This is a genomic window from Streptomyces sp. NPDC091416 (genome assembly GCF_044756845.1).
GTDB lineage: Bacteria > Actinomycetota > Actinomycetes > Streptomycetales > Streptomycetaceae > Streptomyces.
Map to the genome: position 1 here is coordinate 229,078 of NZ_JBIVTU010000010.1, position 53,145 is coordinate 282,222.

Below are 53,145 nucleotides of genomic sequence, written 5' to 3' on the forward strand. Positions count from 1 at the left end.
TCGAGCACCAGCCGGTCGACGGTGCCCGCGTCGGGCAGACGCTCACCGCTGCGGGCATCGGTCACCACGAGAGCCGGGCGGGCGTCGTCGAGCAGGTACGCGATCCGGGCGGCCGGATACTCGGGGTCGACCGGAACATACGCGGCGCCGGTCTTCAGCACCGCCAGGATCGCCACCACGAGTTCGGCCGACCTCGGCAGTGACACCGCCACCAGCCGCTCCGGTCCCGCGCCGCGCGCGATCAGCGCGTGCGCCAGCCGGTTCGCCCGGGCGTCCAGTTCCGCATAGGTCAGTGAGACGTCGCCGCACACCAGCGCCACAAGGTCACCGGTCGCCCGGACGTGCTCCCGGAACAGCTCCGGCAGGCTCTCGGCCGGAGCAGCTGCCGTCGGCCCGGTGCCGAGGGCCGCCACCTCGCGGTGCTCCCGGTCCGTGAGCAGGTCGATCCGGCCGACCGTCTTCTCGGGGTCGCAGTCGGCGACGCAGTCGAGCAGGGCGAGCAGCCGCTGCTGGTGCGCGGCGAGGTCGTCGTCGCCGTACGCCTCCGGAGCGCCGTGCAGCCGGAGGAGCGGGGGGTTGCCGTCCCGGTAGTCGAAGACCCAGACGGCCAGGTCGGTGGTGGAGCCCGAAACGAAGTGGTGAACCGAGGCGGGATGCCCGGCGAAGCTCGGCCTGGCGTTGAAGGCCATGATGTTGACGATCAGCGGGAACGCGGTTCCGATGCCGCCGGGCGCGCCGAGGTCGCGCAGCAGGTCCTCGCTGCGGTAGCGCTCGTGCGCGACGGCCGCCTCGACCTCCCGGGCAGCCTGGGCGACGAGATCGCCCCACGGCATGTCCGGCCGCACGGTCAGGCGCAGCGGCACCACGTTGGACATCGTGCCGGGCACCGACATCAGGTCGCGGCCGGAGCCTCGGCGGGCGGTGACGGGGAGGGCGAGCACCACGTCCTGGGCGCCGCTCAGCCGGTGCGCGTAGAGCGCTGTCGCCGCGACGACCATCCGGGACCACCGGACACCGGCCCGGTCCGCCGCGGCCCGCAGCGCCTCGGGGCTTCGCAGTTCCACCTCCCCGGCCACGCGCAGAGCCCGGTGCGGGTCGGTCGCGGACGTGTCACTGAGGCGGGTCGGGGAGGGCAGGTCGGCGAAGCGCTCGGTCCAGTAGGAGCGGTCGGCGATGAAGGCGGTGGACGAGCGGTAGGCGGCGTCGCTGTCGACGAGATCCCGCAGCGAGCCGAACGGGGACTGCGGGACGACACCGTCCTCGGCCAGCGCCGAGTACACCTCGCCGACCCGCTGCCGGACCATGGAGCTGCTGATCGCGTCCAGCACCACGTGGTGGTAGTTCAGGTACCAGAGGAACTCCGTCGCCGACAGTCGGATCAGGGCGTGGCCGAACAACGGATCACGGCCGAGGTCCAGGGGACGGGCCAGGTCCCGTTCCATCCAGCCCATGGCCGCGGCCCGGGGATCCGGTTCGGTGCCGAGGTCGAGGTGGACCGGCGCCCAGTCCCAGGACTCGCGGAGGATCTGGCGCGGGCCCTCGCCGTCGTCGGCGAAGGTCACGTGCAGGGCGTCGACCTCGTCGACCACCCGGCGCAGCGCGGCTTCGAACAGCCTCGGGTCGACCGGCCCGTGGATCTCCAGGCATTCACCGACGCGGTAGCCCGGGATCGGGGTCCGGGAGCTCTGCTCGGCGAGCCAGATCTCCCGCTGGGCCGCGGTCAGGGGCAGGACGTCTCCGTCGCGACGGGACATGGGGGTACCTCCAGAAAGTATGGGCGGGCATGCGCGCAGGACGTGCCGGGCCGCGCCGAGTGCGGTGGTGTCACGCGATCGGCGGGCGGGGCGGCTTGTTTCCGCGGTCAGGCGGCGAGTTCGCCGGCCTGCAGCTGCCAGAGGGATGCGTAGAGTCCGTGCTGGGCGAGGAGTTCGTTGTGGGTGCCCTGTTCGGCGACGATGCCGCCCTTGTCCATGACGTAGATGCGGTCGGCGTGGCGGACCGTGGAGAGACGGTGGGCGATGACGACCATCGTGCGGTCGGCCGCGAAGCCGCGCAGGGTGCGCTGGATGGCGGCCTCGGTCTCGTTGTCCACGGCGGAGGTGGCCTCGTCGAGGATCACTACCGGCGAGTTCTTGAGGATCGCGCGGGCCAGGGCGATCCGCTGCCGCTGGCCGCCGGAGAGCGCGGCACCGCGCTCACCGATCAGGGTGTCGTAGCCGTCCGGCAGTGTCGCGATGAAGGTGTGGGCCTCGGCCATGGCTGAGGCCCGGAGCACATCCTCGTCCGAGGCTCCGAAGCTGCCGTAGCGGATGTTGTCGGCGATGCTTCCGTCGAAGAGGAACGGGTCCTGCGCGACGAAGCCGATGGCGTGGCGCAGGCTGTGCCGCCGCAGGTCCCGGATGTCCCGTCCGTCGATCAGTACCCGTCCGGACTGGGCGTCCTGGAATCGCATCAGCAGTCTGGCGATCGTCGTCTTGCCGGAGCCGGTGGCGCCCACCAGGGCGGTCACCTGCCCGGCCGGGATGGTCAGCGAGAGGTCGTTCAGTGCCGTCGGCCGGCCGGGGTAGGCGAAGGTGACCTTGTCGAGGACGACCTCGCCCCGCACCTCGGCGAGGTCGAGGGTTCCGTCGCCGCCGTCGGCCTCGACGGGCAGGGCGCGCAGCCGCTGGAGCCGGTCGTACGAGGCGAGGGTGCGCTGGTACTGGTCGGCGATGCCGCCGAGCCGGCTCATCCGCATCAGCAGCATCTGAGGCAGCCCGATCAGCGGACTGAACACCTCGAACCGCAGGGATCCGTTGAGCACCGAACGTCCGCCGATCAGCAGGGTCGCCGCCATGGATGCGGTGGTGCAGGACCGGACGGTCTCGGCGTGGCGGATCGTGCTCCGGTCGGTCTGCCGGCTGCTCTCCTGGACCGACTCGCTCAGTTCGTCGATGCGTTCGGCCTCGTACTCCTCGGTGCAGAAGCTCTTGACGGTCGCACCGGCTTCGAGGGAGTTGATCACCTGGCTGCCCAGCCGAGACCGGCACTCGCCGGTGACGGCGTAGTCCGCCGCGGCCTTCTCCTGATGGCGAAGAGAAAGCCAGGCGATGAACGGGATCGGCAGGAAGGCGATCCAGGCGATCTGCGGTGCCAGCAGCAGGAACGCCGGTACCAGGACGGCCAGGCTGGTGCCGAGTTGCAGCACGTCGTTGGCCGGGCCGGCGAAGAAGGTGCCCAGCTGGCCGACGTCGTTGGTGAGCGTGCCGGCCACCCTGCTGGTCCGCTCGCCCTCCAGGTGTCCCAGTTCGAGGTGCTGTACGTGTCGGTACGTGCGGCTCCGCCACTCGTGCTCGATGTCCTGGCCGAGCCGGCGCCACTGGAGGTTCGAGGCGTACGAGAGGCCCGCCACCGCGCCGCAGGCGATGGTCACCAGTCCTGCCAGGCCCCAGAGTTGAGCGGAGGCCGTGGTCAGGCCGAGGCTCACCAGCGGAGCCGCCTCGCCCTTGATGAGGACCAGCCCGGTCCAGCCGAGGAAGGTGCCGAGCGCGATCTCCGCGGCCTGGCAGGCGACGGACAGGGCGGCAGCCCGGTAGAGGCGGCGCCGGTGCGGGCCGGTGATCTCCAGCAAGGGGTGGCCCTCGGTGCCGGGCCCGGTCGCCTCCCGGGTTGCGTCGACCGTTCCGCGCCAGGCCTTCCGCAGGATGATCGCGGTCGCCGCTGCCACCCCGCCCGCGGCCACCAGCTGCCTGCTCAGTGCCGAGCCCTTGATCAGCGCGACTCCGGCCGCGACCCCGCCGCCGACGGCGAGTACGGGACGCACGACCGTGCCGCGGTCCGCCCGGGGCGCCGGTGCTGCGCCGGGCCGCTGCGCGACGCCCGCCCTCGCCGGTTCCTCCGCCACCCGGGTGACGGTCCTGCGGATGATCCGGCCGATGTCCGTGGCGCGCAGCCGCGCATCATGCCGGACGAGTACTCCGCCGGTGACGGGGTTGGCCTGGGCCTCGGTGATCCCGGGAATGTGGCGCAGTGCAGCGGCGAGGATCTCGGCCGTCCGGGGGCGTCCGAGGACCAGCTTGACGTCCCAGCGCTGACGGCCCGGTGTGACCGAGCGCGGGCTCGCACCCCATTCCACGGAGCGGAATTCGGCGGCGGCACCCAGGAGCGATGGCATGTGTACGATCACCTGTTTGCGGAGGTCGCGGAAATACGTCACGGACGCGACGGATCACGGCGACGGAGCGAGAAATGGCGGACGGTGGATATCGACGGGCGAACGGCCTGTCAACGGCCGCCGCCGGACGCATTCCGCCGAAATCGATCGGCGTGCGCGCCTGACGGCGGCCGGTATTCCTTACGGACCGTCAGTGTGTCTTTCCGGTGGTGGTGGTGACGGCGGTCGCTCGGATCTTCGGGGTCCTCGGTTCCCCCTTGGCCCCCTGCCCGGTGGCGGGCCGGCCGTCCACGGAGTGGCCTTCGGCCTCCTCGGCGGCGATCTGGGCGGCCACCACGTCGGCGGCCACTTCGGCCGCGAGGTCGTGGATGTTCTCCCCGGCCTCCTGAGCTGCCTTCTTCACCTCCATCGCGATGCCGACGGACGCTTTGACGACTCCACCCACCAGGGGCTTGAGCAGACGTTTGGCCAATGGCGCGACGATGAGGCCGACCAGGAAAGGCGGTACTACAGGCGGCATGATGCTCCGTCCTCTCTACGCATACGTATGACAGGGAACCCGGGAGCGGCGAACACCGAAGTAGTGCACAGCCGGGCGGAAATGAAGCATTCCATCTCGTAAATCCGGGCTCATCCAGCGAATCGATTTCCCGGACCCCGGAATGCGCCGTCCGATCCCGTGATCACGGTAGTCGAGCCTCGCCCGACTGGGCCAAATGATCCCCTGTTGATTCACTCGTGCGGGTGGTGATGATCTTCCTGCGTAACCTGAATAGCGACACGCCCGACGTCATGCAGAACGATTAACTGATCGTGGTCTTGCGGGGCGTGTTATGTCCGCCCGCCGTGCGCCGTCGTGCGCCGCCGCAGAACCGGGAGCGGTGGGTGTGAGACGAGACGCGCTCACGCCCCTCGTACGGGTGAATCGAGAATCACTGTCACGGTCGTCCCCGACGGCCCCGGCCAAGCCGCCCGGCGATTAGTGACGTTCGAACATGCCTTCCGCGCACGTCAGTTGAGTCACCGTGACCAAGCCCCGGTGCGACCATGACGCCATGTTCCGACGCACTCCGCCGGTCGCCCTGGCGGCCGCTCTCTCGGTCTCGGCCGTCGCGCTGGGCGGCTGCGGCGGCGTCGCCACCTCCTCGACGAGCACCCCCCCGGTGTCCCGGGGCACCGTCAGGATCGCCGAGTCCAGCGAGACGCCGAGCTTCGACCCGTACTCCGCGTTCGGCGCCGCCCAGGCCCACTACGCCTACGACTCACTCGTCAACCTCGCCCCCGACGGCACCCTGGTCACCGGCCTGGCCTCCTCCTGGCAGGCCACCACCACCACGGCCACCTTCACCCTCCGCCCAGGCGTCACCTGTTCCGACGGGACGACCCTGAAAGCCTCGGCGGTGGCCAGGGCGCTCACCTATGCGGCGGACCCGGCCAACCAGCTGGCCGGCGCCCGGACCGTTCTCCCGAACGTCGCGTTCACCGCGATCGCCGACGACCGGAGCGGCAGCGTGTCGACGACCGCCGCCGCACCCTTTCCCTTCCTCATCCGCACCATCGGTCTGCTGCCGATCGTCTGCCCCACAGGCCTGGACCGGCCGGGTTCGCTGGACCGTGCCACCCAGGGAACCGGCCCCTACGTACTGACCCGCTACACCCCCGGCGGACCGTACGAGTTCACCGTCCGCGACGACTACTCCTGGGGCCCCGCCGGGGCGACGACGGCGCGCCCCGGTCTGCCCGCGCACATCGTCATCTCGGTGGTGCCGCAGTCCTCCACAGCGGCGAACCTGCTGCTCACCGGAGGCGTCGACATCGCGAGCGTGAGCGGGCCGGACCGCGCCCGGCTCACCGGCCACGGCCTGACCACCGCCGACGTGGCGACCGTGGTCGGGCTCACGTTCTTCAACCAGCGCCGGGGCCGGGTACTCGCCGACCGGGAGCTGCGCCGCGCCCTGGTCTCGGCCCTCGACCGCCGGGGCCTGGCCAACGTCGCCGTCGGCGGCACCGGCAGCCCCGCCACCGACTTCGGCGCCGAGGGCGCCGTCTGCCACGCCGACCTCGCCGACGCCAACCTGCCCGCGCACAACGCCGCCGAGGCCCTGCGTGCAGCCGGCTGGACCCGCTCCGCCGCCGGTCCGCTCACCAAGGACGGCCGGACGCTCCGGCTCCGCCTGATCACCAGCCCCGACCTCGGCCCGACCCTGCCCTCCGTCGCCGAGCTGATGGCCCGGGAGTGGACGGAACTCGGAGCCGAGGTCGACCTGGTGGCCGAGAGTCTGCCCGCCCTCGTCAACGCCATGTACCGGACCGCCGACTTCGACGTGGTGGTCGGCAGTACCCCCGGCTTCGCCCTGCCGGCCGGCTTCATCCCCTTCTTCTCCGGCTCCTCGCCCGCCCAGGGCCTCAACTTCGCGGGAGTGACCAACCCCGAGTACGACGCCCTGGTCGCCCAGGCACTCCGGAAGACCGACACCACCGGATGCGGCACCTGGAACCGGGCGGCCGCCGCCCTCTTCCGCTCGGCCGACGCGCTGCCGATCGCCGAAGGACGGAGCAGCGTGTACGGCTACCGAACCACCTTCGCCACCACCTTCGGCGGCAGGCTCGTTCCCACCAGCATCCGGCTCCACCAGTGACCGCCCACCTCAGCGTCCGAGGGCCCTTCATGTCCGTACCCCTGCTGCTGCGGCACCCCTGGACGGTGTTCCTCGGCCGCCGCACCGTCCGGCTGTTCCTCTCCCTCGCGTCCGTGCTCACCGCGTCCTTCGCGATGATCCGCCTCGTCCCCGGCGATCCGGTCCGGGCCGCACTCGGCGTCGACGCGGCCCCCGACCTGGTGGCCGCCCGCAGACACGCCCTCGGGCTCGACACACCCTTCCTGTCCCAGTACGGGCACTACCTCGGCGGCCTCCTGCACGGGGACCTCGGCACCTCGCTGGTCACCGGCACACCGGTCGCGGAGATGATCCGCACCCGGCTGCCGGCCACCCTGGAGATCGCCGGCCTCGCCTTCGTGGTCACCCTCGCCGTCGCCCTGCCCGGCGGCCTGCTCGCCGCCGTCCGCACCCGTGACGGCCGCCGCCCGCGCACCGAGCTGGCGTTCACCGCGGTCACCGCCGGTCTGGCCGGAGTGCCGGACTTCGTCCTGGCGGCCGGACTCACCGCGCTGCTGGCCGTCGGCCTGCCCCTGCTCCCGGTGGCCGGAGCGGCGGGCGCCGGGTCCTTCGTCCTGCCCGTCCTCGCGCTCTCCCTCGCCCCCACCGCCGTCCTGCTCCGCATCGTCCGGGTGGAAGCGCTGAAGGTGCTGAACGAGGACTACCTGCGCACCGCCCGGAGCAAACGGCTGTCTCCCGCGCGGCGTTACCTCCGGCACGCCGCGCCGAACACGGCCACGGCCGCGCTCACGGTCGCCGGCAGTCTGCTGCCCGCCCTGATCGCAGGCACCGTGCTGGTCGAGAAGGTCTTCGCCTGGCCCGGCATCGGCTCCGCCATGGCCCAGTCCGCGGTCGCACAGGACTTCCCGGTGGTCCAGGCGATGGTGCTGGTCCTGGGGACCACCGTGCTGCTCGCCGGCCTCCTCGTCGACGTGCTGCTCGCCGTACTCGATCCCCGTTCGGCCATCCGGGAGATGTGACCCATGTGCCTTCCCTCCGGCTTCCGGCGCTCGCCCCTCGCCTGGGCCACCGCGTTCATGCTGGTGTCACTCGTCGCGCTCGCCCTGGCCGGCCCGTCGGTCTGGGGCGCGGCGGCTGACCGCCCGGACCCCTCGGCCGTGCTCCGGGGCCCGTCCGCCGACCACCCCTTCGGCACCGACGGCCTCGGCCGGGACCTGCTCGCCCGGGTCCTGACGGCCACCCGGCCCTCCCTGCTGCTCGCGCTGGCGGCGGTCCTGCTCGGTGCGGGCTCGGGAGTCCTTGTCGGGGCCTGTACGGCGGTCCTCGGCCGGCGCGGCCGCCGGCTGACCGCCGGGCTGATCAACCTCCTGCTCGCCTTCCCGGCACTCCTCGTCGCGATGTTCCTCGCGGTCGTGTTCGGCGCGGGCACGGCCGGGGCGGTGCTGGCCCTCGCGGCGGCGGGCGTCCCCGGATTCGCCCGGCTCGCCCAGACACTCGCGGCGGGAGTCGCGGGCACCGACCACCTGGCCGCGGCCCGTGTCCTGGGCCTGCGCCGCCACCGGCTGCTGTGGCGGCACGTCCTGCCCAACATCGCGGAGCCGCTGCTCCTGAGCACCACCACGGCGGCGGGCACCACCCTGGTCGCCCTCTCCGGGCTGAGCTTCCTCGGACTGGGCGTCCAACCGCCCGCCTATGACTGGGGACTGCTGCTCAGCCAGGGGCTCGACCGGATCTACGCCGAGCCGCTGCCCGCGTTGGCCCCGGGGCTGGCCGTCCTCTACGCGGCGCTGACCTTCCAACTGCTCGGCGAGGCCCTGGCCGGGAGTGTCGCCCGCCGGGGCCCGGCGCCGCGCAGCCCCGCACCGGCACCCGCGCCGAGCGGCCCCGCCGAGGACGGGCTGGTCCTCCAGGTCGAGGATCTCAGCGTCGAACTCCCCACCCCGGACGGCACGATCCAGCCGGTGCGCGGCGTGAGTCTCTCGCTGCGGCCGGGGGAGGCCGTCGGGCTCGTCGGCGAGTCGGGCTCCGGCAAGTCGCTCACCGCGCTCGCCATCGCCGACCTGCTCCCTTACGGTGCCCGGGTGTCCCGGCGCACGCTGCGCCTGCTCGGGGCCGACCTCGCCGCCCTGAAGCCGAGGGAGCGGGACCGGCATCTCGCGACGGGTCTGTCGGTGATCTTCCAGAACCCGGCCTCGGCGCTCAACCCGTCCCTGCGGATCGGCACCCAGCTCACCGAGGCCGTCCGGGCCCACCGTGGTGCGAGCCGTTCGCAGGCCGCCGCGGAGGCCGCCGATGCCCTGCGCCGGGTCGCGCTGTCCCCGGCGCTGCTGCGCTCACGTCCGCACCAGCTCTCCGGCGGCCAGCGCCAGCGCGTGATGATCGCATCCGGGCTGATGACACGACCGGGGCTGATCATCGCCGACGAACCGACCACCGCGCTCGACGTGACCGTGCAGCGGCAGATCACCCGGCTTCTCACCGACATCCGGCGGGACACCTCCGCCGCGCTCCTGTTCATCAGTCACGACATCGCACTCGTGGGGGAGGTCTGCGATCGGGTCCTGGTGATGTACGCGGGCACCATCGTCGAGGCCGTGCCCGCCGACCGTCTCGCCGACGGCGCCCGGCACCCGTACACCCGGGCCCTCGTCGCCTCGGTGCCGGACCTCGCCGCCGACCGCGGCCGGCCGCTGCCGACGATCGAGGGCGCACTGCCCGACCCGCTCGTGCCCGCACCGGGCTGCCCGTTCGAGCCCCGCTGTCCGCGCCGCCGGGACCACTGCGCCGAGCAGGCGCCGCCGTGGCAGGAGTTCGATGAGACCCACCGCGTCGCCTGCTGGCATCCGGAGCCGGAGACAGCGGTCCTGCGGACGGTGGCCGCTTCATGACCCGCCTTCAGGTGACCGACCTCACCGTCCGCCACCCCGGCTCCCGCGCAGCCCTCGCCGCCGTGGACGGTGTCTCGCTGGAGATCCCGTCCGGCACCACGCTCGGGCTCGTGGGCGAGTCCGGCTCGGGGAAGTCCAGCCTGGCCGGCGCGATCGTCGGCCTCGTTCCCGTGCACGGTGGCCGGGTCCTGATCGACGGCCGGGAGGCCCGTACGCGTACCGTCCGTGACCGGCGCCGGCTCGGCCGTCGCGTCCAGGTGGTCCTCCAGGATCCGGGCACCGCGCTCGATCCCCGGATGACGGCCCGCCAGACGCTCGTCGAAGCGGCCACCGTCTTCCGCCGACTCGACCGGGCCGCCCGCAGCGAGCGCGTCAGCGAGCTGCTCGGCCTCGTGGGCCTGGACCCCCGGCTCGCCGACCGCCTGCCGCGACAGCTTTCCGGCGGCCAGCGCCAGCGGGTCTCCCTCGCCCGCGCCCTGGCGGTCGACCCCGGCCTGCTGATCGCCGACGAGATCACCTCGGCGCTCGATGTCTCGGTGCAGGCCTCCGTCCTCAACACGATCCGCGCACTCCAGCGACGGCTCGGACTCTCGGTGCTCTTCATCGGCCACAACCTGCCGGCGGTCTGCCACGTCTCCGACACCGTGGCCGTCATGCGGCACGGCCGGATCGTGGAGAGCGCCCCTACCGAGACGATCCTGCGCGCACCGCAACACCCCTACACCCGCACACTGCTCGCCTCCGTGCCGTCCTTGGGCACGTCCACGTCCACGGCTGCCGCGCATCCTTGACCGCCCGTTTCCCGGCAGAGGTACTCAAAAGGCCGATCACCGCGGTAATAGTCCTCCGCCCACGTGCGGCGCTATAAATCCTTTCCGGTTATGTGAAGTCAAGCAGTCCAATCTTTTCTCACTCTCATTGATTAGAGGGTGAACTTCACATCAGATTTCCGTGACATGATGCGGCGGCGTTGAAATATGTCGGACTTGAATGTGCCGGGCAGGTGTGAACCGGCAGGGAAAGGAATGCGATATGGGAATTCTTCGGCGAACACCGAACGCGCCCGAACGGAGGGCCGCCCAGTGACCGTCGCCCTGGACCAGCCCGTTGTCCACCAGACCGGTGCCGGCCTGTCCGTTCCCTTCGCCGTCGTCGGAACCGGAATGCACCTGCCACCGACCGTCGTCACCAATCAGGAGCTCACCCGCACCCTGGACACCAGCGACGAATGGATCACCAGTCGTACCGGTATCCGCGAACGCCGCCGTCTGGACCCGCTTCTGGCGACCTCCGACATGTGCGTCGCCGCCGCGCACCCGGCTCTGGACGCCGCGGGCATCGGGCCCGCGCAACTGGACGCGGTCATCGTCGCCACGTACACCGGGGACCAGCCGCTCCTGTCGACGGCACTGATCGTCAAGGACGCTCTCGGCGCCCACCGTGCCCTGTCCCTGGACGTCACCCAGGCCGCCTGTGCCTCCGGCATCCAGGCCATGCTGATCGCCGCCCACCTCCTGCAGAACCCCTCCATCACCACCATCCTGCTCCTCGCGGCCGACTGCGCCTCAAGGATCACCGACCCCACCGACCGCACCACCGGAGTGTTCTTCGGGGACGCCGCGGCAGCCGTGGTCCTCACCCGGGCCGACACCCGCGGAGCGGGCCTGCTCTCCTACGACCTGGGATCGCGGCTCTCCTACGACGTCCAGATCCCGGCGGGAGGCTCGCGGCTGCCCGCCAGCACCGCCACCGTGGCCGCCGGAGAGCACTACTTGTCCATGGACGGCCGCGCCGTCTGGAACGCCGCGACCACGCGCCTGCCCGAGAGCATCATCAGCGCCGCGGACCGCGCCGGCGTGCCGATCGACCAGGTCCGGCACTTCTTCCTGCACCAGGCCAACCTGAACATCCTCACAGAAGCCATGGGTGCCCTGGGCGTACCCCGTGAGCGTGCCCCCATCACCATCGACCGGCTGGGCAACACCGGATCAGCCGGCCTGTTCACCGCACTGCACACCACCGTCACCGAGGGCTCCCTCCACCCCGGAGACGTCTACGTGCTGTCCGGGATCGGCGCAGGCTTCCAGTGGGGAACCCTCTGCCTCCGGCACGCGTGACCGACTGACAGAACCGCGATGACTCGCGGGCTGTGGAGCCCGTTGAACCCCGACGACACGAGTGCCCGTGGTGCGAGCAGCCGGGCAGGCAAGGCGTCGTGTTTCAGAGGTTGCCGCCCGTCCTGTCCCACGCCCTTGCTCCGTCCGTTCACGGACGAGTGAACTCCCGGCAATCGAGGGTGCACCGCTGCCGCGAGCACAAGCATGGACGGCATGACCACCACACGCACCCGGGCTGAACGGGCCGCCCAGGCCCGGGCAGCCACAGCCCAGCTCACCGCCGACGGAATCGACGGGGTGGTGTTCGGCTGGGTCGACAACGCCGGGCTCACCCGGGTGAAATCCGTCCCGCTCGCCCAACTCGAACACGCCGCCCAGTACGGTGTCGGCGCCCTGCCCTGCTTCGACGTCTCCCTGGTGGACGACTCCTTCACCACCACGCCTTCGAGTACCGGCCCGATGGGCGACCTGCGGCTCGTACCCGACCTCGACCGGCTCACCCCGCTCGCCGCGCAGCCCGGCTGGGCCTGGGCCCCGGCCGACCGGTACACCCAGGACGGCACCCCGCACCCCGGCTGCCAGCGCGGCTTCGCCCGCCGGGCCACCGAGGCCGTCGAGCGGCGCGGGCTCTCCATGCGGGCCGGGATCGAGATCGAGTGGGTGGTGGCCGACGCCGCCGGAAACCCCGCAACCGTCGGGCCCGGGTTCGGGATGACCCGTTTCGTCGAGCACTCCGACTATCTGCGGGAGGTGCTGCGCGCCCTCACCGGGCAGGGACTGGACGTCCTCCAGCTCCATCCCGAGTACGCCGCCGGACAGTTCGAGGTCTCGGTCGCCGCCGAAGGACCGGTGGAGGCGGCCGACACCACGATGCTGGTGCGCCACACCATCCGGGCCGTATCCATCCGGCACGGTCTGCGCGTCTCGTACGCGCCCGTCTTCACCGAGGGCGAGATCGGCAACGGAGGTCACCTGCACCTCAGCCTCTGGCGAGAGGGCCGAAACCTCGGCCACGGCGGCCCCGGCCGTCACGGGCTGCACCCCGAAGCCGAGCACTTCTTCGCGGGCGTACTGGCCGAGCTGCCCGCCCTGCTCGCCCTCGGCGCGCCCAGCGCCGCGTCCTACCTGCGCCTGGTCCCGTCCCGCTTCGCCGGGGCCTACCGCTGCTGGGGCCTGGAGAACCGTGAGGCGGCGCTGCGCCTGATCGCCGGTTCCACCGCCCGGCAGGCCAACGCCGAGTTCAAGTGCTTCGACGCCACCGCCAATCCGTACCTGGAGATCGGCGGTGTGCTGGCCGCCGGACTCGCCGGTCTCGACGCCGGTCTGCCCCTTCCTCCCGAGACCCGGAGCGACCCTGCCGCCCTCGGCAGCGTCGAACGCCTCCCGGCGAACCTGCCGGAGGCAGCCGACGCCTACGAGAAGTCCGCTCTGCTGCGACAGGCACTCGGCGCGGAACTGTACGAAGCCGTACTGGCCGTGCGGCGGGCGGAGGCCGGGCTGTTCGCGACACACACCGACGCGGACCTCATCGAGGCGGTCCGCTGGCGGTACTGAGGCGCCGAGTCACGCAACGACCCGGGCCCCCGACGACTGGATGGCCCGACGGCGCGGCAGAGGACCACCAGGGCGCGCCGGGCCTGCCGCACGCTCCGTTCCGCTGCGGACCGACCGGTGTCCCGGCGCCCCGGTCGACCGCGATGGCGCCCCGAGGTTCGATGGGTGCGGCTGCTCCCCGGAGCCCCGATGACGTACGGGAATCCGAGGAGGAACGACCACGCGCCCGTGGCCGGTCAGGAAGGGCGGGACAGGGGGGCGGCTGACACGTTCGGGTCAGCCCGCTCCGGCTCCGGAAGAGGTGCCGGTGGCCGGCCCGGGTCGGCGAATTCCAGGGGCTTCGTCATGTAGAGCGCCTCGGCGCCGTAGCTCGCGGGCAGCCGGATCTCGGGCCGGGCGCGGTAGCCCAGCCCGGCCCACAGCACGTGCGAGCCGCGCACGGCGACCATGGAAAGTGTCTGGCAGGAGGCCGCGCGTGCGGCTTCCTCCACATGCTGGAGCATCCGGTGAGCCAGGCCTCTGCCGCGTGCCCGCTCGGCGATCACCAGGTCATGGGCGTGCAGATTGCTCCCATGGAACTCGCTCTCCTCGGCCACGCTCAGGGCCGGGCAGCGGAAGAGCGGGTAGGGCAGTGCGAGCAGGTAGCCGCCGAAGCCGCCCGCGTACTCCAGCACGAAGCAGGTGGAGGGCGAGGCACGGTGGCGGGAGCGCAGCGCCGTTTCTCCCTCCGACAGCCCGCTCGCCGCATAGGCGCGTTCCTCCAGAGCTACCAACTCGCCCCAGTCCTCCTCCTGGAGCAGCCGGATCCGCGTGTCGCTCATGCGCCTTCACCGTCCGGCGCCGGGCCGCCGATGCAGGTGTACGGCAGCGGCGAGAAGCCGTTGAACCCCTGGGTGGCGTAGGCGGCGGCGTACGCACCGCAGGAGTGGACCCAGACCGGGTCGCCGGAGGCGATCGTGCGGGGGACCGGCACCAGGCCGTCCTGTGCGTAGGCGTCGTCACTGTCACAGGTCGGACCGGCCACCACGGCGCTGACGAACTGCCCGTCGGGATGGGTCGGAAACTCCAGGCGGTACTGCAACTGGTCCACCTCGTACAGACCGTTGAACTTTCCGCAGCTGAGGTAGAGCCAGTCCTCTCGGCTGCCGTCGAGCCGATGGCGGGAGGTGAGCCGGGCGACGTGGGCGCGGATCGCGCCGTGATCGGCGACCAGGTGGCGGCCGGGCTCCAGCAGGAAGTCCAGCGGTGCGGCGTTGACGTCGCGCAGCCGTTCCATCCCTTCGCGGATCACCGTGAACATCTTGTCCAGCGGCGGTTCCAGTGGCCGGCCGCGCCGGTCGAGGACACCGAGGGCAGGCAGCCCGCCCCCGAGGTTGATCCGGTCCGGGACGATGCCGTGCCGGTTGAGCGTCTCCAGCAGGGCGGCCAGCGTCCCGATCGCCTCGCCCCAGGCCTCGGCCGTCATCTGCTGGGAGCCGACGTGGACGGACAGGCCGGAGGGCAACAGCCCTGAGGCCCGGGCGGCACCGAGCACCCGCAGGGCATCCTCGGGCGAACAGCCGAACTTGTTGCTCAGGCCCCACAGGGCACCGTGGCCGGTTGTCGCGAGGCGGCAGAACACCCGTGATTCAGGCGCGTGTTCGGCGATCGCGGCGACGTCCTCCACGCTGTCGGTGGCGAAGTCGCGTACGCCCAGCCGGTAGGCCTCGGCGATGTTCCGGTCGGACTTGACGGTGTTGCCGTAGTGGATCGATTCGGGGGCCGCGCCGGTGCGCAGCGCCTCGACGATCTCCTGCGGGCCGGCCGCGTCGAAGCCGGAACCGAGACGGGCGAGGTGGTCGAGCACCTCGCCGACAGGACAGGCCTTCATGGCGAACCGGATGATGACACCCGGTAGTTCGGCGCGCAGGGCGGCGAACTGCCGGCCGATGCCGTCCAGGTCGTAGATGATGGCGTCCTCGGCTGTGGCGGCGAGGGCGGCGCGCAGGGCGGGACGGGCGTGGTGCCCGGGACGGCCGTGCCTGCCGGGGTGGCGGACGGTGGACGCGTGCTCGGCGGCCGACGCCGTCAGGGCGGGGTGGCCGGTGCCGGTGCGGTCGGCCGTCCGGCGCTGCTGGGCGATGTGAAGCGTGTCGGTGGCCTGAGGCCTCACGTGCGAACTTCCCATTCAACTGGATGATCGATGCCAAGGACTTGCTGGCACCCACAGAGGAAACGAGAAGGGCACAGGTCGGTTATGACGCCCGCCCCGGCTTTCTCACCGGCGCCCGACCTGCGTCTCCGCGTGATCGCGGCCGCGCGCGAACGGACGGTGGCGACGGGAGGTTCAGTTCTCAGGGCGCTCGGACCGCCGGTGAGGGGAAAACGTTCCGGACGGCCCACAGACAGCCGATCGTGTGGGCCGTGGACGGCACGAGGGAATCGTCCCCGGACCCGGACGCTTACGGAAACGGATCAACGCCGCACTTCGCCGGGTGGCACCGGAACAGCCGACGGCTGCCACTCCCGTCTGATCAATCCGAACACCCACGAGTCGGACACCTCGCCGTTCACGACGCAGTCTTCCCGCAGCGTTCCTTCACGCATGAACCCGATCTTCTCCAGAACCCGGGCGGACGCCACGTTGCGCGTATCGGTCTCGGCCTGAACCCGATTCAGATCCAGGGTGTCGAACGCCCACACCAGCAAGGCGTGTGCGGCCTCCGTCGCATAACCGTGGCCCCACGACGCCTCGTCGAGTACATAACCCAGCGAAGCGCTGCGGTAGTCCGGGTCCCATCCGGTCAGACCGCACCAGCCGACGAAGGCCCCGTCGGAGGCACGGTCGATGGCCACCCGCGCCCCGGTGCCTTCGTCCGCCATCTTCCGGCACATCGCGATGAAGCGCTCGGCACGGGTCCGTTCGGTCCAGGGCGGGGAGTCCCAATAGCGCATCACATGGGTGCTGCTGTGCAGCGCGAACAGAGGCTCCGCCTCGGCGTCGGTGAAGGGGCGCAGCCGGAGACGAGCGGTGTGCAGTACGGGGGTGGCCAGAGTCATGCGCACCATCTTGCGTCCTTGCTGGTCGGCAGAACACCGAATATTCGAGCCCTGCCCTGCCCTGCTCTCGCGGCCGAGGCACTGCCTGCCCGAAGATCTCGCACGCCTACGAGCAGCACTGCGGCCGGGCAGACGGAGTCTGCGCAGGACACGACGGGAGAAAGGAACGGGCACAGCTGTCGGGCGGGGGCCGGCATTGCCATATCGGCCCAGGCGTTAGGTTGTTGGCCATCAATCCGGTTCGCAACGTCAAGGAGGCGCCCGTGTCCGGTGACATCCTCAGCCAGGATCCCGCAGAGCTGCGCAGCAGGATGGACAGCGGCAGGGCGCACCCGGCCCGCGTCTACGACGTCTTCCTCGGCGGCAAGGACCATTATCCCGCGGATCGCGCCGCGGCGGCCGCCGGGCTCGCCGCCAACCCGCGCGGATACCTCGACGTACGGCACAACCGCGACTTCCTGCGGCGCGCCGTCACCACGCTGACCGAGGTCGACGGCATCCGCCAGTTCCTCGACATCGGCACCGGCCTGCCGACCGCGGAGAACGTGCACCAGATCGCCCAGCGCACCGCCCCCGAGGCGCGGGTGGTCTACGTCGACAACGATCCGGTCGTCCTCGCTCACGCACGTGCGCTGCTCACCAGCGGCCCCGAAGGGCGTACGGAGTACATCGACGCCGACCTGAAGAGCCCGGAGCAGATCCTCGAACAGGCCGCACGGACCCTGGACTTCAGCCGCCCCGTCGCGCTGTGCCTGCTCGTCCTCCACTTCGTCGAGGACGAGCAGGCCTACCCGATCGTCCGCGAGCTGATGGACGCGCTGCCCGCGGGCAGCCGGCTCGTTCTCAGCCACCTCACCGAGGACCTCAACGCGGAGAACATACGCGCGGTCCAACGCACCTACACGGAGCGGGGTTTCACGTTCGTACTCCGCAACCGCAGGGACGTCGGGCGCTTCTTCACGGAGACCGGGCTGGAGCTCGCCACCCCGGGGCTCGTCCCGGTGCACCACTGGCGCCCGGACCACGCGGCCCCGGTGCCCGCACAGCCCGAGCAGTCTTATCTGGCGGGTCTCGAAGACATCGAGAAGGTCCGGTACAAGGACATCAACGACGTCACGGACGCCGACATCAACGTGTACGGGGGTCTGGGCATCAAGGTCTGACGGCCGAACCGCTCGGCCGGGAGCCAGGCACTGACCCCGGACCCATCCCTGCGCGTACCGGAGAGTGAGGGGGCGGCCGGGCAGGGGACGCCCCACTCCCGTGCCGCCCCGAACCGGGGCTCAGTTTCGTCGCCGGCCTTTCGGTTTCATTCGGAATCGTGTCAGCATGCATGTGGCTTCAGATGTGCCACTGTTCATCAAGCGATGTCGCATGGTTGTGGAGGTGCCCTCCCTGCGGTGTGACAGTGCTGGGTGGGCGCCAGGGACACCTGTGGCTGGTTCTCGCAGCCCCACGATGTCGAGGAGTGAACATGATCAAGGCGCTGAAGATATCGACCGTCCTGTGCGCGGGGGCACTGACGGTGCCCCTGCTGGTCTCGTACGCGGCAGGCGGCGAGCCGGAAGGCTCCCCGGGCGACGGCTCCGCAGCCGTGCGGTCCACCACCGAGAAGCCGAAGGCGGACGCCCCCGAGAAGCTGAGGGTGGACTACGAGAACGGAGCCCTGGACTCCGGAGTGGACGGCCTGACCACCACGCACGCGACGGCACCGGACGCCTCCGGCGTCGTGCAACCCGGGCACGGGGGCGCGTACGCGGTTCAGCACAAGGTGACGCTCGGCGACACGGGATACGAGTCCAACGGCGCGCCGCGGAGCGAGAGCGCGACGGATCTGCTTCCGTCCGGGCAGTTCGACGTCGGCGACGTGCAGCGTTACGAGTTCAGTGTGCTGCTCAAGGACTGGAAGACCTACACGGAGGGCGACAGCGAAGCGGGCGACATCGTCTTCCAGGGAAAGTACGCGGGTGGCAACGTTCCGGCGTTCTACCTCATGGCGAAGCGCAACGAGATCGCGTTCAGGTCCCCCCACCTGAACCGGCAGACAGCACTGGTGCCGGACTTCCGTCCGTACGTGAACACGTGGATGAGCTTCCGCGTGGACGCGCGCTGGACCACCGACGAGACCGGCTACTTCAAGGTATCCGTACGGCTTCCGGGGGAGTCCGGTTACACGCCTGCGGTCTCGTACGAGAACGTGCGCACCTACCAGCCCGCCAACCCGGCCGACCACGGCTACCTCAAGTGGGGGCTCTACCGGCCCTCGGAGTCGATCGGGAACGGTGACGTACCCACCCGGATCGTCCAGCACGACGACATCCGCATTCTCGACCTGCCCCAGCGGGTGGGATCCGCCGCTCCAGGCCGTCGTTGACCTTTGATTGATATCTTTTCGATGGTCGAGTGAAGAACGATGGATCACTCGTTGTCGAGAGGGGACTGAAGGTGTTGGCTAACGAGCGGCGGGAAGCGATCCTGCGTGCGGTGGAGCGCCAGGGTTCGATCACCGTGAAGGCACTGGCGGAGGAGATGGGCGTCTCCGCCGTGACCCTGCGCCAGGACGTACGGGAGCTGGCCGGTCAGGGACTGCTCAACCGTGTGCACGGCGGTGCCACGGCACTGGCCGCGGACGCTCCCGCTCCCGCCGAGCCCTCGGCCCCCGTTCCGGCACCCGCCGGGGAGAAGTACGCCGTGGGGCTGGTGGTGCCGCCGGGCGGCTACTACTACGCGGAGGTGATCCGGGGCGTCCAGAACGCGGCCCGCGCCCGCGGTGTCCGCGTCGTACTGGCCGTGTCCGGGGAGTCGCTGGCGGAGAACCAGGAGCAGGTCCGCCAGCTCGTGGCCGGCGGAATCAACAGCCTGCTGCTGATGCTGCACCCGGGCCTGCGCCCGCTGGAGGAGGCCGAGCAGTGGCTCGGCACTCTCGATGTCCCGGCCGTGCTGGTGGAACGCAGGGCCGGGATCCAGGCGGGCCGGCTGGAGCAGGTGGCCTCCGACCACGCCTACGGAGCGGCCCTCGCGGTGCGCCATCTGGCCGGGCTCGGGCACGACAAGGTGGCCCTCGTCGCCAGGATCGAGAGCCCCAACACGGCCCTGCTCAGCGTCGGTCACGCGGAGGCCGTGAAGACCATGGGGCTGGCGCCGGGGCCGGAGTTCCTCATCAGCACCACGGGTGACGCGGCTCCGGCCGACGCGCGGTTCGAAGAAGTGGTCCGGGCCGTGGAGTCCGGCGAGGTCCGGGCCGCGCTGGTGCACAACGACATCGACGCCATCGCGCTCGTCGGCATCCTGCGCGCCCGCGGTATGCGTGTGCCGGAGGATCTGGCCCTGGTCACCTACGACGACGAGGTCGCCGAGATGAGCGACGTCCCCCTCACGGCCGTCGCGCCTCCCAAGCAGGCGGTGGGGGCGTGGGCGCTGGACCTGGCGGTACGCCGGCTGTCCGACCCGGCCACCCCGCTGGCCGAGATCCTGCTCCGCCCGGAACTGCGCGTCCGCGCGTCCTGCGGAGCACAGCATCGGACCGACGCGTAGCGATGTGACGTCATATGGTGTCGTTATCAAAAAAACGAAACCATATGCATTGACGCGCTGTCGTACGTAACGAATGATTGCGGTGACACCCAAGCAAACGATCGGTGGCACATCATGTTTCGTAGACGACTGACAGCGCTGGTCTGCTCCGTCGCAGCAATCGGCCTTCTCGCCACGGGATGTGGAGACTCGGGCAGCGGGACTTCCACGGCGCAGGAGGGCACCGGAGAGGTCACCTTCTGGTCCTTCGTCAAGGGCTCCGACGAAGTGGCGAAGGCCTTCAACCGGACTCACCCGGACATCAAGGTGACGTTCGAAGCGGTGCCCTCGGGCCAGGAGTACTACTCCAAGCTCACGAACGCCGTGAAGGCCGGCACCGCCCCGGACGCCGCGGTCGTCGAGTACCCGCAGCTGCCGGAGTTCGCCACCCAGGGCAAGCTGGAGACCCTGACCGATTCGCTCGGGCCCCTGGTCAAGGACCATTTTCCGCAGTCCGTACGGCAGTTGGTCGAGCTCGGGGGCCAGACGTGGGGCGTGCCCCGGGATGCGGCTCCGCTGATGCTGTACTACCGCAAGGACTTCTTCAAGAGTCACGGGATAGCCGTCCCCACGACGTGGGACGCGTACCGGAACATGACCGCGCAGGTGAAGAAGGCGGACCCCGAGGCCCGCGGCGGGGTTCTCTACACCGACAACCCGGGACTGCTCACCGCCCTCGCCTGGCAGGCCGGTTCGCAGTGGTTCGGCACCCGGAAGGATTCCTGGAAGGTGTCGATGGACGACGCTCCTTCCCGGAAGGTCGCCGACTACTGGGGTGACCTCGCGCGGAAGGACCTCGTCACCTCGGTGAGCTCGCTCGACCCGTTCTGGACGAGCGTCCAGCAGAGCCGGACCGTCGCCTACGTCTGCGCGAGCTGGTGTGCGGGAGCGCAGCAGGCGACCGTCGCCGACCAGAAGGGCAAGTGGTCGGTCGCCCCGGTGCCCACCTGGGACGGCAAGCCGGCCTCGGCCATGTACGGCGGCTCCTCGTTCGTCATCCCCAAGGGCGCCAAGAACAGTGCCGCCGCGGCGGAGTTCATCCGGTGGATCACCACCGATCCCGCGGGTATGAAGGCGTGGGTCGCCTCCGGGACCAGCAGCATGTTCCCCGCCGACCCCGAGCTCGTGCCCGTCACCAAGGCCGCTTTCCCCACCGCCTACTTCGGGGGCCAGGACGTGTACGCCCTGGGCGCCAGGTCCTACGCGGCGGTCCGGCCCGGCTGGACGTGGGGCCCCGTGATGGGGACCACGAACACGGCCATCGTCGATCAGCTGTCCAAGGTCGCCCAGGGCGAGGCGAAGCTCTTCGACGTCCTCACCGGATCCCAGCAGGCGACCGTGAAGGACATGGAGCGGCGCGGGATGAAGGTCGCCCCGTAGTACCCGCATCCCGGTGAGCCGATGCCCGCGCCGCAGACCGAGGCCGGCATCGGCTCCCGCCCCGACGCTTCCCGCTCCCATCGAGAAAGGCCCGGTATGACAACTCCGTCAGCCCGCGCCCAGCGCCGCACCGCCACACTGCTCCTGGCCCCCTTCTTCCTCCTCTTCGCCGCCGTCACCCTCGCCCCGCTCGTCTACGCGGGCTGGATGAGCCTGTTCACCACCCACACCTCCGGCCTCGGCTTCGGTGGAACGGAAGAGGTCTTCGCCGGACTGGACAACTACGTACGCGCGTTGGCGGACCCGGCCTTCCGCGGCGGATTCCTCACCATCGCCGCGTACGTCGCGATCTACATTCCGGTGATGATCGGCGGGGCGCTCGTCCTCGCCCTGCTGCTGGACTCGGCACTGACCAGGGCGCGTACCTTCTTCCAACTGGCGCTGTTCCTCCCGCACGCTGTGCCCGGACTGATCGCGGCACTCATCTGGGTCTACCTGTACACACCCGGACTCAGCCCGGTGATCGACTTCCTCGGCGCCGGCGGCTTCGACATCGACTTCCTCTCGGCCGACAACGCGGTCCTCTCCGCGGCGAACATCGCCGTCTGGGAGTGGATCGGCTACAACATGGTCATCTTCTACGCCGCCCTCCAGGCGGTGCCGACCGAGGCCCTGGACGCGGCGAAGATCGACGGTGCCGGGCAGATCCGTACCGCCCTGTCGATCAAGGTGCCGATGATCCGCCCGGCCATCGCCCTGGCCGTGCTGTTCACCGTGATCGGTTCGGTCCAGCTCTTCACCGAACCGAAGGTCATCTACAGCGCCTCCAGTTCGATCGGCAGCAGCTGGACACCCAACATGTTCGTCCAGACGGCCGCCTTCACCCACAACGACTTCGGACTGGCGGCAGCGGCCTCGCTGCTCATCGCGCTGTTCGCCGCGCTGCTGTCGTTCCTCGTCACCCGCTTTTCGCGCAGCAGGAGCAAGCCGTGACCAAGACGATGACACGAGTCGCCCCCGCCGGCCCCGGTCCGGCCCCGGAGCGGACGGACCGGAGCGGGCCGGACAGGAGCCGTCCGGGCCGGCGGGGCACCGGAAACCGTCCGTCGGTCCTGCTGTCCAGAGCCGGTGTGACCGCGATGCTGGGTCTCGCCGCCCTCTACACGCTCCTGCCGATGCTCTGGCTGGTCCTCTCGTCCACCAAGAGCCGCCAGGACCTGTTCGCCACCAACGGTTTCGCCCCGGGCAAGGACTTCGCGCTCCTCGACAACCTCAGGTACCTCTTCGAGGCCGACAACGGGATCTTCCTGCGCTGGCTGCTCAACACGGTCCTGTACGCCGGTGTCGGCTCGCTGCTGGCGACGGTGTTCAGCGTGGCCGCCGGGTACGCGTTCGACAAACTGGACTTCCCCGGCAAGGAGAAGTTCTTCTCCTTCGTCCTGCTGGGCGTGATGGTGCCCGGAACCGCGATGGCGATCCCGCTCTACCTGATCGCTGCCGAGGCCGGTCTGGTGAACACCTTCTGGGGCGTTTTCATCCCCGGCCTCGTGTTCCCGTTCGGGGTCTACCTGGCCCGCGTCTTCAGCGCCTCGTACATCCCCAACGAGGTCCTCGAGGCTGCCCGGGTGGACGGGGCGGGCGAGTTCCGGACCTTCTGCAGGATCGCCCTGCCCATGATCGCGCCGGGCTTCGTGACCATCTTCCTCTTCCAGTTCACCCAGATCTGGAACAGCTTCTTCCTTCCCCTGGTGATGCTGTCCGACAAGGACCTCTTCCCGGTCAACCTCGGGTTGTACGTCTGGTACTCCTCCGCACTCTCCCAGGGGCACCCGCAGGACTACCTCCTGGCCATCGTCGGATCGCTGGTCTCCGTGGTCCCGCTGGTCGTCCTCTTCCTGATGCTCCAACGGTTCTGGAAGTCCGGCATGACCGCCGGCGCCGTCAAGTAGGCCATCGCTCCCGAGGATCCCCCATGCCATCCACTCCGCCCCGCCCGCGTGCCCTGTTCGCGATGGGCCGCCGCCACCGGGACGCCCTCTTCCCGCGTGCCGCGATCGAACGCCTGACCGGTCTTGTCGACATCGAACCCCATGTCGTCGCCGAGGACTTCGACCAGGTACCCGGCCTGGAAGCTGTCGAGATCCTGATCACCTCCTGGGGATGCCGCCCGCTCGACGACACCGTGCTGGCCCGCATGCCGGCGCTCAAGGCAGTCGTCCACGCCGCGGGAAGCGTCAAACACCACGTGACGGAAGCCTGCTGGGACCGCGGACTCCTCGTCTCCACGGCGGCCGCGGCCAACGCCGTACCCGTCGCCGAATACACGCTCGCCGCCATCCTCTTCGCCAACAAGCGCGTCCTGGAGATCGGCGGGCTCTACCGCAGGCACCGGAACACCCTGGACTGGGCGGCTCGATTCCCCGGATTCGGCAACTACCGCAGGACGGTCGGCCTGGTCGGCGCGTCCCTCGTGGGACGCAGGGTGCTGGAGCTGCTCCGGCCCCACGACGTCGACATCCTGCTGGCCGATCCCCACCTCGATCCCGGGACGGCCCGTGCGATGGGCGCCCGGCTCGTCGAGCTCGACGAGCTGCTGGCCGTCTGTGACGTCGTCTCGCTGCACGCGCCCGCGCTGCCCGAGACGTACCACCTGCTGGATGCCCGCAGGCTGTCGCTCCTGCGGGACGGCGCCACCCTCGTCAACACGGGGCGCGGCTGCCTCGTGGACACCGAGGCCCTCACCGCGGAGGCGTCCTCGGGACGCATCCACGCAGTCCTCGACGTCACCGAACCCGAGGTGCTGCCGGCGGCCTCACCGCTGTACTCGCTGCCGAACGTGCTGCTGACCCCGCACATCGCCGGCTCGCTCGGCGGCGAGCTCATGCGCATCACCCGCAGCGCCCTGGACGAGGTCGAACGCTACTGCGCGGGGCGGGAGTTCGCGTACCCCGTGAACCGAGCGGCCCTGACCACCTCGGCCTGAGCAGCAAACGGGCGGCTGTCCTGCCGCCCGCCATGTGAGTGAACCGACCACCGCGACCACGCCGGCGCGGCTGAACCCGGAGGGCCAGCATGCACCCGACCGACCGGCTGCGGGACGTTCTCGTCTTCACCCGCACCACGGCCTACCGCCACGACTCGATCCCCGCCGGGCAGGCGGCCCTGCGTGAGCTGGGGCAGGACCACGGCTTCACCGTGGAGACCTCCGAGGATCCCTCGGTCTTCACCGACGCATCGCTGGCGGGGCGCAGCGCGGTGGTCTTCCTGTCCACCAGCGGCGACGTGCTCACCCCGGACGGGCGAGCGGCGCTGCGGCGCCGGACATCGGCCGGCGGCGGGTTCATGGGCATCCATTCCGCCGCGTGCACCGAGTACGACTGGCCGTACTACGGGGAGTTGCTCGGCGCACGCTTCGCCGGCCACCCCGAATTCCAGCCCGGCACCGTGCTGGTCGAGGACCGGAGCCATCCGGCGATGCGCCATCTGCCGCCGCGGTGGGACTGGAACGACGAGTGGTACGACTTCCGCAGCAGCCCGCGGCGCCCCGGCGTGCAGGTCCTCGCCACCATCGACGAAGCCGGCTACCGGGGAGGCGGCATGGGCGCCGATCACCCCCTGGTGTGGTGCCGGGAGTCCGGAGACGGCCGCTCGTTCTACACGTCGCTGGGACACGCGGACAACGCCTACACCGACCCGGCCTTCCGCGCCCACCTCCTGGGAGGCCTGCGCTGGACCGCGGGCTGAACCCCGTCCCACCACGGGGAAGGCCGCGCGCATTCCCCGTACGCATCCTCAGCAACCGACGAAGGAGCACATCACCATGTCAGACGGATCGATCACCCGACGCCAGATGATGCAGTGGGGGGCCGCCGGCGCGGGTGCACTGGCCGTCGCCGGCCTGCCCGCGACCGACGCCCTGGCGGCGCCGGGTTCAGGGGTGCGGGTCACGGACCTCGGTCCCGGAGTGAACAACTTCTCTCTCGCCGCTGCCATTCCGGTGGGAGACAAGGCGTACATCGCCTCGCGCAACATCGACCCGATGCGGATCATCGGCTTCGACTTCGGCACCGGGAAGGTCATCAGTGTCACCGAGGGGCCCGGGATCAGCACACAGCTGCTCGCCGTCGACCCGGACGGCCGTTATCTGTACGCGGCGGTCCGGGAGTACGACGCAGCCCCGGGCCCGGGCTTCATCCGGCTCGATCTCTCCGCGCCCGGCGCGCCCAAGGAGGACCTCCACCCGATCCCCGGCCTCGATCCGTACGCGATCAGCGCCTCGCCGGACAACAAGATCTTCTTCGGCGGACGTGAGTCCCGGCCCAAGCTGCGCCAGTACGACCCGGCCACCGGTGAGCTCACCGAGATCGCGATCCCCGATCCGGACGTGCCGATGATCCGCTGCCTGCTGGCGACACAGGACAAGATCTACATCGGCACCGGTGCCTCGCTCGGCGCCACCCCGGCGAGCACCAAGGCCGGACTCTTCGTCATGGACCGGGCCACGAAGAAGATCACATCGATCCTGCCGAAGGAGTTCGCGGGGCAGGTGGAGGTCCGTGACGTCGCGCTCTACGACGGCACGCTCTACGTGTGCTCGACCACCGACGAAGGCGCGGCGGTCGCCGTCATGGACGCCGGCGACCCGGCCCGGTACACACTCGTGCAGAGTGCGCAGCACTTCCTCCGGCTGCCGCGCAAACTCGGCGACAGGATGTACTTCAACGGCGCCGCGCTGATCGAACTGACACTGAGCACCGGTACGTTCCGCGAGATCAAGCCCAAGGACGGCGATTTCGGCGAGATCTGGGGCCTGTGGATCCGCGACGGCAAGGTGATCGTCGTCTCGGCCTTCGGCCTGATCTTCGAGGTCGATCCGAGCACGGGCGCGGACACCTCGTGGGACCTGATCGAGGCGGGCGCCCCGATCGGGCCCCAGCTGGCGATGTCGATAGCCGCCGACACGCACAACGTGTACGTGGGCGGGACGAACGCGGTGGCACGGCACGACCAGCGCACCGGGAAACAGAGCAGGGTACTGGCGACGAGCGAGGCCAAGGACATCCTGCTGCACCGGGGCACCGCCCACTTCGCCCAGTACAACGCGATCGGACTCCTCGCGTACAACCCGCACACCGACGACGAGTGGGCCCGCAAGCTGGCCGATCTGCCGCCGGAGCAGAACCGCCCGCACCAGATCGTCTGGGACGACCGGCACCGGCTGATGCTGATCGGACTGCAGTCCGACTACGCGTTGGGCGGGTCGCTGATGACGTTCGACCCGAGGAGCGGCGCCACCACGGTCGCCGTCAACCCGATCGACGACGACCAGATGGTCCGCGCGGTCGTCGCGCACGACGGCGTGGCCTATCTCGGTGGCCAGAACGTCGCCTCCACCGCCGGCACCCTGGTCGCGTGGGACCCCGTCCGGAAGCGGGAGCTGTGGCGGATGACGCCGCAGTCCAGGCCCACCGGGATCACCGGCCTCACCGTGCTCGGCCATCACCTGTACGTGATGTGTTACCGGGGCGACTTCTTCGTGATCGACCTGCGCACCCGGAAGGTGATCCACGCAGCCCACCACGGCCCGGTGGTGCCGAACTACGGGACGCTGCTCGCCGATCGGGGGTACGTCTACGGGGCGTCGAGCTCGGACTTCGTCCGCTACGACCCGAAGACGTTCGCCCGCACCGACCTGGTCGCGCTCGACGCCGACTGGTACGGAATCCCGCGAGCCGCGGTGGACGAGCGCGGCAGGTTCTACGCCATCCGCGAGCGCCATCTGATCCGGATCGACGTCAGCCGCTGCTGAGCGACGCGTGAGGACCTGAGGACGGCGCACGGGGAGCCGTCACGGTGTCGAGCGGATGGTCACCGTGACGGCTCAGGTGTCGCCGTGGAGCGCCCCGTCGTTCAGCGAAGCCAGCCTGGTGAGAACGTCGACGGCCACGGCCCGTTCATCCGGGGGAAGCGAGCCCAGGAGCAGTTCGTTGATCCGTTCGGCCGGGGCGATGAGGGAGTCGAGCAGTTCGGCTCCCTCACCGGTGAGCGCCAGCAGGGTCCGCCGGCGGTCGGCTTCGTCGCGCTCCTGACTCACCAGGTTCAGGTCGATGAGACGGCGGACCATGTGGTTCACGGTGGACCGGTCGAGCGAGGTCCGGCGCCCGAGCGTCCGCTGATCGATGCCGGGGTCCCTGCTGAGAGCATTGAGAATGGCGAACTTCTGGGACGTGATCTCCCGGGACACGTGCTCGCTCCACAGCGCCGTGTGCACCTGTTCGGCCCGCCTGATCAGATGGCCGATGTAGTTGGGCAGCTCCAGTGCGCGCGCCACAGTGCTCCGTCCATCCGTCGTCGAGGTGGTGCCGGCGAAGGAGAACCGGCTGGTGCAAGGAGTCTAGGGAGTGTCCGCGAGGTGGCGTCGTCCGCCCGGAGCGCCGGACGGGACTTCGCGGACACGACCTGGGACAGCGCGCCACCACCGTGCGCTGTCCTGCCTCAGCGGCCCCGGCGTCCCGGGCGCCGTGCGTAGGGCACCGCTCGCGACCCGTCGACGCCCACTTCCAGACGGCCGACCCGCTCGATGTCCAGGACCACGCGGTCGCCGTGACCGAGCGGCCCCACCCCCGCCGGGGTTCCGGTCGCGATCACGTCGCCCGGGTGCAGGGTCATGACGGACGAGGCGTAGGCGATCAGTTCGCGGACGCCGAAGATCAGATCGGCGGTGTTGGTGCGCTGCCGGGTGGTGGCGCCGACGTCGCAGCGCAGCCCGAGCGAGTCGGGGTCGGGGATCTCGTCCGCGGTGACGATCCAGGGCCCGATCGGTGTGAACGTGTCGAACGACTTGCGGGTGGAGCGGTCCTCGCCGGAGCGCACGGTGATGTCCAGGACACAGGTGTAGCCGAAGACGTGGTCCAGTGCCTCGTCCGCGCCGACGTGGTGGGCGGTACGTCCGATGACGACGCCCAGTTCGCCCTCCTGGTCGGTGCGCCTGTCGGTGTAGGGCAGGACGATGTCCTGGCCCGGGCCGATGACGGAGGAGTTGGCCTTGAGGAACACGCCGAGGTCGGCGACCGAGGTGGTGTACTCCATCTCGGCCTTGTGGTCGAGGTAGTTGACCGGCGCACCGATGATCTTGCCCGGCCGGGGCAGCGGGGCCGCCAGGACGGCATCGCTGAGCGGGATACGTGCGAGGCCGGTGAGAGCGGCGGGTCCGGTCTCTGCCGCCCCGCCACGGGCGACGTTCTCTATGTGCCGGTGCAGCGCACCTGCCGCACCGGGGTCACCGGTGGTGAGGTGCTCCGTGACGTCGACCAGGTTGTCGCCGTCGACGATTCCGAGTCGTCCGTCATCGAACAGGGCCAGGCGCATGGTGGACTCCTTGAGAAGCGCGAGGAAATGCGGGGGCAGCGCGGGGGTGGGTGATTCAGACGCCGGCGTCGGCGGCTTCCGTGCGGTAGAGACCGAGCGCGCGCATGACGGGCTCGTCGCTGTACGAGAAGAGGACGGCATCCTTCGACGAGGAGCCGTTCAGATGGCGGTAGGAGGACCAGCCGGGCACGGCGAAGGTGTCGTGCTCGGACCAGTCCAGCCGGACGCCGTCCACGAGCGTGGCGCCCTCGCCGCGGACGACGTGGAAGACGGCGGAGGCCGTGTGCCGGCGGCCGGCTCCCCGGAAACCGGGACGCAGCCGCTGCACGCGGCAGCCGATGGTCGGCATGACCGGGCCGCCGGTCCACGGGTTGGTGTACTCCAGCACGATGCCGTCGACGTCGCTGCCTCGCGCGGTGTCGGCGATGGACGCCAGCGCACGCTCGGTCTCCTGCCAGGTGTAGCGGGTGACGGGGGAGTGGGGGCCGTCCGGTGCGAGCCACACGGGATTGAGCCGGCCGTGGAGGAACTGCCTGCTGCCCTCGTCGTCGGCGCGGGTGACGGGCTGGAGGCGCTGGTGGTACTTCTCGTAGAAGCCGGCTTCCAGGGCGTTGACCAGCGGGTAGTCCAGAGCGTCGAGCCAGATCATGGGCGCGTCACCCTCATGGGTGTGATCGTGCCAGTGCAGGCCGGGCGTCAGCAGGAGATCCCCGGGAGCCATGGACACCCGCTCGCCGTTCACCGTCGTCCACGCACCGCTGCCCTCCAGGATGAACCGGAACGCATTGGAGGTGTGCCGGTGCGCCTGTGCCGTCTCGCCGGGCAGGATCACCTGGAGGCCCGCGTAGAGCGTGTTGACGGTGGCCGGGGGATCGGTGAGGCCGGGGTTGACGAGCATGAGAACCCGCCGCTCGGCCTCTTCCAGGGAGAGGGTCCCGGCGAAGTGCAGCAGATGGGGCCGCAGTTGCTGCCAGCTCCACCGGTAGGGCACGGCCCGGCTCCTGGGCTCGGCGGGGAACAGGTCGCCGTAGAAGCGCCACAGCGGAGCCGCGCCGAGTGCCGGCAGGGCCTGGTAGACGGGATCGTCGGTCGTCATGGTGTCCTCCTGCGGTTACGGGATCGGGGCGGTGACGGCTGCTGGGGCCGGTGTCCAGACCCACGAGACGTCGTCGAAGTCGTCGGGCCCGCGCGAGGCGAAGAGCGCGTTGCGCAGCGTGGCCCCCATGCCTTCGAGGTGACAGATCTCGCCGAAGCGGCGGGCGCCGGTCTGGATGCGTGCCGCCCGTTCGCGGCGCTGACCGGCGTACGCGGCGAAGGCGTCGGCCGGATCGGAGTGCCGGCCCAGAGCCCCGCCGAGCGCGACGGCGTCCTCCAGGGCCTGACAGGCGCCCTGGGCCAGGTACTGCAGCATCGGATGCGCGGCGTCGCCCAGCAGAGCGATCCGTCCGTGCACCCACCGGTCGGTGGGGAGGCGGTCGAACAGGGGCCAGCGCCGGTCCCGCGCGATGAGCGGCAGGGCGTCACGCACGGTCCGGCAGGCCCCGGCGAAGCGCTCCTCCAGCTCGGCCTCCGTGCCCCAGTCGTCCGAGTCCGGCGTGTAGCGGTCGCTCTCGAAGACGGCCACCTGGTTGTAGAGCTCGCCGCGCCGGACCGGGTACTGCACCAGGTGCATCCGCGGCCCGGCCCAGACCATCACGGCCTCGGAGGCGGCGTGCTGCGACATGGGGCCGGTCATCCTGTCCGTGGGAAGGGCGCCGCGGAACGCCACGTAGCGCGAGCAGGCGGGCTCCCCGTCACCGACGAGGGCCCGGCGCAGCCGCGAGTGCAGGCCGTCCGCGGCCACGACCGCGTCGGCGGCCAGTTCCGCGGGGGCCCCGGCGAAGTGCAGACGTACCCCCGAGCCGTCCTGTTCGGCGTGCGTGACCGCGTGCCCGGTGCGCAGCGTGACGGAAGGGTGTTCCCGGCAGGCAGCCAGGAGCGCCGCGTGCAGATCCGTACGGTGGGTGACCAGGTAGGGATGCGTGAAGCGCCGGGTGTACGCCGCACTGCGCAGATCGAGCGAGGTGACCTCGTCCCCGCTCAGCGCGTCCATCATCACGAGCCGGGGCGGGGCGACCGCGGTGTGCCGGACGGCGCCCAGCACCCCCAGGTCGTCGAGTGCCCGGGAGGCGTTGGGGGCGAGCTGGAGTCCGGCGCCGATCTCCGCGAACCGGGCGGCCTGTTCCACCACGGTCACGTGGTGGCCGGCGCGTGCGATCGCCAGTGCGGCGGCCAGGCCCCCGATGCCGCCGCCTACGACGGCGATGCGGTGGGGGGCAGGGTTCAGGGACATAAGGGCCTCCTTGATCGGGGAGTGGAGGACACGCGGTGCGGCGGGCGAGAACTCCGCGCAGTGATCTGTACATCAATCGTTGGTGTACGGATCATATTGCGAGGGTGTTGCCCCGGTGTCAACGATTTCGCGGAGAAGCTCCGCGGTGCTCAGTGTGCAGTCGTGCGTGTGCGTGTGCGTGTGGCGCGAGGATGCCGGTTGCCGCCTCGGCGACAGGTCGTCCTACCCGGACTCGGTGGGGCGCAGTGCGTCGGATACGGACTTCACGCCGCCGTGCGCCGTGAGGCCGCCGTCGACGGGGATCTCGGCGCCGGTGATGAACGACGACCGGTCGGACAGCAGGAAGACCACCAGCGGCGCGACCTCCTCGACGGTTCCGGTCCGCCCCAGCGGAGTTTCGCGCACGTTCGTCTCCCGGAAGGCGGGGGAGGCGGAGGCGGTCATCTCGGTCTCTATGTAGCCGGGATGGATCGTGTTGACGCGGATTCCACGGGGTCCCAGTTCCAGCGCCGCCGTCTTCGACAGGCCTCGCAGGGCCCACTTGCTGGTCGTGTAGGCGACCGGGTAATGAGCGGTGAGGGCCGCCGAGGAACCCACGTTCACGATGGAGGAACCCGGTGGCATCAGGGGCATCAGGTGCTGAATGCCGAGAAGCGGGCCGGTGACGTTGACGGCGTGGACGCGCGCCATGTCCTCGGGTCGCACGTCACCGACGCGGGCGCGCCACGTGACGCCGGCGTTGTTGACCAGTCCGTGCACGTGCCCGTACATCTCCCGCAGCTCTGCCGCGAGTTGGGCCCAGTCCTTCTCGCTGGTGACGTCCAGGCGGCGGCAGCCGCCCACGGGTTCCACGTCGGTCGCGACGACCTGGGCGCCCTCGCGGACCAGAGCGGCGGCCTCGGCCGCACCCTGTCCGCGGGCCGCGCCGGTGACGACGACCACCTTGCCGTGCAGTGTCATGGGGTGCGGTGCGGGTTTCACGGACATGTCCTCCTGGCTGCGGTGTGACTAATCTGGACCCCGCACCAGTGATCAGGGAAATCGATTCTGTGGATGGCTTGCATCCACCCTTTGTATGCCGGTCGGTGCCCTGCCGCAGAGGGAGAACTCGTGAACCTGGCCCGTCTCGATCTGAACCTCGTCGTCGCCCTGCGCGCTCTGCTGGAGGAGCGCAACGTCACCCGTGCCGGTCAGCGCGTCGGGCTGAGCCAGCCCGCGATGAGCGCCGCGCTGGCCCGGCTGCGCCGCCACTTCGACGACGACCTGCTCGCCCGCGTGGGCGGCCACTACGAGCTCACCGCTCTCGGCCAGGTCCTGCTGGCCCGCACCGCCACTGCCTACGAGGTCATGGAACGGCTCTTCGCGAGCCAGGCCGCGTTCGATCCGGTGAGCGAGACGCGCGAGTTCAAGATCGTGGCGTCCGACTACGCGGTCGCCGTGTTCGGCGCGGAACTCGCCCGGGTCGTGCACGAAGAGGCTCCGGGGATCAGGCTCCGCTTCACCCAGACCCCGACCACCGTGGTCGACGAGACGGCCACCCTGCTGAGCACCACCGACGGACTTCTCATGCCGCACGGTGTCATCAGCGACTTCCCCGCCACCGACCTCTACGAGGACCGCTGGGTCTTCCTCGTCGCCGACGGCCACCCGACCGTCGGCGACCGGCTCACCCGGGAGGATCTCGGGCGGCTGCCCTGGGTGACCTACCAGCGGACCTACGACGCCCCGGCGGTCCGTCAGCTCGGCATGCTCGGAATCGAGCCGCGCGTGGAAGTCTCCGTCGACAACTTCCAGCTGCTGCCCATGCTCGTGGAGCGCACCCAGCGCATCACCCTGATCCAGGCGCGCCTCGCCCGCCTCCTCGCCCCGCTTGCCGCGGTCCATGTCGTCGAGCCGCCGTACGAGGCGGTCCCGCTGCGGGAGGCGCTCTGGTGGCATCCCGTGCACACCCACGACGCCGCCCACATCTGGCTCCGTGAGACGACCGCCCGGGTGGGCCGCGGCATGGTCGGCGCACCTGCGGCAGACGCGGGCTTCTGACGGCGTGACCCGCGCCGCCGCCACCGGTCCTTCCGCCGCGACGCCATCCACGGCCCGGATCACCGCGATCGGGAACCCGGATGGCGTCGGGGCTGGTCAACGCGGCGCGCGGGCACGCACAGTTGGTGGCATGAGACACCTCGCCGGCCCCGCGCCGCCAGGAAGCGATCCTGCCGTACCGCCCCCTTCCCCGACCGGACCCGGCGGCGTGCCGCGACAGCAGGCGCGCCTGCTGCGTCCCTGGATCAGGGGCTGTCCGCCGGCCGGCCCCTACTCCGTACGCGGGGAGGCAGTGCTGCCGCGGACCACCAGCCTCGGTGTCATGGAGGTCTGCATGGCTCTGTCCCGGCGGCCTTCCACGCGCTCGATCAGCATGCGCGCGGCGGACGAGCCCATGGTGTGCCCGGCCTGGTCGACGCTCGTGAGCTGGACGGGGGCCAGGGCGGCGAGCGCGGTGTTGTTGTAACCGACGAGCGAGAGGTCGTCGGGGATGCGCAGGCCGAGTTCGTGGGCCGCACGGTAGATGCCCAGTGCCGCGACGTCGGCGCCCGTCATGATGGCGGTCGGCCGCCGTTCCCCGGTCAGCAGGGTCATGCCCGCCTTGAAGCCGCCGTCGTCGGAGTACGCGGCGTGATGCACGCACAGGTGTCCGGAGAGGCCGTGCCGTTCCATGGCTGCCCGGTATCCGCCGGTCAGAACGGTCTCGGGGGTGCGTTTCCACTGGTTGGCCCGGGTGCCCGGCGCGGAGACCAGGGCGATGTTCCGGTGGCCGAGCGACACCAGATGATCCACGACCAGTCCCGCGCCGGTGTCATCGTCGTCGACCACGGAGTCGTGGGTGTCGGCGCTGTCGTGGTGGCCGATGACCACGGTGGGCGTGGCCGCGGCCGTTGCCAGCACCTCGGCGCGCGGGGTCCCCGGAGCGATGAGGATCAATCCGTCCATCTGGCGGTCGACCAGCGCCCGGATGGTTTTGGCCTGTTCCCCGGGATCGAAACCGGCCGCACCGATCAGCACCGTGTACTCGCCGTGGCGCAGCTCCTCCTGGATGCCGTCGAGGATGTCCGCGAAGAAGGCGTTGCGGACGTTGTCCAGGAGGACCCCGATGGTGTAGGTCCGTCCCCGCATCCCGCGTGCCGCCGCGTGCGGACGGTAGTCCAGTTCGGCGATGGCTGCCCGGACCTTCTCCTGCATGGCCGGGCTCACGCCGTAGGCGTTGCGCATCACCTTGGACACCGCGGCCACCGACACGCCGGCGTGCCGGGCCACATCCGTGATGGTCACCCGTTTGTTCTGCTTGCCCGCAGCAGGCCCGCCCATCGTCAGTACTCCGCTTCTGTGTGGTTGTTGGTGTAACGGTCTACATGATGATGCCTGAGTTGCCTCAAGGATACCGCCGCATTGCCTGTGTTACAGCTCCGTGTCTTGACGGATCAAACAGAGCGGTGCAGGGTGTTGCCCACTTCGTTGTGGAGAACGTTATACGCGAATCTCCGTGCGGCCGGATCCGCTGTTCCGTCGTGGCCGCTCCCCGTTCTCCGCTCCTCTCTCAAAGACCTCCGGGAGTCCTCCGTGTCCCCTCGCATGCCCTGTGCCCGCCGTAGGCGTCCGCGCCTGTTCGCGGCAGGCGCCGCCTCTCTCGCGCTGCTCACCACCGCCTGCGGCACAAGCGGCGGCTCCTCGGCCGCACCCAGGGAGTTCAGCTACCTGAGCGTCACCGAGAACACCACGGTGAAGACCGTACTGACCTCCATGTCCGGCGGCGCCTGCAAGTCGGCGAACGAGGCACTGCCGCTGAAGGTGGAGACGGTGCCGCAGGCGAGCCTCGACCAGAAGCTCCAGCTGCTGGCCGGTCAGGGCGCCCTGCCGGTGCAGTTCGCGGCCGGCAACGCCCCCGCCCTCACCCAGCAGCTGGCCGGCTCCGGCAAGGTCGCCGACCTCGAGAAGGAGCTCAAGGAGCTCGGCGTGTACGACCAGCTGGAGCCGGGCGCCGTCTCCACGATCAAGGCCCTCTACGGCGGCAAGCTGGAGGTGCTCCCGTACGAGTACAACGTCGAGGGCATCTTCTACAACAAGAAGCTCTTCCGGGAGAACGGCCTGAAGACCCCGGCCACGTGGGACGAACTGGGCGCGGCAGCGGCGAAACTGCAGGACGGCGGAGTGCAGCCGTTCACCGCCTCCGGTCAGCAGGGCTGGCCGCTGACCCGGCTGATCAGCGGCTACCTCTACCGCAGCCTCGGCCCGGACGCCTTGAAGGCGGTCGCCGACGGCAGGGCGAAGCTCACCGACCCGGAGTACGTCAAGGCCGCCGAGGAGATCGCCGGCCTCGGCAGGAAGGGCTACTTCGGCAAGGGCGTCGGATCCATCGACTACGACACCGCGATGAACCAGTTCCTCAACGGCAAGGCCGCCATGTTCTACATGGGCAGCTGGGCGCTGGCGAACATCTCCGACGAGAAGCAGAACAAGGTGGGTGCGCAGGACGTCGGCTTCATGCCCTTCCCCGCGGTCTCCGGCGGCAAGGGATCCATCGACCAGTACCCCTCCAACGTGGGTCTCGGCATCACACTCGGCGCCCGGTCCTTCGACGGGAAGACCGGCGACTGGGTCTCCTGCATCACCAAGAACTACGGCAGCGCGGCACTCAAGGACCACGGTTCCATCTCCGGCTTCAAGGTGAACACCGAGGTGATGGACGCCAACGACGTCACCACCCAGGTCCGTAGGACGATCAGCGAGTCCCAGCGGAACGTCCTGTGGTTCGAGGCCCTGTTCAGCACCAAGGCCACCACCGTCAGCCAGACCAACGCGGCCCGGCTGGTCACCGGGAGCATGAAGCCCGAATCGTTCATGCAGACCGTCCAGGACGCGCTGACCGCCAAGTGAGACCGGCCGGGGGCGGCCCGCGCCGCCTCCCCGCACAGCCCGCGTGGGCCGCCCCCGGTTCCGTACCGGCAGGTCTCTTCAACGGAAACGAAGTGGACACCATCCATGCACCGCGTACTCGGTGACCGCAGGGCCATCGCGATCCTGCTCGGTCCCGCCCTTCTCGTCTACTCACTGATCATGCTGGTCCCCATCGTCTGGTCCCTCGGGTACTCCTTCACCCAGGGCAACACCATCGAGGGATTCACCGGCAACGGGGGCGCCAACTTCTCCCGCCTGTTCGACGACCCCGCCGTCCGCGACGCACTCTGGTTCACCCTCAGATACGCCGCCCTCGTCACGGTCGGCCAGATCGTCGCCGGCTACCTCCTGGCCCTGCTCTACGTCTTCTTCCTGAAGAAGTCCTCCGGGCTCATCCGCACACTCGCCTTCTTCCCGGTGGTGCTGCCCACGGTCGCGGTGGGGCTGCTCTTCCAGAAGTTCTTCCAGGTCGCACCGCAGACGGGCCCGGTCAACTCGCTGCTCAACGCGGTCGGGCTCGACTCCATCGACTTCTTCGGCAGCGCGGGAAGCGCGTTCTGGGTCCTGATCCTCATGGACATCTGGCGCTCGATGGGCTTCTACGCCGTGCTGCTCTTCGCCGGCCTCGTCGACATCCCTGACGAAGTCCTCGAATCGGCGCGCCTGGACGGGGCCTCGGGGCTGCGGCTGATCCGGCACATCGTGCTGCCGCTCTCCCTGCCCGTACTGATGTCGTCGCTGATCTTCAGCATCAACGGGACGCTCAAGGTCTTCGACTCCGTCGTCGCACTCACGGGCGGCGGCCCGGGCAACGGCACCACTCCTCTGACCCTGTACATGTTCCAGACGTCGTTCACCTACGGCGACTACGGCTACGGCAGCACCATCGCCCTGCTGCTGACCGTGGTGTGCCTGCTGGTGAGCCTGGCCGTCTACCGCGTCTCGCGGCGCGACCTCTCGGAGAGCTGAACGCCATGGTCATCGACACACCGACGAAATCCTCCGCAGGACACCGGGGCGGTGGGCCGTCCGGTGGCGGCGGACCCACGCGCACGGCCCGGGCGCCGCGCCGGCCGTGGGTGAAAGCCGTCGTCGCCGTGCTCCTGGTCGTCGAGGTCTACCCGCTGATCTGGATGTTCCTGACGTCACTGAAGTCCAACGACGACTACCTGAACAACTCCACCTGGAGCCTGCCCGCCACGTGGGAGTGGGGCAACTACACCGAGGCATGGACGACCGGGAATCTCGGGCTCTACGTCCAGAACAGCCTCCTTGCCGTTCTGCCCGCTCTGGCGCTGATGCTCCTCCTCGGCACGGCCGCGGGGTTCGCACTGCAGATCATGGTGTGGAAGGGCCGGAGCCTCACCCTGCTGGTCTTCATGGCAGGCATGATGGTCCCGCCGCAGATGATCCTTCTGCCCCTGTTCACCGTGTACTTCCGGACCGGACTGTCCGGCACGCTGTGGCCGCTCGTCCTCACCTACACCGGCACCGGCCTCCCGCTGACCGTCTTCATGATGGCCACCTACTACCGGACCGTTCCCCGCGAACTCTTCGAAGCGGCCACCATCGACGGCGCCGGCATCCTGCGCGCCTTCTGGACCATCAGCGTGCCCATGGTCCGCAACGCGCTGCTCACCGTCGGCCTCGTGCAGTTCTTCTTCATCTGGAACGACCTGCTCATCGCGCTGACCTTCACCAACAACCAGGATCTGCGAACCATTCAGGTCGGCCTGCTCAACTTCACCGGCGACTTCGGTGCCACCCAGTACGGGCCGCTGTTCGCCGCCATCTGCATCAACGTCTTCGGCACCCTCCTGATCTACCTCTTCCTCAACCAGAAGGTCATGAAGGGCCTCACCTCAGGAGCGGTCAAGGGCTGACAACGGCCCGCACCACGCTCGCCCGCTCCTGCACGTGAAAGAAGGGTCTCCCTTTGCACCCCCCTCAGCCCTCCGCGGTCTCCTTCGAACACCTTTCGGACGGACTCGGCATCGGAGTCGCCTCCCCCCGCCTCACCTGGACGCTGCCCCGCGGCTCCGGGCTCCAGACCGCGTACGAACTGGAAGTCGACCGCCACGGAACCCGCCGGCGCACCGGACGCGTCGACAGCGCCGACCAGGTGCTGGTGCCCTGGCCCGGGCCCTCGCTCACCTCCCGTGAACGCGCGACCGTCCGCGTCCGTGTCTGGGGCGCGGGCTCCGAACCATCGGCGTGGAGCGCGCCGAGCCCCGTCGAGGCCGGCCTCCTCGATCCCGGCGACTGGCAGGCGGTCCCGGTGGGCGCCGGCTGGCACGAGGACCCGGAGGCCGACCGCCGCCCCGCCCGGGTCCGCAAGGACTTCCACATCGAGGGGACCGTCGCCCGCGCCCGCCTGTACGTCACCGCGCACGGCCTGTACGAGGTGGAGATCAACGGCCACCGTGTGGGGGACGAGGCCCTTGCCCCCGGCTGGACGGTCTATCCGCATCGTCTGCGCTACCGCACCCACGACGTCACCACCCACCTCACCGAGGGAGCGAACACCCTCGGCGCCTGGCTGGGCGACGGCTGGTACCGCGGCAGGTACGGCTTCGACGGCGGCACCCGCAACATCTACGGCACCGACCAGTCGCTCATCGCGCAGCTGGAGCTGACGTACGAGGACGGCACCACCCGTGTCGTCGCCACCGACGGCACCTGGACCGCCGCACCCGGGCCGATCCTGACCAGCGGTCTCTACGAGGGCGAGACCTTCGACGCCCGCCTCCACGACCCCGACTGGGCCACTCCGTCCGGTGCAGGTACGGGGCCGTGGACCGCCGTCCGCACCGGCACCCGTGACCCCGCGACCCTCGTCGCCCCGCTCGGACCGCCCGTGCGCTGCACCCAGGAGATGGCCCCGGTCGCCGTCACCCGCACCCAGGACGGCCGCCACCTGCTCGACTTCGGCCAGAATCTCGTCGGCCGCCTCCGCGTCACCGTCGACGGCCCGGCCGGCACCACCCTCACCCTGCGACACGCCGAAGTCCTCCAGGACGGCGAACTGGCCACCCGACCGCTGCGCGAGGCGTACTCCGTCGACACCCTGATCCTTTCCGGCACGGGACCGCTCACCTGGGAACCCCGCTTCACCCTGCACGGGTTCCGCTACGCCGAGATCAGCGGCTGGCCGGGCCGGCTGACCCCCTCCATGGTCACCGCCCGCGTCCACCACACCGACATGCGCCGCACCGGCTGGTTCGAATGCAGTGACCCCCTGGTCAACCGTCTCCACGAGAACGTCGTGTGGAGCATGCGCGGCAACTTCGTCGACCTGCCCACCGACTGCCCCCAGCGCGACGAACGCCTCGGCTGGACCGGTGACATCCAGGTCTTCGCCCCCACGGCCAGCTTCCTCCACGACTGTTCCGGACTGCTCGACTCATGGCTCACCGACGTCGCGCTGGAACAGTTCCCCGACGGAACGATCCCCTGGTACGTCCCGGTCATCCCCGGCGAGCCGATGTGGACGCCGATCCACCCCGGGGCCGCCTGGGGAGATGTCGCCACCCTCACTCCGTGGACGCTCTTCCAGCGCTTCGGCGATCCCGGACTCCTCAGCCGCCACTACCCGATGGGAAAGGCGTGGGTCGACCTCGTCGAACGCCTGGCAGGACCGACCCGCCTCTGGGACACCGGCGTTCAGCTGGGGGACTGGCTCGACCCGGCAGCCCCGCCCGACGACCCCGCCGCCGGCCGCACCGACCGCTACCTCGTGGCCACCGCCTACTTCGCCCATTCCGCACGCCATCTCGCGCTCGCCGCAGCAGAGCTGGGCCATCAGGAGGATGCCGCCCGCTACACCGTGCTCGCGGACGAAGTGGCCGAGGCCTTCCGGCGGCGCTACGTCACACCCCCGGGGCGCCTGGCCGGCGACAGCGCCGCGGCGTACGCGATCGCCCTCGTCTTCGACCTGCTCACCGCGGAGCAGCGTGCACCCGCCGGCAACCGCCTCGCCGCACTCGTCCTCGCCGACGACGCCCGCATCTCCACCGGCTTCGTCGGAACCCCTCTGATCTGCGACGCCCTCACCGACACCGGCCACATCGACGTCGCGTACCGCCTGCTGCTCCAGACCGAGTGCCCCTCCTGGCTCTACACCGTGACCATGGGGGCCACGACGATCTGGGAGCGCTGGGACAGCCTGCGCCCCGACGGCACCCTCAACCCGGGAGGCATGACCTCCTTCAACCACTACGCCCTCGGCGCGGTAGCCGACTGGCTGCACCGGACCGTCGGCGGCATCACCGCCACCGCCCCCGGCTACCGGAGCATCGCGTTCCGCCCCTGCCCCGGCGGCGGCATCACCTGGGCCACGACCCGCCACGAGACGCCCTACGGCACCGCGTCACTGTCCTGGGAGCTCACCGCCACCGGCATGACGGCCCGCATCACCGTGCCGGACGGCTGCACGGCGACCGCCGAACTCCCCGGCTGCGCACCCCGTCCACTGGGGCCCGGCGCACACGTCCTGCACACGGCGTGGAGCCACGCAGAGGCTGCCTGAGCAGGCACCGCCCGCAGAGCACATCCATCCCGAGCCGAGACCGGCCGGGGACCTGACCCCCGGCCGGCCTCATTCCCCGCCCCGAGGCGGCATGCCCCGCGCCGCCCTGTCACTCAGGAGAGCCGCTGTGAACAGACGAACATTCCTGATCGCCGCCGCATGCACCGCCCTGGCCGCCGGCGTGGCACCCGTCGGGAGCGCCCACGCCGTGGCCGGCCCGGACAGTGCCGCTCAGGACCGGGCCGATGCGCTGCTTGCCCGTATGACGGCCGCCGAGAAGGAGGCCCTCGTACGGTGTGACTTCGCCGCCGTCTCCCATCTGGGCATCCCCGCCCTGACCATGGCCGACGCATCGGCCGGCCTGCGCGGCGAGAGCGGGGTCACCGCGTTCCCCGTACCCGTCGCCCAGGCGGCCGCCTTCGACGAGGACCTGGCAGGCCGGATCGGCGAGGCCATCGGCGCCGAGGGGCGTGGCAAGGGATACAACAGCCTGCTCGGCCCCACCGTCGACCTGATCCGGACCTGGCACTTCGGAAGGCAGGCCGAGGCCATGGGGGAGGACCCGCTGCTCGCCGGGCGACTGGGCGCGGCCCTCACCGTGGGCATCCAGTCCCGGCACGTCACGGCCACCGTCAAGCACTTCGCCGCCTACACGCAGGAGACCGGCCGCTTCTTCATCGACACCCTGATCGACGAGCGCGCCCTGCACGAGGTCTACGAGGCACCCTTCCGGCGCGTGATCGCCGCCGCTCCCACGACCTCGGTGATGATGGCGTACCCGAAGATCAACGGCACGTTCGCGACACGGAACCCCGACCTGTTCGACGACGTGAAGACGGACCTGGGGCTCCAGGGCTACACCGTTCCGGACTTCTGGGCCGGCGACGACCAGGTCGCCGCCGCCCGGGCGGGCATGGACCTGGCCGGCCTGGGCCCCGGGGCCGTGCAGCTTCCGGCGGGGGCGCTCACCGGCGGGGCGATACCGGCCGCCCGGCTCGACGACGCCGCGCGTCGCGTCCTGGTCACCATGTTCGCCAACGGCCTCATCGACCACCCCGTCCCCGCCCCCGCCGACGAGGTCAGCACCCAGGAGCACAAGGACCTCGCCCATGAAGCCGCCGTCGCCTCCACGGTGCTGCTGACCAACCGCTCCTCGGCCCTCCCGCTGCCCGGCACCCTGAGGTCGCTGGCCGTCATAGGTCCTGCGGGCGTCGACATGTTCACCGGCGTGTCCGGCTCCACCTACGTCGACCCCGGCACCTGGACCACCCCGCTCCAGGCGATCCGCGCCCGCGCCGGAACAGCGGTGAAGGTCACGCACGCCCAGGGCACCAGGGGCGATCTCCCCCTCCCCGCCGTCCCGTCGGACGTTCTGCGCACCGCCACCGGAGCGGTCGGTCTGACAGCCGCCTACTACGCGGGCGCCGACGCCACCGGCACGCCGGTGATCACCCGCACCGAACCGGCCGTCGACTTCACCGCCCCGCCCGTCGGGAGCCTGCCGCAGGTGTGGTCCGCCAGGTGGACCGGCACACTGACCCCGAACACCACGGGCCTGCACCGCTTCTCCCTGCTGCCCGCCGGAACCACCTCGCTCGTCGTCGACGGCAGGACGGTCGCCTCCGGCACCCGGCAGATGCGGCGCTTCTTCCTCGGCCCCCACGACTACCCGCTCCAGGGAACCGCCGGACTGACCGCCGGACGTGGAGTCGCGGTGGAATTGACCTACACCAACGCCACCGCGGAAGCCGGCACCTGCGGACTGACCCTCGGCTGGCAACCCGACTCGCTGATCCCGCAGGCGGTGGCAGCGGCCGGCGCGGCCGACGCCGCCGTCGTCTTCGTCAACCGGGTCGCGGGCGAGGCCATGGACCACGACCGGCTCGAACTGCCCGGCGACCAGGATCACCTGATCACCGCCGTCGCCGCCGCGAACCCGCGCACCATCGTCGTGCTCAACACCGACGGACCCGTCGCCACGCCCTGGCTGGACGACGTCGAGGCCGTGGTGCAGGCGTGGTACGGGGGCCGGGGCGCGGGCACCGCCCTGGCCGCCGTCCTCTTCGGCGACAGCGACCCCGCCGGGCGCCTCCCGGTCACCTTCCCCGCGGACGCCACCCAGGGGCCGGGCACCACGCCCGCTGCCTACCCCGGCACGAACGGCACGGTCGCCCACACCGAGGGCACGGCAGTCGGCTACCGCTTCTACGACATGAAGAGGCAGCAGCCGCGCTTCGCTTTCGGCCACGGTCTCTCGTACACCGACTTCGCCCACGGCTCCGTGGAAGCCGCGTACGACAGGGCCGCCGGGGAGGTCACCCTCGCCGTGACGGTCACCAACACCGGGCGACGGCCGGGCACCGACGTCGTCCAGGTCTACGCCACGCTCCCGGGCGCGGCAGCGGCGGAGCCGCGCCGGCTGGTCGCCTTCGGGAAGGTCACCCTGCCCCCGGCCGGCACCCGGCGTCTGCGTCTCACGATCCGGGCCGAGGACCTCGCCGTGTGGTCCTCGGGCACCTGGACCCTCACACCCGGGACCTACACCTTCGCGACGGCCCGGTCGTCCCGGAGCATCACCGCGAGACGGACCCTGAAGCTCGGCTGACCCCGCCGGACCCGAAGGCGCGGCAGACGTCCGACCGGTCCTTCGTGGTACGACGGTGCCGGTTCCCGCACGCTGCGGGAACCGGCACCGCGTGCATCCGCTACGGGTTGACGCAGCCGATCGAGCCGACCGGGAAGTTGTTGCCGGTCGATGTCGCCGTGAATCCGAAGGTGACGCTGCCGTCCGGTGGGACGGTCCGGTTGTAGTCGACGTTCCTGACGGTGAGCGCCCCGTCGGACCCCGTGGTCAAGGACCCGTTCCACGCGCTGTTGATGGTGGTGCCCGCGCCGGGTGTCCACTGCACGGCCCAGCCCTCCATCGCCGTCGTGCCGTGGTTCATGACCTCGACGGATCCCTGGAAGCCGCCGCCCCAGGAGCTGGTGACGCTGTAGACGGCCATGCACCCGGTGTGCGGGTCGGTCGGTGTGGGCGTCGGGGTCGGGTCCGGAGTCGGCGTGCCGCCCGAGCCGCGGATGCCGGTCACCTCGCCGTTGCCGCCGTCGAAGACGATGTCGGAGCAGGAGAAGAAGTTCTCCTGGCTGTCCGAGCGCACCCACTGGATGAACATCACCGCGTCACCCGAGCGGCCGGAGGGCAGGGCCATGTCCCAGTAGTAGTGACCGCCGTCGGTGCCCGGCGAGCCCGTCTGGGGCGGGTTGGTGACCGTGTCGATCAACTCAAGGTCGTCCCAGCCCAGTTCGGTGCTCGGCGAGTAGTCGGGCTTGGACAGGTACACCCGGAAGGAGCCCGGATGTGCTGCCCAGTTGCTGTGCTGGACCTGGATCGTGTTCCCGGACGTCAGATGCGTCCGGGGCCAGTCGGAGCGCGCGGCGTTGTATCCGGTGAAGTTGTACGGCGACTTGTCACCGGCGCTGCACAGCTTCCCGTCGGGGACGTAACCCGCCCCACGCCCACCGGCGTTGGAGTCGAGCACGGCGAACCAGTTGTACAGCGAGTTCGCCCCGCTCTCGTTGAGCGCGGCCTTGCACGCGGGGTTGGTCGGGTCCAGGGAGCCGGTGCTGGTCTTGGCGTCCAGCCAGCAGAGGTAGGTGCGCGACCCCGGCGTCATCGTCACGCCGTGCGCCTGCGCGTTGCCCTGGCCGAACAGGGCCAGGGCTATGGTGCCGAACAGCGTGGCGAGCACCGTCGCCAGGGAGGCGAGTTGTTTCCTGCTTCGGGTCATGGTGTCTCCAGTGCCTGTGCGGGGATTGTCTTCCGGGAAGGTCTGTCTCCTGCGAGTGAGGTGCGGGCGTGGTTGCGGCCTTCCGCGGTCTCGGGAGCGACCGTGGAGGCGCGTAACCGGATCTCCATGGGTGGGAGCGCTCCCATGGTGGGGTTAGTAGGGGACTGTAAGAGTGTCGCCGTGTCCCTGACAACCCATCGGACGGAATGCGTGACACGGATCGCGAAGAGGCGGGCCGGGAGAAGGCGCTGGAGGATGATCCCGATCAAGTCGGTCTGGAAAGCGCTTGGTTGACGCGGCGTTGCTCCCGGGGCGGGGGGGGGGGGGGGCGGGGGGGGGGGGGGGGGGGGGGCCCCGGGGGGGGGGGGGGGGGCCCGGGGGGGGGGGGGGGCCCCCCGCCCCGGGGCGTGACGTAACGGCGGCGGCCGGTTGGCGCGGCCGTCGCCGGGTGCGTGAAGAGCCGCCGTCAGGCCGACTCGCGCACCACGAGCTGCGTCCGCAGGATCACATGGCGCCAGGCGGTCTGCGGCTGGTCCATCTCCTCCAGCAGCAGCCGCACCATGGTCCGGCCGATTTCCTCCATCGGCTGGCGGACCGTCGTCAGCGGCGGTTCCGTCTCCTCGGCCAGCTCGAAGTCGTCGAAGCCGATCACCGCCACATCCTGCGGCACCCGGCGTCCCGCCGCGTGCAGGGCGGTCACCGCCCCGGCGGCCATGCTGTCCGACGCGGCGAAGACGGCGTCGACCTCCGGATGCCGCTCGATGAGTCCGGCCATCGCCCGGCGCCCGCTGACCTCGCTGAAGTCCCCCTGCACGACCAGGGACGGCACCTCGTCGAGCCCGGCGTCGCGCAATGCCTCCCGGTAACCGCGCAGCCTGCACCGGGAGGCGTACATCTCGGGCGGGCCCGTGATCGCGGCGATGGACTTCCTGCCGCCGCGCGTCAGATGGGCGACCGCCTCCCGCGCGCCACCCACGTTGTCCGCGTCCACGTAGGTCACCCGTTCCTCGTCCGAGCGCCTGCCGAGCAGCACCGTGGGCAGTCCGGCGTCGGCGAGCATGTCCGGCAGCCGGTCCTCGGCCCGCACGGACATGAGCAGGGCCCCGTCTATCCGGCCGCCGCGCACGTACTTCACGAGCCGCTGCCGCTCGGCGTCCGTGCGGACGAGCGTGAGCAGCAGTTGCACATCCGCCTCGGTCAGGGCGTCGCCGACCGCCCGTACGACCTCCGAGAAGAACGGTGCCCCGAACAGCCGCCAGTCCGTCTTCGTCATCACCAGCGCGACGGCGTCCGCGCGACGGCCGGCCAGTGAGCGCGCGGCCAGGTTGGGGACGTAGTCCAGCTGGTCGATGGCGCGCTGTACGGCGCGGCGCGTGGACGCCTTGACGCCCGACGCGTTGTTGATCACCCGGGAGACCGTGCCCCGCCCCACCCCGGCAAGCGCGGCCACTTCCTCCAGCGTCGGTGTGCTGGAACCTCGCTTCAGCATGCTCCCACCCCCAAGAGATCCGATCTTACGGCCCGGAGGGTGTCCGGCCTGGAAAATGGCGGAGAAGAGCGGGGCGTCGCAACGATGTTGGCGCGGTGAGGGTGTCCGGGGAGCGCTGTCGGCGTCCGTGATCGCCGGTGCGGCCGCAGTCGGCCGGGCGCCCGCGTCGCAGCCCGCCCACGTGGCTCGCGTCCGGGCGGGGCGGGTGAGCGCAAGGGCGGGGCCCGGAGCCCCCGAAGACGGGTGGCGGCGGCGAATCCTGTCCAACGGCTTGACGGCGCGTCGCGCGTCCCCCGAGATTGGGAGCGCTCCCAATTCCGTTGCGTCCCACCGGACTCGGCGCCGTGGAGTGATCGGACCCGCGGGATGACCTCGCGACGACGAGTGGCCGACCCGGCCCATGTCGAGGCCGTTTCCATCCATCAGCGGGACCGGCGGTGCCACGGCCGACGCCCTTCGGGAGCGCTCCCGTCCCGCCGTTTCCACTTCGTACGAGGAGGACTGCTGTGAAACGCCTTCTGGCTCTACTGGCGACCTGTGCGACGATCCTGGGCCTCACGGCCCTGTACGGCCCCCAGGCGGTGGCTGCCGCCGGATGCAAGGTCGACTACACGGTCACCAGCCAGTGGCAGGGCGGCTTCCAGGCCGGTGTGAAGGTCACCAACCTGGGTGCACCGGTCTCCGGCTGGAAGCTCGACGTCGCCATGCCGGACGCGGGGCAGAAGCTCGTCCAGGGATGGAACGCCACCTGGTCGCAGTCCGGTTCCACGGTCAGCGCCGTCGGCATCGACTGGAACCGCACGCTCAACACCGGTGCGACGGCCGACCTGGGGATGGTGGGTTCCTTCACGGGAGCCAACCCGAAGCCGACGGCGTTCACGCTCAACGGCGTCGCCTGCACCGGCTCGGTGGTCGGGACCGACCCCGGCCCCGACCCCCAGCCCGGTGACGACGGCACCCCCGTGGGCGTCAACGGGCAGGTCCACGTCTGCGGCGTCCACCTGTGCAATCAGTACGACCGCCCCGTACAGCTGCGGGGGATGAGCACACACGGCATTCAGTGGTTCAGCCAGTGCTACAACAACGCCTCCATGGACGCGCTGGCGAACGACTGGAAGTCGGACCTGCTGCGCATCGCCATGTATGTGCAGGAGGACGGTTACGAGACGGACCCCGCGGGTTTCACCAGCCGTGTGAACAGCCTCGTCGACATGGCCGAGGCGCGGGGCATGTACGCGCTGATCGACTTCCACACCCTGACGCCGGGGGATCCGAACTACAACCTCGACCGCGCCAAGACGTTCTTCGCGTCCGTCGCCGCCCGCAACGCCGACAAGAAGAACGTGATCTACGAGATCGCGAACGAGCCCAACGGCGTCAGCTGGGCAGCCATCAAGAACTACGCCGAACAGGTCATCCCGGTGATCCGTGCCGCTGACCCCGACGCGGTCGTCATCGTGGGGACCCGCGGCTGGTCGTCCCTCGGGGTTTCGGACGGCTCCGGCGAGGGCGAGGTCGTCAGCAACCCCGTCAACGCCACCAACATCATGTACGCGTTCCACTTCTACGCCGCGAGCCACAAGGACTCCTACCGTTCCGCAGTGAGTCGGGCGTCCTCTCAACTGCCGCTCTTCGTGACCGAGTTCGGGACGGTGAGCGCGACCGGTGGCGGGGCGCTGGACCGGGCGAGCACCACGGCCTGGCTGGACCTGCTCGACCAGCTGAAGATCGGTTACGCGAACTGGACCTACTCGGACGCCCCCGAGAGCAGCGCCGCCCTGCAGCCCGGCACCTGCGACGGCGGCGACTACAGCAGCAGTGGCGTGCTGACCGAGTCGGGAACGCTGCTCAAGAGCAGGATCAGCACTCCCGACACCTTCCCCACCAGCTGATCCCGGACATCGCCCCCGCCGGCTGCCCGGGGCTCCGCATCGCGCGTAGCCTTCACCCGTGAGGGTGAGCGGGGGCGAGGACGGCGACACGGCCGCCTGGGATGTCGCACGCCCCCTGCGTCCCGGCCGGGTTCCCGGTGCGGACATGGCCGGCTTCGGTGTCCCGGGCCGGCTGGCAGGGGGCCTGCGCGTGGTCCCGCATCCGGCCGTGATGCTGGTCCTGGAGGTCGGTGAGTGCCGTGCCGTCGTGGACGACGGCACGGGTCGGCGGCATCGGGGCAGTGTCGTGGCCGGGCCCGGATTCGGTGCCGGAGGCGCGGTCCGGGCGTGGGGCTCGCAGGTGGAGTGCGTGCAGGTGCGCCTGTCTCCGGTGGCCGCCCGCGCGGTTCTGGGTGTCTCCCCGGCTGACGTGGCCGGTGGGATGGCGGTCCTCGACGACCTGTGGGGCCGGGACGCGGCAAGGGTCCGTGAGCAGCTGGGCGAAGCCTCCTCGTGGCAGGAGCGCTTCGCGCTGACGGACGCGTTGCTCGCCCGGCGCTGGGACGCGCGGTCGCCGGTGGACGCGGAGGTGGCCCGGGCCTGGGACCGTATCGTCGCCGGCCGCGGTCTTCTCCGGATCGGCCCCCTGGCGGACGAACTCGGATGGAGCCGCAAACGGCTGTGGTCGCGGTTCCACGCCCAGCTCGGCATGCCGCCCAAACGCGCCGCCCAGCTGGTCCGGTTCGACCACGCCGCCCACCGGCTCGTCGCGGGTCGGGGCGCCGCCCGGGTCGCGGCGGAAGGCGGCTACGCCGACCAGTCCCATCTGCACCGGGAGGTCATGGCGTTCACCGGGCTCACACCCGCCGCCGTGGCCGCCGAGCCGTTCCTGACCATCGATGACACCGCATGGCCCGGCCCGGATCGAACGCCCGCCCGTGACCCGGGTCCCCGCTCCGTCAGCTCTCGGCCGGGGACTGCGGATTCACGGCGACGCCCTTGAAGAACGTGTAGTGGAACGTTCCGTCGTCCTCGGCGGTGCGGCGCAGGTCGGCGATGCCCTGCTCCCAGGCGGCCGTGGTGGTGAGCGAAGCGGCCAGTGCCCGGTCGCGAACGGACGCGATCATGGGGATGAAGGTGTTGCGGGTGAAGCCCTCGACCAGGGCGGGCAGGGTCCCGTCGGCGTAGACCGTGAGCGGGCGGACCGCGATCTCGTCGAATCCGGCGCCGGCCAGCAGCGGCTGGACCCGCCGGCCGAGCTGCGCGTCACCCCCGGCCGCCGCCTGGAGGCGGACCTGGCACTCGATCGCGGCCCGGGCGAACGGGCTGTCGGGGTGGAAGAAGGCCGATCCGTGGTCTCCCTCGATCACGGTGACGGTGCCCCCCGGCCGCAGCACACGCCGCAGTCCGGCCAGCGCCCGCGGCGGATCCGGCAGATGTTCCAGGACGAAGCACACGAAGACGTGGTCGAACTCCGCGTCGGCGAAGGGCAGGTCGTACACGTCGGCGCGGTGCCACTCCACCTGCGCCCGGGGCGCGATCCCCGCGACGCGGGTGCGGGCCTGTGCGAGTGAGTCCTCGGACCGGTCGACCGCGACGAGGTGCGCCCGGGGGCTCGACCGGAGCAGATGGACGGTCTGGGCGCCGATCCCGCATCCGATCTCCAGGACCCGGCTGCCCGCGCGGTAGGCCGTGCCGGCGTGCAGCAGCCGGGCCAGGGTGTCCGCCTGGTCGCCCAACCGCCGTCCCTCACGCGGCGAGTAGCCATGCACGTAGTCGCCTGCGGGGACGGGGGCCGAAGGGGTCGTGGCTGTGTTCATGGCCCCACTCTGTTGCCACAATGGTCCGATGAACAGATCCAATGAGGGTGCTCCGGGCGGGTCCATACCGTCTGGGGCCGACTTCCTTCATCTGTCCGTCGACGATGCACCTGGAGGCGGGAAGTCCGACTGGCTGGCCGGGCAGATCCGGCTCGCACTGGCGGACGGCCGCCTGCCGGTGGGCAGCAGGCTGCCGGCCACCCGGGTCCTGGCCGTCGAACTGGGCGTATCGCGCGGCGTGGTCACCGAGGCGTACCAACGCCTGGTCGAGGACGGGCATGTGGCCGGACGGGGACGGAACGGAACGATCGTCGTCTCCGCCCCCGCGCCCGTGACGAGGGCGATCCGTTCCACCGCGCCGGCCGGCCCGCCGTCACCGCGTTCCGTGTTCACCGCGGCGCCCGGCACGGAGATCTTCGACACGATGCGCAGGGTCCGGGCGCGGATCGACCTCTCCCCGGGGCTCCCCGACCTTGCCGCGTTCCCGCGAACGGCGTGGCTGCGTACCGAACGGCGCGTCCTCGACCACCTCGCTCCGTCCGACCTCGGATACGGGGATCCACGCGGTACCCCGGCACTCCGCCTCGCGATCGCGCACTGGATCGCCCGGAACCGCGGCATCAGGGCGGACCCCGACGAGGTGCTCATCGTCGCCGGCACCGCCCAGACGCTCACCCTGCTCGGACGGGTACTGCGCGACGACGGCATCTCCGCGATCGCCGTGGAGGACCCCGGCTCCCTCGGAGCCCGTCAGCACCTGCACAACTGCCGGCTGGACACCCCGCCCGTCGCGGTCGACTCCGAAGGCGTCCGCGTCGACGAGCTGCGTGCCACGGGCGCCGCGGCCGTACTCCTCACGCCCGCGCACCAGTTCCCCACCGGCGTCGTCCTCCGGGGCAGCCGGCGCAGCGAACTGACGCGCTGGGCCCGCGAACACGGCGGACTGGTCATCGAGGACGACTACGACGCCGAACACCGCTACGACCGGACCCCGGCGCCCGCGCTGCGGTCCGTGCTCCCCGAGAACGTCTTCTACGCCGGAAGCGTCTCGAAGCTCCTCGCACCGGCCCTGCGCATCGGATGGGTCCTCGCCCCGCGGAAGTACCTCGACGCACTGGTGGACGCCAAACGGTTCGCGGACCTCGGCAACGCCGCCCTGCCGCAACTCGTCCTGGCCCGGTTCATGGAATCAGGCGCGATGGAACGCCACCTGCGCCACCTGCGCAGACACCACCGCCGGCGCCGGGACACCATGATCCGTGCCATCGGGGCCCACCTGCCGGGCGCGACCGTGCAGGGTGCCGCGGCCGGTCTGCATCTGACCGTCACGATCGACGCCGGGTTCGCCGACACGGAGCTCGCGGCCATGGCACTGGCCCGCGACGTGAAGGTGCACCCCTTGTCCTGGCACAGCCAGCGGCCCCAGGGTCCGGGACTGGTCCTGGGCTATGCCGCGAGCACACCCGCCGACATCGCCGAAGGCGTGGCGACACTCGGCGAAGTCCTGCACCACGGTGGCGTACGCCTCGGGGCGTGATCCCGCGTCACAGCGGCCAGGGGTCGGCCCGGCGGCCCAGCACGGGCAGGGCCAGGGCGACCCCATCGGACGCGGCCTTCCGGGTCAGGAATTCCATGGTGGCCGTGAAGTCGTCGAGGAAGGCGCGCAACGGCCGCAGCGGGCGGTCGAGGGAACGGAAGAAATCGTCCCAGTGGACGGCGACGACGCGCCGGGCGCCCGTGGCCGTGACCAGCCGCGCCCAGTACTCCTCCCGGAACGCCTCGTCCTGTCTGCCGAGCGCGCCGATGCCCAGGTACACGGTGTCGGCGCGGTACCCGTCGAGGGCGCCGGGCAGACTGTGCGCGCTCGCGTGCACGAGGAGTTCACCTGCGCCGTGCCGGACGTGCAGGGTGTAGCAGTCGCCGGTCCGGTAGTCCGTGGCGCGCACGGGGAGCCGCAGCGGCCGGTCGATCCGGCCGGGTGCGAGGTCGCCCGGGCTGTGCCGGGCGGGCAGGGCGGTCAGCGTGAAGCGACCGATGGTGAACGGCGCCCCGGTGACGACCGGTTGGAAACGGCCGTCGGAAAATCCCTGCCCGAGGGCGATGTTGCGGGTGGACGGGGAGCCGATGAGCCGGGCGCCCGTCCTGGCGGCCACCTCGGGCGCGTCCAGGGCGTGGTCGTAGTGCGAGTGGACGACGAACACGGCGTCGAGACGGTCGGTTCCGGCCAGCCGCAGACCGGCGTCGATGCGGGCGCTGTCCGGTCGCAGACGGCCGAAGCGCATGCGCAGGAGGCCGGGGCGGCTGAAGAACCCGTCGGTGAGGACGGCGGAGTCGCCGTCGTCGAGCAGGATCGTGGAGACGCCGAGGAACACGGAGCGCAGGGCACCCGGCCCGGGCGGGGCCGGTGGCTCGCACAAGTACTCCCACGGAGCGAGCCGCGGCGCCCGGAGGCCCCGCAGGACGGCGCTCACGCGCGGTCCGCCGCGATCGGTGCCGGCGCTCCCGTCCCGTCCCCGCTCGGGCGAACTGTCACCCGTCCCGCGTGTCATGACGTCAGTATCCACCTCCCGGCCGTTCCCGGATCCGGCGCCGGCCTGCCGGAAGGGGGTGGAGGGCCGCACCGGGGACGATGGTGCTGGTCAGCGTACCGAGGCCCTCCACGGTCAGGCCGACGGTGTCGCCGGGACGCAACGGGGGCGGGGTCCGCTCGCCGCGCAGGCCCCAGAGTTCCGCGAGGCAGCCGCCGTTGCCGCAGGTCCCCGACCCGAGGACGTCGCCCGGCACGACACGGGTGCCGCGGGACGCGTAGGCGGCCATCTCCTCGAAGGTCCAGCTCATGTTGGACAGCAGGTCCGTGCCGACCGTCACACCGTTGATCTGCGCGGTGAGCGCCAGACGCAGGAAGCCGTCCGCGTCCCGGAACGGCTCCAGTTCGTCGGCCGTCACCAGAAAGGGACCCAGAGTGGTGGCGGTGTCCTTGCCCTTGCAGGGACCGAGGCCGACCTTCATCTCGGCCGACTGCAGGTCGCGTGCGGACCAGTCGTTGAAGACGGTGTACCCGACGATGTGGTCGCGGGCCTGCTCCGGGGTGAGGTCACGGCCCTCGCGGCCGATGACGGCGCCGACCTCCAGTTCGAAGTCGAGGACTTCCGAGCCGGGGGGCATCGGCACGTCCTCACCGGGGCCGTAGACCGCGTGCGGGTTGGTGAAGTAGAACGTCGGCGCCGCGTACCACTGCTCGGGCACGCCCGCCACGCCGTCGACGGACCGGCGAACCCCCTCCACGTGTTCCTCGAACGTGACGAAGTCCCTTATGGAGGAAGGCTGGAGAGGCGGAAGCAGACGCACCAGCGATGCCTGCGGCCCGGCCGGCGCGTCGAGTGCCGCCGCACCCGCGGCGAGCAGTCCGGGCAGGCCGTCGGTCTCCCGGAGCAGCGCGGTGAGCGAGGAGACGCCCGGCAGCGGGAAGAGGGTGCCGTCCTCCTCCACGACAGCCACTCGGCGGCGGTGCTGGTGCTCGTAGGCGGCGAAACGCATGACAGGGCTCCTGGGGGCGGGAAGGACGGGAGGAGGCGGGGGGGGGGGGCGGGGCGGGGGCGCCCCCCCCCCCCCCCCCGCGGCGGGGGGGGGGGCGGGGGGGGGCGCGAAAAAAACCCCGCGGCGGGGGGGGTAAAATACAG

At 70.8% G+C, this 53,145-nt stretch carries 41 protein-coding genes (1 of these 41 only partly in view); 24 read left to right on the forward strand and 17 right to left on the reverse strand.

Annotated features, from left to right (window positions below; genetic code table 11):
* The 3 genes from ACIQMX_RS28185 to ACIQMX_RS28195 form a co-directional block, all read right to left on the reverse strand.
* Nucleotides 1-1,754, reverse strand: partial view of a non-ribosomal peptide synthase/polyketide synthase gene (locus tag ACIQMX_RS28185; RefSeq protein WP_402482166.1) — the start only. It extends 22,204 nt beyond the left edge of the window; the window shows 1,754 of its 23,958 coding nt (coding positions 1-1,754); it begins with the start codon at nucleotides 1,752-1,754; its stop codon lies off the left edge, out of view.
* 107 nt (nucleotides 1,755-1,861) lie between these two features.
* Nucleotides 1,862-4,153, reverse strand: coding sequence for an ATP-binding cassette domain-containing protein (locus ACIQMX_RS28190; protein ID WP_402482168.1), 2,292 nt, complete (start codon nucleotides 4,151-4,153; stop codon nucleotides 1,862-1,864).
* A gap of 190 nt (nucleotides 4,154-4,343) precedes the next feature.
* The gene (locus ACIQMX_RS28195) at nucleotides 4,344-4,673 is read right to left on the reverse strand and encodes a DUF5132 domain-containing protein (protein WP_402482171.1); all 330 of its coding nucleotides are present in this window, start codon (nucleotides 4,671-4,673) and stop codon (nucleotides 4,344-4,346) included.
* Between the two features lie 535 nt (nucleotides 4,674-5,208).
* Here ACIQMX_RS28195 and ACIQMX_RS28200 point away from each other — a divergent pair.
* The 6 genes from ACIQMX_RS28200 to ACIQMX_RS28225 all read left to right on the forward strand — a co-directional run bounded on the left by ACIQMX_RS28200 (nucleotide 5,209) and on the right by ACIQMX_RS28225 (nucleotide 13,330).
* Complete coding sequence (locus ACIQMX_RS28200; protein WP_402482174.1) at nucleotides 5,209-6,792, forward strand: ABC transporter substrate-binding protein; 1,584 nt, start codon at nucleotides 5,209-5,211, stop codon at nucleotides 6,790-6,792.
* A 29-nt stretch (nucleotides 6,793-6,821) separates the two neighbouring features.
* Entirely contained in the window at nucleotides 6,822-7,790 is a 969-nt protein-coding gene (locus tag ACIQMX_RS28205; RefSeq protein WP_363073756.1) for an ABC transporter permease, read from the forward strand.
* 3 nt (nucleotides 7,791-7,793) lie between these two features.
* Nucleotides 7,794-9,659 (forward strand): dipeptide/oligopeptide/nickel ABC transporter permease/ATP-binding protein, encoded by a 1,866-nt coding sequence (locus ACIQMX_RS28210; protein ID WP_402482177.1) that lies wholly within the window; start codon nucleotides 7,794-7,796, stop codon nucleotides 9,657-9,659.
* Nucleotides 9,656-10,450 (forward strand): ABC transporter ATP-binding protein, encoded by a 795-nt coding sequence (locus ACIQMX_RS28215; protein WP_402482180.1) that lies wholly within the window; start codon nucleotides 9,656-9,658, stop codon nucleotides 10,448-10,450. Before ACIQMX_RS28210 ends, ACIQMX_RS28215 begins: the two co-directional genes overlap by 4 nt.
* Before the next feature lie 291 nt (nucleotides 10,451-10,741).
* The gene (locus ACIQMX_RS28220) at nucleotides 10,742-11,776 is read left to right on the forward strand and encodes a 3-oxoacyl-ACP synthase III family protein (protein WP_402482182.1); all 1,035 of its coding nucleotides are present in this window, start codon (nucleotides 10,742-10,744) and stop codon (nucleotides 11,774-11,776) included.
* 213 nt (nucleotides 11,777-11,989) lie between these two features.
* The gene (locus ACIQMX_RS28225) at nucleotides 11,990-13,330 is read left to right on the forward strand and encodes a glutamine synthetase family protein (RefSeq protein ID WP_363073764.1); all 1,341 of its coding nucleotides are present in this window, start codon (nucleotides 11,990-11,992) and stop codon (nucleotides 13,328-13,330) included.
* Between the two features lie 236 nt (nucleotides 13,331-13,566).
* On the opposite strand, the gene ACIQMX_RS28230 is transcribed toward ACIQMX_RS28225, so the two are convergent.
* The 3 genes from ACIQMX_RS28230 to ACIQMX_RS28240 all read right to left on the reverse strand — a co-directional run bounded on the left by ACIQMX_RS28230 (nucleotide 13,567) and on the right by ACIQMX_RS28240 (nucleotide 16,369).
* Entirely contained in the window at nucleotides 13,567-14,151 is a 585-nt protein-coding gene (locus ACIQMX_RS28230) for a GNAT family N-acetyltransferase (RefSeq protein ID WP_402482185.1), read from the reverse strand.
* Nucleotides 14,148-15,497, reverse strand: a complete 1,350-nt coding sequence (locus ACIQMX_RS28235) for a type III PLP-dependent enzyme (protein WP_402482188.1) — start codon at nucleotides 15,495-15,497, stop codon at nucleotides 14,148-14,150. Before ACIQMX_RS28235 ends, ACIQMX_RS28230 begins: the two co-directional genes overlap by 4 nt.
* A 287-nt stretch (nucleotides 15,498-15,784) precedes the next feature.
* Entirely contained in the window at nucleotides 15,785-16,369 is a 585-nt protein-coding gene (locus ACIQMX_RS28240) for a GNAT family N-acetyltransferase (RefSeq protein WP_402482402.1), read from the reverse strand.
* Between the two features lie 263 nt (nucleotides 16,370-16,632).
* Here ACIQMX_RS28240 and ACIQMX_RS28245 point away from each other — a divergent pair, with 263 nt between their 5' ends.
* The 9 genes from ACIQMX_RS28245 (at nucleotide 16,633) to ACIQMX_RS28285 (ending at nucleotide 27,131) form a co-directional block, all read left to right on the forward strand.
* Nucleotides 16,633-17,532, forward strand: a complete 900-nt coding sequence (locus ACIQMX_RS28245; protein ID WP_402482191.1) for an SAM-dependent methyltransferase — start codon at nucleotides 16,633-16,635, stop codon at nucleotides 17,530-17,532.
* Nucleotides 17,533-17,843: 311 nt separating this feature from the next.
* A complete protein-coding gene (locus tag ACIQMX_RS28250; protein ID WP_402482194.1) occupies nucleotides 17,844-18,743 on the forward strand; it encodes a heparin lyase I family protein in 900 nt (299 codons plus the stop codon).
* Nucleotides 18,744-18,814: 71 nt separating this feature from the next.
* Complete coding sequence (locus ACIQMX_RS28255; protein ID WP_402482197.1) at nucleotides 18,815-19,903, forward strand: substrate-binding domain-containing protein; 1,089 nt, start codon at nucleotides 18,815-18,817, stop codon at nucleotides 19,901-19,903.
* Nucleotides 19,904-20,017: 114 nt separating this feature from the next.
* Nucleotides 20,018-21,322 (forward strand): ABC transporter substrate-binding protein, encoded by a 1,305-nt coding sequence (locus tag ACIQMX_RS28260; protein ID WP_402482199.1) that lies wholly within the window; start codon nucleotides 20,018-20,020, stop codon nucleotides 21,320-21,322.
* A 96-nt stretch (nucleotides 21,323-21,418) separates the two neighbouring features.
* Entirely contained in the window at nucleotides 21,419-22,315 is an 897-nt protein-coding gene (locus ACIQMX_RS28265; protein WP_363073778.1) for a sugar ABC transporter permease, read from the forward strand.
* A gap of 8 nt (nucleotides 22,316-22,323) precedes the next feature.
* On the forward strand, nucleotides 22,324-23,271 hold the full coding sequence (locus ACIQMX_RS28270) for a carbohydrate ABC transporter permease (RefSeq protein WP_402482404.1): 948 nt from the start codon (nucleotides 22,324-22,326) through the stop codon (nucleotides 23,269-23,271).
* A 62-nt stretch (nucleotides 23,272-23,333) separates the two neighbouring features.
* Complete coding sequence (locus ACIQMX_RS28275; RefSeq protein ID WP_363073858.1) at nucleotides 23,334-24,305, forward strand: hydroxyacid dehydrogenase; 972 nt, start codon at nucleotides 23,334-23,336, stop codon at nucleotides 24,303-24,305.
* An 89-nt stretch (nucleotides 24,306-24,394) separates the two neighbouring features.
* Complete coding sequence (locus tag ACIQMX_RS28280) at nucleotides 24,395-25,066, forward strand: ThuA domain-containing protein (RefSeq protein ID WP_363073780.1); 672 nt, start codon at nucleotides 24,395-24,397, stop codon at nucleotides 25,064-25,066.
* Nucleotides 25,067-25,142: 76 nt separating this feature from the next.
* A complete protein-coding gene (locus ACIQMX_RS28285; protein ID WP_363073782.1) occupies nucleotides 25,143-27,131 on the forward strand; it encodes a hypothetical protein in 1,989 nt (662 codons plus the stop codon).
* Nucleotides 27,132-27,203: 72 nt separating this feature from the next.
* On the opposite strand, the gene ACIQMX_RS28290 is transcribed toward ACIQMX_RS28285, so the two are convergent.
* The 5 genes from ACIQMX_RS28290 to ACIQMX_RS28310 all read right to left on the reverse strand — a co-directional run bounded on the left by ACIQMX_RS28290 (nucleotide 27,204) and on the right by ACIQMX_RS28310 (nucleotide 32,009).
* Entirely contained in the window at nucleotides 27,204-27,653 is a 450-nt protein-coding gene (locus tag ACIQMX_RS28290) for a MarR family winged helix-turn-helix transcriptional regulator (RefSeq protein ID WP_402482202.1), read from the reverse strand.
* Between the two features lie 164 nt (nucleotides 27,654-27,817).
* Entirely contained in the window at nucleotides 27,818-28,690 is an 873-nt protein-coding gene (locus ACIQMX_RS28295; protein WP_402482204.1) for a fumarylacetoacetate hydrolase family protein, read from the reverse strand.
* 55 nt (nucleotides 28,691-28,745) lie between these two features.
* Nucleotides 28,746-29,786: a cupin domain-containing protein gene (locus ACIQMX_RS28300; protein ID WP_363073788.1), complete on the reverse strand. Its 1,041-nt coding sequence runs from the start codon at nucleotides 29,784-29,786 to the stop codon at nucleotides 28,746-28,748.
* A 15-nt stretch (nucleotides 29,787-29,801) separates the two neighbouring features.
* Entirely contained in the window at nucleotides 29,802-31,022 is a 1,221-nt protein-coding gene (locus tag ACIQMX_RS28305; RefSeq protein ID WP_402482207.1) for an FAD-dependent monooxygenase, read from the reverse strand.
* A 222-nt stretch (nucleotides 31,023-31,244) separates the two neighbouring features.
* The gene (locus ACIQMX_RS28310) at nucleotides 31,245-32,009 is read right to left on the reverse strand and encodes an SDR family oxidoreductase (protein WP_363073792.1); all 765 of its coding nucleotides are present in this window, start codon (nucleotides 32,007-32,009) and stop codon (nucleotides 31,245-31,247) included.
* Nucleotides 32,010-32,132: 123 nt separating this feature from the next.
* Between ACIQMX_RS28310 and ACIQMX_RS28315 the strand changes: the two genes are divergently transcribed.
* Nucleotides 32,133-33,062, forward strand: coding sequence for a LysR family transcriptional regulator (locus ACIQMX_RS28315; RefSeq protein WP_363073794.1), 930 nt, complete (start codon nucleotides 32,133-32,135; stop codon nucleotides 33,060-33,062).
* 270 nt (nucleotides 33,063-33,332) lie between these two features.
* Here ACIQMX_RS28315 and ACIQMX_RS28320 read toward each other — a convergent pair whose 3' ends face one another.
* On the reverse strand, nucleotides 33,333-34,382 hold the full coding sequence (locus ACIQMX_RS28320) for a LacI family DNA-binding transcriptional regulator (RefSeq protein WP_402482210.1): 1,050 nt from the start codon (nucleotides 34,380-34,382) through the stop codon (nucleotides 33,333-33,335).
* A 252-nt stretch (nucleotides 34,383-34,634) separates the two neighbouring features.
* On the opposite strand from ACIQMX_RS28320, the gene ACIQMX_RS28325 reads away from it, so the two are divergent.
* From ACIQMX_RS28325 to ACIQMX_RS28345, 5 genes are all read left to right on the forward strand, one after another.
* Nucleotides 34,635-35,948, forward strand: coding sequence for an ABC transporter substrate-binding protein (locus ACIQMX_RS28325; protein ID WP_402482214.1), 1,314 nt, complete (start codon nucleotides 34,635-34,637; stop codon nucleotides 35,946-35,948).
* A 105-nt stretch (nucleotides 35,949-36,053) separates the two neighbouring features.
* Nucleotides 36,054-36,938 carry a sugar ABC transporter permease gene (locus tag ACIQMX_RS28330; RefSeq protein ID WP_363073800.1) on the forward strand — a complete coding sequence of 295 codons (885 nt, stop codon included), beginning with the start codon at nucleotides 36,054-36,056 and terminating at the stop codon, nucleotides 36,936-36,938.
* Between the two features lie 5 nt (nucleotides 36,939-36,943).
* Complete coding sequence (locus ACIQMX_RS28335; protein WP_402482217.1) at nucleotides 36,944-37,852, forward strand: carbohydrate ABC transporter permease; 909 nt, start codon at nucleotides 36,944-36,946, stop codon at nucleotides 37,850-37,852.
* Between the two features lie 53 nt (nucleotides 37,853-37,905).
* Nucleotides 37,906-40,497: a family 78 glycoside hydrolase catalytic domain gene (locus ACIQMX_RS28340; protein WP_402482219.1), complete on the forward strand. Its 2,592-nt coding sequence runs from the start codon at nucleotides 37,906-37,908 to the stop codon at nucleotides 40,495-40,497.
* Nucleotides 40,498-40,624: 127 nt separating this feature from the next.
* Nucleotides 40,625-43,102 (forward strand): beta-glucosidase H, encoded by a 2,478-nt coding sequence (locus ACIQMX_RS28345; RefSeq protein WP_402482222.1) that lies wholly within the window; start codon nucleotides 40,625-40,627, stop codon nucleotides 43,100-43,102.
* A 100-nt stretch (nucleotides 43,103-43,202) separates the two neighbouring features.
* On the opposite strand, the gene ACIQMX_RS28350 is transcribed toward ACIQMX_RS28345, so the two are convergent.
* Nucleotides 43,203-44,285, reverse strand: coding sequence for a lytic polysaccharide monooxygenase (locus ACIQMX_RS28350; RefSeq protein WP_363073808.1), 1,083 nt, complete (start codon nucleotides 44,283-44,285; stop codon nucleotides 43,203-43,205).
* Nucleotides 44,286-44,751: 466 nt separating this feature from the next.
* Nucleotides 44,752-45,774 (reverse strand): LacI family DNA-binding transcriptional regulator, encoded by a 1,023-nt coding sequence (locus tag ACIQMX_RS28355; RefSeq protein ID WP_363073810.1) that lies wholly within the window; start codon nucleotides 45,772-45,774, stop codon nucleotides 44,752-44,754.
* A 506-nt stretch (nucleotides 45,775-46,280) separates the two neighbouring features.
* Here ACIQMX_RS28355 and ACIQMX_RS28360 point away from each other — a divergent pair.
* Nucleotides 46,281-47,666 carry a cellulase family glycosylhydrolase gene (locus ACIQMX_RS28360; RefSeq protein ID WP_402482226.1) on the forward strand — a complete coding sequence of 462 codons (1,386 nt, stop codon included), beginning with the start codon at nucleotides 46,281-46,283 and terminating at the stop codon, nucleotides 47,664-47,666.
* A gap of 145 nt (nucleotides 47,667-47,811) precedes the next feature.
* A complete protein-coding gene (locus tag ACIQMX_RS28365; RefSeq protein ID WP_402482406.1) occupies nucleotides 47,812-48,648 on the forward strand; it encodes a helix-turn-helix domain-containing protein in 837 nt (278 codons plus the stop codon).
* Here the strand turns inward: ACIQMX_RS28365 and ACIQMX_RS28370 are convergent.
* Nucleotides 48,605-49,465: a methyltransferase domain-containing protein gene (locus ACIQMX_RS28370; RefSeq protein WP_402482229.1), complete on the reverse strand. Its 861-nt coding sequence runs from the start codon at nucleotides 49,463-49,465 to the stop codon at nucleotides 48,605-48,607. The two genes, ACIQMX_RS28365 and ACIQMX_RS28370, sit on opposite strands and share 44 nt — an antisense overlap.
* A gap of 28 nt (nucleotides 49,466-49,493) precedes the next feature.
* On the opposite strand from ACIQMX_RS28370, the gene ACIQMX_RS28375 reads away from it, so the two are divergent.
* The gene (locus ACIQMX_RS28375; RefSeq protein ID WP_402482232.1) at nucleotides 49,494-51,002 is read left to right on the forward strand and encodes a PLP-dependent aminotransferase family protein; all 1,509 of its coding nucleotides are present in this window, start codon (nucleotides 49,494-49,496) and stop codon (nucleotides 51,000-51,002) included.
* Between the two features lie 7 nt (nucleotides 51,003-51,009).
* On the opposite strand, the gene ACIQMX_RS28380 is transcribed toward ACIQMX_RS28375, so the two are convergent.
* Nucleotides 51,010-52,014: an MBL fold metallo-hydrolase gene (locus ACIQMX_RS28380; RefSeq protein ID WP_402482235.1), complete on the reverse strand. Its 1,005-nt coding sequence runs from the start codon at nucleotides 52,012-52,014 to the stop codon at nucleotides 51,010-51,012.
* Nucleotides 52,015-52,018: 4 nt separating this feature from the next.
* Entirely contained in the window at nucleotides 52,019-53,002 is a 984-nt protein-coding gene (locus tag ACIQMX_RS28385) for a fumarylacetoacetate hydrolase family protein (RefSeq protein ID WP_402482238.1), read from the reverse strand.
* Nucleotides 53,003-53,145 lie beyond the last annotated feature (143 nt).

Bases quoted from the DNA above. Each gene is read 5' to 3' on its own strand.
- ACIQMX_RS28295 (WP_402482204.1), bottom strand. From the start codon at position 28,690: ATGCGCCTGGCCCTGTTCGATGACGGACGACTCGGAATCGTCGACGGC.
- ACIQMX_RS28330 (WP_363073800.1), top strand. From the start codon at position 36,054: ATGCACCGCGTACTCGGTGACCGCAGGGCCATCGCGATCCTGCTCGGT.
- ACIQMX_RS28215 (WP_402482180.1), top strand. From the start codon at position 9,656: ATGACCCGCCTTCAGGTGACCGACCTCACCGTCCGCCACCCCGGCTCC.
- ACIQMX_RS28355 (WP_363073810.1), bottom strand. From the start codon at position 45,774: ATGCTGAAGCGAGGTTCCAGCACACCGACGCTGGAGGAAGTGGCCGCG.
- ACIQMX_RS28335 (WP_402482217.1), top strand. From the start codon at position 36,944: ATGGTCATCGACACACCGACGAAATCCTCCGCAGGACACCGGGGCGGT.
- ACIQMX_RS28190 (WP_402482168.1), bottom strand. From the start codon at position 4,153: ATGCCATCGCTCCTGGGTGCCGCCGCCGAATTCCGCTCCGTGGAATGG.
- ACIQMX_RS28310 (WP_363073792.1), bottom strand. From the start codon at position 32,009: ATGTCCGTGAAACCCGCACCGCACCCCATGACACTGCACGGCAAGGTG.
- ACIQMX_RS28270 (WP_402482404.1), top strand. From the start codon at position 22,324: ATGACACGAGTCGCCCCCGCCGGCCCCGGTCCGGCCCCGGAGCGGACG.
- ACIQMX_RS28250 (WP_402482194.1), top strand. From the start codon at position 17,844: ATGATCAAGGCGCTGAAGATATCGACCGTCCTGTGCGCGGGGGCACTG.
- ACIQMX_RS28195 (WP_402482171.1), bottom strand. From the start codon at position 4,673: ATGCCGCCTGTAGTACCGCCTTTCCTGGTCGGCCTCATCGTCGCGCCA.
- ACIQMX_RS28305 (WP_402482207.1), bottom strand. From the start codon at position 31,022: ATGTCCCTGAACCCTGCCCCCCACCGCATCGCCGTCGTAGGCGGCGGC.
- ACIQMX_RS28370 (WP_402482229.1), bottom strand. From the start codon at position 49,465: ATGAACACAGCCACGACCCCTTCGGCCCCCGTCCCCGCAGGCGACTAC.
- ACIQMX_RS28225 (WP_363073764.1), top strand. From the start codon at position 11,990: ATGACCACCACACGCACCCGGGCTGAACGGGCCGCCCAGGCCCGGGCA.
- ACIQMX_RS28380 (WP_402482235.1), bottom strand. From the start codon at position 52,014: ATGACACGCGGGACGGGTGACAGTTCGCCCGAGCGGGGACGGGACGGG.
- ACIQMX_RS28200 (WP_402482174.1), top strand. From the start codon at position 5,209: ATGTTCCGACGCACTCCGCCGGTCGCCCTGGCGGCCGCTCTCTCGGTC.
- ACIQMX_RS28275 (WP_363073858.1), top strand. From the start codon at position 23,334: ATGGGCCGCCGCCACCGGGACGCCCTCTTCCCGCGTGCCGCGATCGAA.
- ACIQMX_RS28320 (WP_402482210.1), bottom strand. From the start codon at position 34,382: ATGGGCGGGCCTGCTGCGGGCAAGCAGAACAAACGGGTGACCATCACG.
- ACIQMX_RS28375 (WP_402482232.1), top strand. From the start codon at position 49,494: ATGAACAGATCCAATGAGGGTGCTCCGGGCGGGTCCATACCGTCTGGG.
- ACIQMX_RS28285 (WP_363073782.1), top strand. From the start codon at position 25,143: ATGTCAGACGGATCGATCACCCGACGCCAGATGATGCAGTGGGGGGCC.
- ACIQMX_RS28365 (WP_402482406.1), top strand. From the start codon at position 47,812: ATGGCCGGCTTCGGTGTCCCGGGCCGGCTGGCAGGGGGCCTGCGCGTG.
- ACIQMX_RS28235 (WP_402482188.1), bottom strand. From the start codon at position 15,497: ATGGGAAGTTCGCACGTGAGGCCTCAGGCCACCGACACGCTTCACATC.
- ACIQMX_RS28260 (WP_402482199.1), top strand. From the start codon at position 20,018: ATGTTTCGTAGACGACTGACAGCGCTGGTCTGCTCCGTCGCAGCAATC.
- ACIQMX_RS28265 (WP_363073778.1), top strand. From the start codon at position 21,419: ATGACAACTCCGTCAGCCCGCGCCCAGCGCCGCACCGCCACACTGCTC.
- ACIQMX_RS28205 (WP_363073756.1), top strand. From the start codon at position 6,822: ATGTCCGTACCCCTGCTGCTGCGGCACCCCTGGACGGTGTTCCTCGGC.
- ACIQMX_RS28210 (WP_402482177.1), top strand. From the start codon at position 7,794: ATGTGCCTTCCCTCCGGCTTCCGGCGCTCGCCCCTCGCCTGGGCCACC.
- ACIQMX_RS28280 (WP_363073780.1), top strand. From the start codon at position 24,395: ATGCACCCGACCGACCGGCTGCGGGACGTTCTCGTCTTCACCCGCACC.
- ACIQMX_RS28300 (WP_363073788.1), bottom strand. From the start codon at position 29,786: ATGACGACCGACGATCCCGTCTACCAGGCCCTGCCGGCACTCGGCGCG.
- ACIQMX_RS28240 (WP_402482402.1), bottom strand. From the start codon at position 16,369: ATGACTCTGGCCACCCCCGTACTGCACACCGCTCGTCTCCGGCTGCGC.
- ACIQMX_RS28230 (WP_402482185.1), bottom strand. From the start codon at position 14,151: ATGAGCGACACGCGGATCCGGCTGCTCCAGGAGGAGGACTGGGGCGAG.
- ACIQMX_RS28385 (WP_402482238.1), bottom strand. From the start codon at position 53,002: ATGCGTTTCGCCGCCTACGAGCACCAGCACCGCCGCCGAGTGGCTGTC.
- ACIQMX_RS28350 (WP_363073808.1), bottom strand. From the start codon at position 44,285: ATGACCCGAAGCAGGAAACAACTCGCCTCCCTGGCGACGGTGCTCGCC.